Genomic DNA, 57,671 nt, shown 5'->3' on the forward strand with positions numbered 1-57,671 from the left:
ATCCCCGCGAAAGCGGGAGGCGCTTTTCAACAGCCGAATGGCTGGTCATCCAGTGACTTTGTTCTTTGCTCTTGTCCCTGGTTCAGCGATACCGCCAGCGTGCCGCCTACGCGGCGGGCGTTTCGATCCCCTGCCGGCGCTCGAGTCACTTTTCTTTTGCTGGCCCAAAAGAAAAGTAACCCAAAGAAAACGGCCTCAAGAGCGGGGTCGCCGTGGCGCCGTGATTAATACGAGCCTTGCCCGCTGTGAAGCCCGGATCGTCACGACCGCCCGACACGCGGTACCGCTACACCGCAACGCACCTTAGCGAAGAGGGCTTTAAGCAGAGGGTTGCTGCGAGGAGATCCTCGGCGCGCCTCACAGCTCCCTCTCCCCTCCCGAGGAGAGGGCTGGAGTGAAGGGCCACCCTAGCCCCAACACCTCAGAAGAACTGTTATCTCAGCACGCCCCGGAATGACAGTGAGCTGAAACATGCAGCCGCCTCAGCTCTTCTTCCCCGACTTCTCAGCCGCCATCTCCGGCACATCATCACGATGCCACCAGCCGCCACCCAGTGCCTGGAACAACGCCACAGTGTCGGAGTATCGCTCCGCCCTGGCCTGCACTAACGCTATCGCCGTCTGCTGCCACGCCAACTGCGCATTGAGCATGGCGCTTTCACTGATATCACCCAGAGCCAGCTGATGCTTGGCGATATCGAGGCTCTTCGCCGCCGCACGCTCGGCACGCTCCGTCGCCATCAGGGTCCGCGCATCGGCGTCGATCGCATGCAGCGTGTCCGCCACGTTCTGCACCGCCTGGATAACGGTGCTGCGGTACTGCGCTGCAGCCTGTTTGTACGCCGCTTCGGCACCGCGCTGCTTGTGCTTCAACGTGCCGCCGTCAAACAGCGGCTGTGACAGGGTGGCGCCGAGGTTCCAAAAACCGCTGCCGGCACTGAACAGCTGGTTCGCTTTCTCCGAGGCGCGACCAAACGCTGCGTCGATCTGCACGTTGGGCAAACGGTTTGCAATGGCCACGCCTACGTCCGCACTCGCCGAGTGCAGCTGCTCCTCTGCCGCCCGCACGTCGGGGCGCTGTTCGACCAGTTGGGCGGGAAGGCTCACGGGCAAATCGGTGGGCAGCTGCAAGGCGTCCAGCGTGAATTGCGCGCCGATCTCCTGATCCGGCGTACGGCCGGTCAGCGCCGCCAGCAGGTCGCGCTGTTGCGCCAGCTGCTTTTCCAGCGGCGGCAGCGTGGCTTTGCTCTGCTCCAGCGCGGTCACTTGCGCGGCCACGCCCGCATCGGAGACGTCGCCCAGCGCATGCTGCCGCTGCAAGGTGGCAAGGATCTTGGTCTGCGCGTCGATGATCTGCTGCGTGGTGTCGATCTGTGCGCGCGTGGATGCCTCGGTAATCGCGGCATTCACCAGATTGCTGGTGAGCGTGAGATAGGTCGCCTCCAGCTCAAAGCGTTGCGCATTGGCCTGTGCCGCCAGCGATTCCACTTGGCGACGGTTGCCACCCCAGATGTCGAGCACGTACGACACGCTGACCTGTGCTGTGGTGAGGTTGTACAAGGAAGCGCCCGATGCAGCCGGGCTCGCCAGATCCTTGGCGATGTCCTGACGTGTGGGGCTCACGCTGGCGTTGACCTGAGGGAAGTACGCGCCACGCTGCGCGTACACGGCTTCCCACGCGACCTTGAGACCGGCATGTGCGGCTTCCACGTCGGCGTTGTGCTTGAGCGCATCGTCGATCAGGGCATTCAAGGGCTCGGAGTGGAACAGCGTCCACCACTGACCGGGAATATCCATCGACTGCACCAACTGCTGCGCTTCACCACTTTTACCTGTAGCGGCTTCGGTACTGTTCGGCATCGCCGTCGGTGCATAGCTCTTGGCGTCTGGTGCCTCCGGACGCTTGTAATCAGGGCCGACGACACAGCCAGTCAGCGCCACACCAAGGGCCAGCGTCAGCGCCACCCGAATGGCGGCGCGCAGAGAAGAACAAGAACGGATCACGTTAGTCATGGTCAGAGCTCCCGCGACGGATGCGGTTGATGCTGATGCTGGCGGCGCTCGATATAGCGCTCGACAGCAAAGTAGAGACCCGGCAATACGAACAGGGTCAGCAGCGTGGCGATGGGCAGGCCGCCGACGACCACGGTCGCCAGACCACGCTGCACGTCGGTGCCGATGCCGGTGGCAAGTGCGGCGGGCAACATGCCCACGCTGGCCACGGTGGCGGTCATCAATACAGGGCGGAAGCGTTCCATGGCGCCCTGAATCACGGCATCCCTCAGCGCCAGCCCTTCCTTACGCACACGGTTGATGTTGGACACCATGATGATGCCGTTCTGCACGGCCACGCCGAATAGCGCAATGAAGCCCACTGCAGTGGCGATGTTCAACGTTTCGTTGCGCAAATGCAGCGAGATCAGGCCACCCACCGTGGCGAGCGGCACCACGCCCAGCACCAGCGCCGCCTGATGCAACTTGCCGAACTCCATGAACAGCAGCACGGCCATGATGGCCAGCACCATGCCCATCACCACGATCAAACGGGCCTGGGCGCGCTGCTGATTCTCGAACGTACCCGCCCACTCAAGCTGGTAGTTGTGTGAATCGAACTTCACTTTCGCATCGATCTGTTTCTGTGCATCGGCGAGATACTCCGACAGCGCGCGATCACGGTTGTCGACGCGAATGGTGATCTGACGCTTGCTGTGTTCGTGCGCAATGGTGCTCTCGCCACTCTTCAGCGTGATCGACGCCACCTGCTTCAGCGGCACCTGTGCGCCGGTCGCCGACGTCAGCGGCAATTCGCCGACGGCTTCCACGCTGTTGGCCACTTCATTGGAGACACGCGCCGTGACGTTGTAGATGCGATCGCCCACGAACACCTGGGTAATCGGCGCGCCACCGATAGCGGTCTGGATCAGGCCGCTGATGTCCGCCACGTTGATGCCATAGCGCGCAGCCGCCTCACGATCGGCCACGATGGACACCTGTGGAATCGGCGGCTCCTGGAAGATCGACGCATCCGCCGTGCCACGTACGCCACGCAGCACGCCCACGATCTGCCCACCGATGCGGCGCAGCTCATTGAGGTCATCGCCGTAGATGCGCAGCACCAGCGGGCTGTGCGCGCCGCCAATCATGTCGTTCTCGCCGTCGACGATGGGCTGACTGATGCCTACGGTGATGCCAGGAATCTGCTGCATGCGCGCATTGAAACGTCGGATGAACTCCGCCTTGCTTTCGCGGTTAGGCCACTGGTCGTACGGCTTCAGACCCACGCCGGCCTCCACGTGAGAGGGCGTCCACGGATCGGTGCCGGTGTCGTTGCGACCCATCTGGGTGACTACGTGGGACACTTCCGGAAACTCGCGTACAGCGCGACGCAGATCTGCCGTCATCTCGCTCGCCTTATCCAGCGAGAGCCCAGTAGGCATCTGGACCTGCAGCCACAAGGTACCTTCGTCCAGCTCGGGCAGAAACTCCCGCCCAATGGTTGCGCCCAGCGCCAGTACACCCACCAGCGCTACACCCGCCACGGTGTAGACCACCGGGAGCTTGCCCAACAACTTGCCCAGCGTCGCTGTATACGCGGCCTGCAGTCGCTCCAGCGGTTTGTTGTGAAAGATCTTGCGCGGCTTGCGCAACGCGATGTACGCGAGGCCCGGCGTAAGCGTGACGGTGCACAACAACGCCGCAAGCAACGCATAGCCCACCGTAAACGCCATCGGGCGAAACAGCTTGCCCTCAGCGTGCTCAAAGGCAAACAGCGGCAGGTAGGCAGTGATGATGATCAGCGTGGCAAAGAAAATCGAACGACCTACGTGCTTGGTCACCGTCATCACGTCGTCTTCGGTGAGCACGGCATCGGGCTTTTCTTCGCGACGACGAAGAATCGCCTCGGTCACCACGATGGTACCGTCCACGATCACGCCAAAGTCGATCGCACCCAGCGAGAACAGGTTCGCTGGCATGTGCGTTAACTGCATCAGGATAAACACCGTGACCAGCGACATCGGAATCGCCACGGCCGCCACCATCGCCGAGCGAGGGCTGCCCAGGAAGAGGATCAGTACGATACAGACCAGGCCCACACCTTCCATCACGGTGTGGAAGACTTTTTCCTTGGTTGCTTCGACAAGGTCATCACGGTCGATGTAGGGCACGATGCGCACATCCTGCGCGGCGAGCTGCTTGTTGAGCTCATCGACCGTGGCATGCACGCCTTCCAGCACACGCGAGGGATTTTCGTACTTCAGCAGATCGACAATGCCCTCGATGGTGTCGGGGTTGTTGTCCTTGCCGAGAATGCCCTCGCGCACCTGATGACCGTATTGCAGCTTGCCTAGATCGCGCACGAACACAGGCACGCCGTTGCTCTCGGTCACGACGACATCACCGAGATCCTTGAGCGTATGCACCATGCCGACGCCGCGCACAATATAAGACTGCTCGCCGCGCGTAATGCGGCCACCGCCAGCATTGGCGGTGTTTGACGAAATCGCAGTAGACACCTGATTGACGCTGACTCCGTACTTCAGCAGCTTGTTCGGATCGAGCTCCAGGCGGAACTCCTTAGTGAAGCCACCAAAGATATCCACGTTGGCCACACCAGGAACGCGCTGCAACGCAGGCACCACCACCCAACGCTGGATCTCCGACAGCTCCATCAGGTTCTTGCTGGTGGATTCGAGCGTGTAGCGATAGATCTCACCGGCCGGACCTGATACCGGATCGAGGCCAGGCGTGATGCCCGGCGGCAGGGTGACCTGACTGATGCGCTCCATCACGCGCTGACGGGACCAGTAGTCCTCCGCGCCATCTTTGAAAACGAGCGTGATCAGCGACAGGCCGAACGTGCTGCTCGAGCGCATGCTCACCAGGCCCGGCGTACCCGCCAAGCCGCGCTCCAGCGGAATAGTGATCTGTTGTTCGATTTCTTCCGCGGCAAGACCCGGCACCTGCGTGGTGACCTGCGCGGTGACATCACTCAGTTCGGGATACGCCTCAATCGCCAGCTGAGTCCACGAGTAGTAGCCGAAGCACAACACCAGAATCGATACCACGATGAAAAGCATTCGCTTCTGGAAGCAAAAATGAAAGATCGCGTTAATCATTGAGCAGGACTCCGCCCTTCACGACCACGCGATCACCCGCTTTCAGGCCTTTCATCACGCGCGCACCGGCGCGCTCGTCGTAGCTGAGGTCGACGGTGCGACGCTCAAACGTCCACGGCGACACTTCGACAAACACCGAGGTGTTGTCGTTGTTCATCAGCAGCGCGGACTCCGGCACAAACACCTGTGCCGGCTGCGGCACGCTGATGCTGGCCCTGGCAAACATGTTCGGCTTCAGATGCCCATCGGCATTGGCAAAGGTGGCGCGCACCATGGCGCGACGCGTATCCGGCTGCAGCACCTGACTTACAAAACTCACCTGACCGTGAAAGACCTGGTCCGGGAACGCATCGAGCGTGGCTTCCATGCCCTGCCCCTTCGCGATCTGGCCCGCATCGGCTTCGGCCACATTGGCGGTGATCCACACCGTGCTCAGGTCGGATATGGTCATCAGCACGGCGGTAGCGTCATTGGCGAAGGCGCCCTGTGAGGTTGCCAGCGTGGTGACGTAACCGCTCACCGGCGCAGTCACCTGGATGCTGCGGCCGACGCTCGACACACCTGCTGCGGTCAGCGAATGCAGGCGCGTCTGGGCGCGATCCATTTCCGCCTGCGCCTGGTTGTAGGCGCTCTGGGCCGACTCCAGGTCCTTCACTGCGTTACCGCCTGCCTGCTGCACGCCCTTGGCGCGTTCAAGCTGCTTCTTGGCAAGCGCCAGTGCATCGCCGGCCTTGGACACGTCGCTGTAGGCCTGGGCCATGTCACCCGAATCGATGATGGCCAGCAATTGATTGCGCGTCACGTGGTCGCCCAGCCCCACCTTCAATTCGGCGACGCGGCCAGTGAGCGGCGCCACCACATTGGCGGTGCGCGCAGGGTCGGCCTCGACCGTGCCAGGGAACAGCATCGCGTGTGGCGACTCGCGCATATCCACCGGCGCAATCACCAGCTCCTTGCGCAGCGGTGACTTCTCGGGCACGTGCAACACGCCATGCTCGTTCACGAAAGCCGGCCCGACAGACTGGTCATCGGCCTGCTTGGAAGAACAAGCAGGCAACGACACGGCGATGGCCATGGCAAGACACAATTGAGTCAAACGATACGACATGGGATTTCCCCTAAAAAGTGGCATGCGTGCGCTCGCTGTAGCCAGCTGGCCACAGGACGCTTGATGCGAAGGGGAAATCGCGCAACCCGCTCAGTGGTTGCAGCGCATGACCCGCCCGCGGCCTGACCGTCACCGGCCGCCGCGTTCGGGGATCGCTCAGGACCGAGCAATCGCTAAAACGGGGGTGGTGCGGTCAGCAAGAAGATTCGGTTTCAGTAGATGGGTCCGGATCCAATTTGCTCTTGCTCCTTTACAGATTTGCTACGGTAATTGACCTGGCTTACGTCAGGTCGTCGCAGGCTCGCGAACAAGGCGGTCCTGCAGCAGTCCGGCACGCTCCAGCGGCAGATAGGCCAGGGCCGCCAGATGCGAATGGATGCGCTTGAGATCACGAAGGATGCGCAGGTAGACATCGCCACCGCCGCCACCATCGCGACGCTCGCGCAGTGCCTTGATGTGTCGTTCGGAGGCCTCATTCTCAAGCTTCCGCAGCGTTTCCTTTCGCGCCATCAATTGCTGCGCCGCGCGCAGGTCGCCGCGCAGAAACACCGTGAGGGCCAGCCGCAGGCTCTCCATCACCTGGGTATGCATGGCCGCCAGATCCTCGATGTCGTCGGCGGAGAAGTCCTGCCCGCTCTGCGCCTTCTTGGCAGCGAATTCCATCAGGTTGTTGGCGGTGATATCACCGATGTGTTCGATATTGATCACGAAGGCAAGAATCTCCTGGCTGCGCTCACCGTCTTCCTCGTTGAGCGCTTCGCCACCGAGGTCGGCCAGATATTCGCGGATCGCCAGGCCAAGCTTATCGAGCGAAGAATCCATGCGTCCGATGGCCGTAGCGCGGGCGCGATCGTCCTTGCCGAACACCTCGACCAGACCCTTGAGCATGCCCTCCACCATATCGGCCATGCGCATGGATTCACGCGCCGCGTTGGCCAACGCCACGTTGGCGGAATCAAGCGCACCTTCGTCCAGATACTGCGGCACGCCAGGGTCATTGGGCTTGGGCGGCTCTGGTAGCAGGCGGACCAGCAAGCGCGCCAGACTCTCCAGCGGCAAGATGAAGATCGTCGCCAAGGCAAGATTGAAAGCGGTGTGGAAGTTCACGGCGATGCGTGCAGGCGTATCGCCCAGTGGCACCAGCCAATGCGCAATCATCGGCAGCAGCGGCAGACAGACGATACAGCCAAACGCGCGCACCATCAGATTACCCATGGGCAGGCGACGCGCCACCGGCGAATGCGCTTCCATCAGCGCAGGAATGGTGCTGCCAAGGTTGGCGCCAAGCACGAGAGCGAGCGCACCGGGTGCGTCCACCACGCCGGCCGTGGCCAGCGACGAGATCAGCAATACCACCGCGACGCTGGAATGGCAGGCCCAGGTCAGCAAGGCCGCCACCAGCATGGCCAGCACCGGTTCGCTGGCCAGGCTCTGCAGGATCGCGCGCAACACCTGCGCGTTTTCCACCGGCGCCATCGCACCCACCAGCAGATGCAGGGCCAGCAACATCAGACCCAGACCGATCGACACGCGACCAATGTTCTCGTAGCGCACATCATCGCTGCGGCGATGGATGGTGAAGCCGATCAGGATCAGCACGGGCGCGACAATGGAGATGTCGAACGACATCACCTGCACGATCAGCGTGGTACCCACGTTGGCGCCGAGCATCACCGCAAGCCCTGGGGCGAGCCCAAGGAATCCGCTGGCAGCGAACGACGTAGCCATCAGGCCGGTGGCTGTGCTGCTTTGGAGAATGGCAGTGATGCACACGCCGAAGCACAGCGCCGCCGGACGCCGGCCAAGATAGCGACCCATCCAGCGACGCAAAGCGCTGCCATAGCCACGCAGCACGCCACTGGTGACCATATGCGTGCCCCACAGCAGCAGGGCGACGTAGCCGGCAATGTCGAGTAGAGCGAAGGTGCCTTTCATGGCAAGACCTCCCTGGTTGAAACGTTACGCAAAAGGGTCAATGGCTTATAGCTTGCGACCACGCCGCATATTTGCCGTCATTCCGGCGCAGGCCGGAGGTGCTTCACAACAGCGAAGCTGGTCATCCAGTAACCGAACTATTTGATAGTCGCGGAATCGCACATCTGAGTTGTTGTGCGCGAAGCCTCGCGACGACCGATTCCTCATGCAACTGGATGACCAGCTTCGCTGTTGTGAAGCACCTCCGGCCTACGCCGGAATGACGAGCAAAAAAGCAGGGCACTCGTTGATTACAGCCAGCGCCCGTAACGACGGATATAGACCAGCTTCATCAGCTGCGTCAGCACGCAGTAGGTGAATACCGTCGCTGCCAACCAGGCGAAGTACACGCCCGGCATGGGCGTCATGCCGATCTTCGCGCCCAGATCCGTGTACGGCACCAACATGCCGATGATGATGATGGCCGTGGTCAGCGCCAGCACCGGTGCAGAAGCAATGCTCTGCAGGAACGGGATCTTGCGCGTACGGATCATGTGCACGATCAAGGTCTGCGTGAGCAGGCTCTCCACGAACCAGCCGGACTGGAAGAACGACTGATGATCCGGCGAGTTCGCGCCAAACACGTACCACAGCAGCAGGAACGTGGTGATGTCGAAAATCGAGCTGACGGGACCAATCCACACCATGAAACGACCGATATCGCTGGCGTCCCACTTGCGCGGCTTGCGCAGGTATTCGTCGTCCATGCGATCGAACGGAATCGACAGCTGCGAGATGTCGTACAGCAGGTTCAGCACCAGAATCTGCAACGGCAACATCGGCAGGAACGGCAGGAACGCACTGGCGATCAGCACCGAGAACATGTTGCCGAAGTTAGAGCTGGCGGTCATCTTGATGTACTTGATGATGTTGCCGAAGGTGATACGACCTTCGATCACGCCCTCTTCCAGCACCATCAGGTTCTTTTCGAGCAGGATGATGTCCGCCGATTCCTTGGCGATATCGGTGGCGGTATCCACCGAAATACCCACGTCCGCCTCGCGCAGCGCCGGCGCGTCGTTGATGCCGTCACCGAGGAAGCCCACGGTGTGACCCTGACGCTGCAGCGACTTCACCACACGCGCCTTCTGCAGCGGCGACATCTTGGCGAACACGGTGGTGCGCTTGACCAGCTCGTCCAGCTCATCGTCGTTCAACGGTTCGATGTGCTTGCCCTGCGCGGAATGCTCCACATCCAGGCCGACTTCGCGACAGATCTTGCGCGTCACCGCCTCGTTGTCGCCAGTGATCACCTTCACCTCGACACCGTGGTGATGCAGCGCCGCGATCGCGGTGGCCGCACTGTCCTTGGGAGGATCGAGGAAAGCCAGGCAGCCGATGGCGATGAGGTTGCTTTCGTCGGCCACGCCGTAGGCGCGATCGGCCGGGGGCTGACGCTTGATGGCCACCACCAGCACACGCAGACCGTCTTCGTTGAGGCCGCGCGTCATCGCCTTGATGTCCGCGCGCATCGCGTCGGTCATCGGCAGCACTTCTTCGCCTGCCTTGGCGTAGGTACAGATCGACAGCATTTCCTCGACCGCGCCCTTGCACACCAGCAGCTCGTGGCCGTCGCCGTTACCCACCACCACCGACATGCGGCGACGCTGGAAGTCGAACGGAATCTCGTCGACGATGCGGTAGTGCTGCGCGACCGTTTCCAGATCGCGATGCGTCAGCACCGCCTTGTCCATCAGGTTCTTCAGGCCAGTCTGGAAGCGGCTGTTGATATAGCCGTACTCCAGTGCCTCTTCCGACTCCTCGCCGTACAGATCGAGGTGACGCTCCAGCACGATCTTGTCGAGCGTCAGCGTGCCGGTCTTGTCGGTGCACAGCACGTCCATCGCGCCAAAGTTCTGGATCGCGTTGAGGCGCTTCACCACCACCTTGCGACTGGACATGGCAAGGGCGCCCTTGGCCAGGTTCGCCGTCACGATCAGCGGCAGCATTTCGGGCGTAAGGCCCACTGCCACCGACAGCGCGAACAGGAACGCCTGCACCCAATCGTGCTTATCCAGACCATTGATCAGGAAAACGATCGGCACCATCACCGCCATGAAACGGATCAGCAGCCAGCTGACGCTGTTCACGCCGCGATCGAAACTGGTCTGCACGCGCTGGCCCACGATGGTGCGCGCGAGCGAACCCAGATACGTGCGCGCACCCGTTGCCACCACCACCGCGGTGGCGGTGCCGCTCACCACATTGGTGCCCATGTAGCAGACGGTCGGCAGATCCAGCGGGTTATCCGACGAGTCGGCGTGAGGATCAGTGATCGCCTCGGCGTGTGCCGGTGCTGCCTTCTCTACCGGCAGCGATTCGCCGGTGAGGATGGCCTGGCTGATGAACAGATCCTTCGCCGATACGAGGCGCAGGTCCGCAGGCACCATGTCACCTGCTGCGAGATGCACGATATCGCCGGCCACCAGCTCGCCCACCGGCACTTCGATGCGCTCGCTATGACCATCCGACGCGCGGCGGGTCACCGTGGCGGTGTTGCGCACCATCGCCTTGAGCTTTTCCGCTGCCTTCGACGAGCGGTATTCCTGGGTGAAACTCAGGGTGACGCTGATGCCCACCATCACTGCGATGATGATCGGGCCGGTCAGGTCCGAACTATCGGTAAACAGCTGCACCGCCGCCAGCACCAGCAGCACGATGATGAACGGGTTCTTGAACGCGCGCAGCAGCTGCACCGACCAGTGCGGCGGCTTCTCGTGCGATACCTCGTTGAGGCCATCACGATCCAGGCGCTCGGAGATTTGTTCCTCATTGAGGCCCGCCGCACTGGTATCCAGCGCAGCATAAAGCGCCTCGTTGTGGCGAAACGCCTCTTGAGCGACGACCACACGCACAGGGGCGGCGGCGCTCTTGCCGGCCGCCTTGCCGGTGACGGTCTGGGTGGAGTGCTTCAACATGACTCGCTTCCGTAAATCGGTGACATCTGGGTCGGACCAGCGAGCCGGCGGGGATCAGCCCGCGCGTAACGCCAAGACCTGAACTAGCGGCTTCGTCGCCACAGACCCCACGGGACTGGCGGGGGCCAGCCCTTGCGGGGTAGCTCGAGGCGCAACGCAGCCTTCATCAGTGACTGGATACCAGCTGGAGATGACGCTGTGCTTGCGAAGCGGCATGTTCATGCCAACGGGCGACCGGGCGGCCGCGGGATGTATCGGCATTCCAGTGCATATCGAGCACGACCGGAGTCGCCGTCTCATGCAGCGGTGCGGGGACGGTAATCGTCCAGGAACGGCGGGAATCCTCGCGGCGACCCAGCAGCGGACGGGCTGCGGTACGCAGACGAAAGAAATCGCGAAGGAGCTTCATTGGCCCATCTCCTCGTAAACGGCGCTGAGGCGCCGTTAGAGGTGGGCCGGACTTCCCTAGTCGAGGAAAGCGCCAGCCGACCGCAGGCGGTCGCCGCAGCAGATCAGCTTGTTAAGCAATGCCGGCACCCGATGCTCGCGGATGTCGACGTTGCGACTAGGGTAAACGTCCATATGCCTTTGGTTGATAGGACAGGGGCCACTTAGGACGCAATCGCGCCGGGTGGCGCGCGCATTGTCTTGCTGCAGTGCGAAAGTGTCAACCCTGTGACAAGAGATGACAGCAGAAAGTTATCGCGGCGTGATGGCGAGGCTTGCCCGGACCGTCCAGGGGCGATCCCGAAGGTGCTGAGACCCGGGCGCCTTGCGCGTACATGGACCAGAAGCAGCTGCTACTGAGTGAATGCAGCGTCTGCGCTTCTTTGTAGGAGCGCACTTGTGCGCGACCGCGGCGCCGCGCCATGACCTCTGCAGATTTTTGCCTGACAACCGATCCACTGGAGCGAGATTCCAGCTCTGCGGTCGCGCACAAGTGCGCTCCTGCAGAAAACCGAAAGCGCCGGGCGGCTCAAGCTATTTCAAATGGAGCGCTCCAACACCGCACCCTGATGCTGCACCAAAGGATCCATCAACCAATGGTCCGCCAGCAAAAACGCAAACAACGCCATCAAATACACGATGGAGTAGTTGAACACCTTCATCGCGAAAAACTCATCCGGCGGGTTCAACAAGCGCACGGCGTAATACAGGAACCCCGCACCAAGAACCGCCGCACCACCGAGATACACCATGCCGCTATACCCCGTCAGCGCCGGCAACAATGTCACCAGCACCAACAGAATGGTGTAGAACAACACGTGCCAGCGCGTGTAAACCACACCGTGCGTCACCGGCAGCATGGGCACCTGCGCACGCGAATAGTCCTCGCGACGGAAGATCGCCAACGCCCAGAAATGCGGCGGCGTCCACACGAAAATGATCAGGCAAAGCTGCAGCGCAAATGGATGCAGCTCACCCGTCACCGCCGTCCAGCCCAACACCGGCGGAATCGCACCGGCCAGACCACCAATAACGATGTTCTGCGGCGTAGCGCGCTTGAGGTAAGCGGTATAGATCAACGCGTAACCGATCAACCCACCAAACGTCAGCAACGCGGTGAGCGGGTTCACCAGCAGCACCAGCACCACCATCGACAGCACGCCCAGCACCAACGCAAAAGTGAGCACCTGGCGCGGCGTGAGCTGGCCTGTCGCCAGTGGGCGATGTGCGGTTCGCATCATCACTTTGTCGATGCGCTGGTCAATCAGGTGATTGAATGCAGCGGCGGAACCCGAGGCCATCCAGATGCCCAGCGTGCCGAACACCAGCGCGCGCCACGGCGGTATGCCGGGCACGGCGAGGAACATGCCGATGACGGCGCAGAACACCAGCAACGCGACGACGCGCGGCTTGGTCAGCTCCAGGTATTCATGGAAACGGCTGCTCATCGTCATCGGTGTCCGTGGGAGAGAATCATCGCGTCGTCATGACGCTTCTGCGTGCGAGCCAACGCCGCCAGCAAGGTGAACAAGAGGAGCGCGGCGACGCCATTGTGCAGCGTCGCCACCGGCAACGGCAGGCCGAAATGCACATTGCTGATGCCCAGCAGCACCTGGGCGACCAGCACCACCGCGATGGCCAGCGCCTGTGCGCGCAGGCCGCGATGCGAGAGACGATAGGACAGCCACATCAGGTAGCAGAACACCACCAAAGCACCGATGCGATGGGCGATCTGGATGGCGCTGCGCGCTGCCATATCAAGCACGCCACCTTCGTAGTTCACGCCGATGCCACGCCACAACACGAAGCCCTCGCGGAAGTCGGTAGGTGGCATCCATTGTCCGAGGCACTTGGGAAAGTCGGTGCCGCAGGCCAAGGCAGCGTAGTTGGACGATGTCCAGCCACCAAGAGCAATCTGCGCCAGCAGCAACACGATGCCAAGTACTACAAGCTTGCGAACGTCGGCGTAGCTGTCATCGTTCGCGCCGACACCGGCAAAACGCAGTGCTGCGTACGCGAGCAAAGCGAACGTGGTGATGCCGCCCATCAGATGCCCCATCACCACGATGGGCTTGAGCAACAGCGTCACGGTCCACATGCCGAGCATGGCCTGAAACACCACCACCGCAAATGCCAGCACGCTGATGCGCCATGCACCAGGGCGATTAAGGTTAGCCGCCGCGAGCAGCGGCAGGCCAATGGCCAATAGCGAGAGCAGCAACGACCAGTGATGCTCGCCCTTGATATACAGACCCACCCCAAGCGCCGCGAAGATGGCAGCAGCGATCACGGCGTAACGCGCCCACGCATGGCGCCAACTCGCGATCAATGCAAGCGCGAGTACCAGGCTGCCCAACGTACCGGCGAGAAAGCGATGCACCTGCTCGCGCCATGCCTTGTGGGTTTCGTACGGGCGATCCGGAAACGCCTCGTTCGCCTGGGCGATCTCGTGCTGATGTTCCGGCCAGGCCGCCTTGCCGTAACACGTCGGCCAATCAGGGCAGGAAAGCCCCGCATTGGAGAGACGCACGAAGGCACCGAACATCACCACGCCAAAGGCGAATACCGCGGCGAGCAACGCCAGGCCACGCAGCATCTTGATGGAACGGGCGGTCATCAACGGATCACCTTCTGCAGATCCTTGCGCAAGCCGGAAGGATCGAAGCCGGCGGGATAAAGCGACAGTGCGGTGCCATCGGACTCGACCAGCAATGCGCTCACGCTGTCGGGTGTCGTGGGGCGAAAACTCGCCAATGCATCCTTGTCGTCTTTGCCCAGCGTCCAGTAGTTGGTCATGCCGCTACCTGCTGCATCGGCCGGCGGCGCGCCGACGTAGAGCAGACGCAAGCGCGGTGCATTGCGATTGAGCGTGATGCGCGCAGCCGCGATCTTGGTGAGCGTCTCCAGACACTGCCGTGTGCAATCGGGGCCAGCCAGGGCCACAAGGGTGAGTCGCGGCTCCTCATCGCGCCATGCCCATGGCTTGCCATCGGCAAGCGTGACCTGCAGCTGCTCTTCGATGAAGTTGCGCTGCGGCGAAATCGCTTCGCCATACGCCTTACCGCTCGGCTGCCAGCCACTGAGCGTGAGCAGGCCGGCCGCCACAATGGGTGCGGCAAATACGAGCATCACCAGCAGCAGTTTCAGTCGGCTCGCGCGGAGCGTGGCGGTATCGGGCTTGTTCATGGGCGGTCCGACGGTTTCATGGGACGACGACGATGCAGCACCAGCAGCAGCACCACAGCCACGACGGCGAAGGTGAACCACTGGAAGGCGTAGGCGCGATGTCGCGCCGGCGGCATCGAGGAAAAATCGATGGTGTGCTCGCGCACGTAGATGACGGCGGGATCGTCGTCCAGCGCGAGCACCTGTGGATACAGGGCGCTACCTAGATCGGCCGCCACTTGGGGCAGTTCGAGATAGATGGTGGTCTTGGGCCAGCCTGATTGCTTAGCCAGCGCATCGCCACCCATCTCAAAACCGACGCCAGGCGGCGGCAAGTACAAGCCATGCAACGACTGCTCGCCGGTGGGCAGTGGCGGCACTTGTGGTGATTGATGGGTGCCATTGCCTGGCAGGAAACCAAGATCCACCAGCAGTAACCGATCGCCGCCACGCAGACGGAAAGGCGCATAAACCTCCACGCCACCGAGTTGATCGTGCTTGGGGTTGTCCAGCAGATACAGACGATCGGGCACGTATTCGCCATGCACCGTCACGCGCGCATAGCCATCCACGGGGGGCTTTGCGGCCACTGCGGCAAAGTCGCGCGGCGCGGCAGTTTCTGCCGCGGCATACCGTCGCAGAATGGCTTCCTTCTCGTCCGCGCGATGCAGCTGCCACACGCCTAAACGTATGAACAGCAAGGCGCCAACCACTGTCAGCAGCAGCGCTAACCAGGAAGGACGGCGCAGCCACTTCACGCGGTGGCACCACGCACGGCCGCTATACTGCGGATGTCAATAACGTCGGGACCTATCACGTGGAAACCGTCTACAAATATGCGCTGGTGATCCTGCTGCTGGTGGTGCTGTTCAATCTTGGTCAGGCCCTGTACTTCATGATGACCGACAAGGAAAGCAGCAAGCGCACGGTGTGGGCGTTGACACGTCGCATCGGCTTGTCGGTGCTGCTCATCTTGATGGTCGTCCTTGGCATCTGGATGGGCTGGCTTCACCCGCACGGCGTGGGCCAGTAATTGTAGCGTCCTGTGGCCGTCGGCGCTTCGCCGCGGCATCTTTCTCCAAAGGCCCGCCACTGGCGGGCCTTTGTTTTGCGCTTGCCTTCCCCAGTAGGAGCGCACTTGTGCGCGACAAGCCTACGGAGCGGAAACGCCGGGACGCAGCGGTCGCGCACAAGTGCACTCCTACAACCCCAACAAAAAACCCGCCTTCCGGCGGGTTCTTTGCTGCGACGCGACAGCGCCTCAGAGGATGTAGACGAACATGAACAGGCCCAGCCACACCACGTCGACAAAGTGCCAGTACCAGGCCACTGCCTCAAATGCGAAGTGATGGTCCTTGGTGAAATGACCCTTGGCCACGCGCAGCCAGATGATGGCCAGCATGATCGTTCCCAGCGTCACGTGCATGCCGTGGAAGCCGGTAAGCATGAAGAAGGTCGAACCGTAGACGCCGCTCTGCAGGGTCAGGTTGAGCTCCTTGTATGCCTCCATGTACTCGTGCGCCTGGAAGTACAGGAAGGTGGCGCCCAGCAGCACGGTAAGGCCGAGGAACAGAAGGATCTTGCCGCGCTGGCCGGCTTTCAGCGCGTGGTGCGCGATGGTCACGGTAACGCTCGAAGAAAGCAGGATCAGCGTGTTGAGCAGCGGCAGGCCCCACGGCGCCACCGTCTGGAAGTCGCCGCCGATGCGCGCCGGGCCGTTGCCGCCACTGGCGCCCCACGAAGCGGCGTAATCGTTCCACAGGAACTGATGGGTCAACACGCCATGGCCTTCACCACCCAGCCACGGCACCGCGAACATGCGCGCGTAGAACAGCGCACCGAAGAAGGCGCCGAAGAACATCACTTCGGAGAAGATGAACCACATCATGCCCATGCGGAACGAGCGATCCACCTGGCTGTTGTAGCTGCCCGCCAGCGATTCGCGGATCACCGAGCGGAACCAGCCGAAGAACATCAGCAGAATGCCGACGAAGCCGATCGTCAGCACGGTCTTGCCGAAGCTCGATTCACCCGGAGGGGCGTTGAGCCAGTGCGCGGCACCGAACACGGTGACGAACATGACGACCGCGGCCACGATAGGCCAGGAACTCTTGGCCGGAACGAAATAAGCGCCTTGCTGCTGACCCATGGTGAGATCCCCGTGGAATGCTCTTGTTTACTTCCGCCCCCGCCTGTTCCGCGGGAGTTGCAATCCGCAACACCTCACCGGCGCCGCGGAGGAATACAGCGGGCTTGCGTCAGGAGTACTTCAGGCCCTGCAGCAGCGACAACAGAAAGATACCGATGGCGATGGCGCCGAACACCGTGACGGTGCGTCGCACACCTTTCCGTCGTGCTTCCTCGATCACTGCTTTGGACGTCTGATTCATCTCGCTCGCTTCCCGCCCACTCCGGCGCGAGCCGGAGCGGACATCATGACTGCATCAATCTTCGATATGACCGTGAGCCAACTCGTCGTCGTGGATCACCGGCGGCATTTCGAAGGTGTGGTGCGGCGCCGGTGACGGCACGGTCCACTCCAGACCCTTGGCACCTTCCCACACGCGATCCGGCGCCTTCTTCTTGGAGAACCACACCGCATGAACGATCACGCCAAGGAAGATCAGCTGCGAGGCGCCAAACAGGAAGCCACCGATGGAGCTGATCATGTTGAAGTTGGCGAAGGCGACGTTGTAATCCGGGATACGGCGCGGCATGCCGGCCAACCCCAGGAAGTGCTGCGGGAAGAACAACACGTTCACCCAGATCACGCTGTTCCAGAAGTGGATCTTGCCCCACATCTCCGAGTACATGTGGCCGGTCCACTTCGGCAGCCAGTAATAGGTACCGGCGATGATGGCGAAGATTGCGCCAGTCACCAGCACATAATGGAAGTGCGCCACCACGAAGTAGGTGTCGTGATACTGGAAGTCCGCCGGAGCCAGCGCCAGCATCAGGCCCGAGAAACCACCGATGGTGAACAGAATGACGAACGCGATGGCAAACAGCATCGGCGTTTCGAACGTCATCGAGCCGCCCCACATCGTGCTGACCCAGTTGAACACCTTCACGCCGGTCGGCACCGCGATCAGCATGGTGGCGTACATGAAGAAGATTTCACCGCCCAGCGGCAGACCCACCGCAAACATGTGGTGAGCCCACACGATGAACGACAGGAACGCGATGGACGCGATGGCGAACACCATCGCCTTGTAACCAAAGATCGGCTTGCGCGCGAAGGTCGGGATGATCTCAGACACCAGGCCAAAGGCCGGCAGGATCATGATGTAGACCTCGGGGTGACCGAAGAACCAGAAGATGTGCTGGAACAGCACCGGGTCACCGCCGCCCGCGGCATTGAAGAAGCTGGTGCCGAAGTACTTGTCGGTGAGCAGCATGGTCACCGCACCGGCGAGTACCGGCATCACCGCGATCAGCAGGAACGCCGTGATCAGCCAGCTCCACACGAACACCGGCATCTTCAGCAGATCCATGCCCGGCGCACGCATGTTGAGGATGGTGGCAATGATGTTGATCGCGCCCATGATGGAGCTGATACCCATCAAGTGCACCGCGAACACCAGGTAAGCCACCGAATCACCCTGCAGCGACAGCGGCGGGTACATGGTCCAGCCACCGGCCGGGCCACCGCCCGGAAGGAACAGGGTGGACAGCAGCAGCGCGAAGGCGAACGGCAGAATCCAGAACGACAGATTGTTCATGCGCGGCAGCGCCATATCCGGCGCACCGATCATCAGCGGGATCATCCAGTTGCCAAGGCCCACGAAGGCCGGCATCACCGCACCGAAGATCATGACCAGCGCATGCATCGTGGTCATTTCGTTGAAGAAGTACGGCTGCACCAGCTGCAAGCCGGGCTTGAACAGTTCCGCGCGAATCACCATCGCGAAGCTGCCGCCAATAAAGAACATCAGGAGCGAGAACACCAGATACAGCGTGCCGATGTCCTTGTGGTTGGTGGACATGCACCAACGCACAAAGAAATTCTTGGGCGCGCCGTGATGATCGTCGTGGTGATCGTGCGTGGCGTCGTGGGCCATAACCTTACACCTCTACCTAAAAGCGGAAACGTTTGGACGAGCTGAAGATCAGCCCTGATGGCCCTGGGAAACAGGTGCGTCGGAAGCCTGCGCAGTAGCGGGCGTAGCAGCGGTGGAAGCGGCGGCCGGAGCAGCCTGCTCAGGCTGCTTGGCCTGTGCTTCCTGCTCTGCCAGCCATTTCTCGAACTCGGCCTTCGGCAGCGCCCTCACCACGATCGGCATGAAGCCGTGATCCTGGCCGCACAACTCAGCGCATTGGCCGCGGTAGTCACCGGGCTCAATGATGTTGGTCCAGGTGGCGTTGACGATGCCCGGGATCGCATCCATCTTCCAACCCAGCGCAGGCACCCACCACGAGTGGATGACGTCGCCTGCGGTGATCACGAAGCGGATCTTGGTGCCCACCGGCACCACCAGCGGCTTGTCGACATTGATCAGGTAGGTGTTGTAACCGTCCACCTTCACTTGGTTCGGGTCGAGGCCCGAATTCAGCTGACGCGTCTCGTCGCTTTCGCGATCGAGCTTGGACATGAAGCCCACGCTCTCGATCGCCTTGCCCTTGTAGTCGACGTAGTCGTAGCGCCACTTCCACTGGTAACCGGTGACCTTCACAGTCATCTCGGAGCCGGTGGTGTCGGCGAACGTGCGCAGGCCGCCCGTAGCGAGGTAAGCCAGCACGATCAGGATGATCACTGGAATGGTGGTCCAGATGATCTCAAGCGTGGTGTTGTGCGACCACTTCTCCGCCACGGCGCCACGCGATTTGCGGAAGCGGAACATGGCGATGAACATCGCGCCAAACACCAAAATGCCGATGACAACGCAGACACCGAGCGCAACGTTGTTGAGGAAATACGGCACCGGAGACCAGGTGCTCGCGCCGCGCGTCATGTTCAACTGCCCTGGCTGCGGATTGGCCAATGTCGCGCCGCCGAACATGGTGAGAGCGAAGAGTGCGATTGCCGCGACTACTCGCTTGATATTGCCAGGCCTGATGCCGCCAGATGTCATGTCGTGATGCACCTTTGTTGAACCTACCTGCGCTGCTGTTGGTTGAGCTCCCTCAGCAACACCTCGAGTTTCCTTGACAGCTCGGCACGCTCCTCTCCCCCGAGAAAAGCTCCGATTTCCAGCTCCCGTCCGTGCGACGTCAGCAGCAGACGATGTCTTCCCCCTTCGGACCGCAGCTGCACGCGCACCCAATACGTCTGAAAGCGCGCACTGCGCCGACCTGGCAGGGATTGCACCTCCAGCGACGACTCGTCGAGGGTGATGCGCTCGCTGCGGTCGCCGGCCCGCCAGGCCACGCCAAGGGCGAAAGCCACCGCGGAAGACTCGACCAATGCGAACAGCGGAGCGAACACATTCCCCTGCCACGCCCCCAGCACGGCCGTCGTCAGCGCCAGCGCCGCCAGTACTCCGATCACTCGACGCAGGTCGCGACGGCTGAGGGAACGATTGGGCTTGAGCCACATCGTTACGCACGGCAAGCCGGCAGCAGCTGGTCGAAGCACGATCATGAGAACCCGGCGTGCCTGGAACGCAGGCATGATAGGCCGCGATGGCGTCGATGAGCAAGAATGACGCATGTGCTTGATTTGAAGCAGGGATGAATGAGAAATCCCACGCGTCGACGTACACATGGCACGTGTATCGACGCACGTTTGTGTTGCGGGTCATGGGCTTGGACGAACGGTGATGACGGCGCCAGCTCCGATCACAGCGAGTCACAACAGGGGTGCGACGGTTTGCCACAGTCCCGCGCCATATCCTTGTCGCAGTGAACAACAGGGGAGAGCGATCACTGCTCGAGCGGCCCGTTCGGGCCCGTCGCTACCCAATCCCTGCCCCACCCACTTATATATGTATGCCGGTGCCGCACCGCAGCACCCCATACGGATGCGTGCGCCAGCCCCCACGCGTACAATTCCGCGACTCCCCGCCCCACCAACGTTCCGGCTAAAAACCCAGTGACACAGCCCATTCTCAGCCCCGAATTGCCGACCGGCATCGAGCCGGCGCGTGCGCGCATTACCGCCAACTGGCTGCGCGACGAAACCGAAGCAGTCAACGACCTGCTGGCCCAGGCCACCCTGCCGCCCGTCGAGCGCGAAAAGGTGATCGACCTGGCCGCCGATCTGGTAACCCGTGTGCGCGCACGCGCCAAGGATCAGAGCGCCGTCGAATCCTTCATGCGCCAGTACGACCTGTCGTCGGAAGAAGGCGTGCTGCTGATGTGCGTTGCCGAAGCGCTGCTGCGCATTCCGGACAAGGGCACCGCCGACAAGCTGATCCGCGACAAGCTGGGCGATGCCAACTGGAAGAAGCATCTCGGCCAGAGCGAGTCACTGTTCGTCAACGCCTCCACCTGGGGCCTGATGCTCACCGGCAAGCTGGTGAACCTCGCCGAAGACACCCGTCATGACTTCACCGGTGCGCTGCGTCGCCTGGTGGGCCGTGCAGGCGAGCCGGCGATTCGCCTCGCCGTGCGCCAGGCCATGCGCATCATGGGCCACCAGTTCGTGATGGGGCAGACCATCAGCGAGGCGTTGGATCGTTGCGCGCAGAAGGAGTACGCGGTTTACCGCTACTCCTACGACATGCTGGGCGAATCCGCGCTCACCAGCGAAACCGCCGAGCGCTATCAGCAGGACTATCGCAACGCGATCGCCTCGATCGGTTCGCGCGGCCCGTTCGCCAACCACACCGATGCACCGTCCATCTCGGTGAAGCTGTCCGCGCTGCATCCGCGCTACGAAGTGGCCAAGCGAGAGATCGCCCGCCGCGATCTCACCGCCAAGCTGCTGGAGCTGTCGCAGCTGGCGATGAAGCAAGGCATCGCGCTCTCCGTCGACGCGGAAGAAGCCGATCGTCTCGAACTCTCGCTCGACATCATCGGTGACGTGTTCGCGCATCCCTCGCTGGAAGGCTGGAATGGCCTCGGTATCGTGGTGCAGGCGTATGCCAAGCGCACGCCGTTCGTGATCGACTGGCTGATCGAAACCGCACGCGCCACCGGCCGTCGCTGGTATGTGCGCCTGGTCAAGGGCGCGTACTGGGACGCGGAAGTGAAGCGCGCGCAGGAAAACGGTCTCAGCGGCTACCCGGTGTATACGCGCAAACCGAACACTGACGTGTCGTACCTGGCCTGCGCACGCAAGCTGTTCGATGCCGGCGTGGAGCTAATCTACCCGCAGTTCGCCACGCACAACGCGCACACCATCGCCGCCGTGCATCACCTTTCGCAGGGTCGTCCGTACGAAAACCAGCGCCTGCATGGCATGGGCACGGACCTCTACGCTGAAGTGATCGGCAAGCAGAACCTCAACGTGCCGTGCCGCGTGTACGCGCCGGTGGGCACGCATGAAGACCTGCTGCCTTACCTCGTGCGCCGTCTGCTGGAAAACGGCGCCAACACCAGCTTCGTCAACCGCGTGGTCGACGAGACGCTGCCGGTGCGCGAACTGGTCGCCGATCCGTGTGAAACGGTTCGCGCCTTCGCCTCCATCCCCCACCCGCGCATTGCGCTGCCGGTGAATCTCTACGGTGAACTTCGGAAGAATTCCATGGGCGTCAACTTCTCCAACGACAACGAACTGAAGGCCCTCGCCGAGGCGATCCAGAGCAAGAACGGTCCGTGGACCGCCGAGCCGCTGGTGCCGGGCGCCAAGAGCACGGGCGCCACCGTGCAGGTGACCAACCCGGCCGATCGTCGTCAGGTGGTGGGCAGCTACGTTTCTGCCGACAGCGCCACCGTCGACAAGGCACTGGCCAATGCCGTCGCTGCGCATCACAACTGGGATCGCCTGCCGGCCGCCAGCCGCGCCGCGATCCTCGAGCACGCCGCCGAGCAGCTGGAAGCGCGCCGCGGCGAGTTCATCGCGCTGTGCGTGCGCGAAGCGGGCAAGAGCCTGCCGGACGCCATCGCCGAAATCCGCGAGGCCGCTGACTTCCTGCGCTACTACGCCACCATGGCGCGTCGCCTGTTTGGCCATCCGGAACAGTTGCCGGGCCCGACCGGTGAGAGCAACCAGCTGTTCCTCAACGGCCGTGGCGTGTTCGTGTGCATCAGCCCGTGGAACTTCCCGCTGGCGATCTTCCTCGGTCAGGTCAGCGCCGCGCTTGCCGCCGGCAACAGCGTCATCGCCAAGCCCGCCGAGCAGACCAGCCTGATTGGCTACGCTGCCGTGAAGCTGCTGCACGACGCCGGTGTGCCGGCCGACGTGCTGCAGTACCTGCCGGGTGACGGCGCCACCGTCGGCGCTGCGCTCACCAAGGATCCGCGCGTTGCTGGCGTGGCCTTCACCGGCTCCACCGAAACGGCGTGGGCGATCAACCGCTCGCTCGCCGCGCGTAACGCGCCGATCGCTGCACTGGTTGCCGAAACCGGTGGCCAGAACGCCATGATCGCCGACTCCTCCGCGCTGCCGGAGCAGATCGTCAAGGACGTCATCTCCTCCGCCTTCCAGTCCGCTGGCCAACGTTGCTCCGCCGCACGCGTGCTGTTCGTGCAGGAAGACATCGCCGACAAGGTCTGCGCGATGCTCGCCGGCGCCATGGCTGAGCTGAAGATCGGCGATCCGGGTCAGCTGTCGACCGACGTCGGCCCGGTGATCGACGAAGACGCCAAGAAGATCCTCGTCGACCACGCCGCGCGCATGGACAAGGAAGCCAAGAAAATTGGCGAAGTGGCACTCGACCCGGCCACCACCGGCAACGGCACGTTCTTCGCGCCGCGCGCTTATGAAATCCCGGGCCTGTCGACGCTGACCCGCGAAATCTTCGGCCCGGTACTGCACGTGATCCGCTGGAAGGGTGACGAGCTGCCGAAGGTGGTGAACGAGATCAATGCCACCGGCTACGGCCTCACCCTGGGCATCCACAGCCGCATCAACGACACCGTGGACTACATCCAGAGCAACGCTCGCGTGGGCAACTGCTACGTCAACCGCAACCAGATCGGTGCCGTGGTCGGCGTGCAGCCGTTCGGCGGCGAAGGCCTGTCCGGCACCGGCCCCAAGGCCGGTGGCCCGCACTACCTGCTGCGTTTTGCTGGTGAGCGCACGCTCACCATCAACACCACGGCGGCTGGCGGCAACGCTTCGCTGCTGACGATTGGCGAGTAATCGCACCCGAAGGCCGGCGCGCAAGCGCCGGCCTCTTAGAGGCTTCAAGTAGCCTCACCCTTGTTCGTCATCCCCGCGAAGGCGGGGATCCAGTGCCTTTGAGGCGCTGACGAAAGCGAAAGGCGCTGGATTCCCGCCTTCGCGGGAATGACGGTAGGTTGAGGTACCCCCTCATACCCGGAGGCTACATGCGGCGCCGTGTATTGCTAGCATCTCTGCTGACGTTAGCGCTCTCGGCGCCACTGTATGCGTCAGCTACAGACACCAACGAACAGGGTTTCGTCGCCACCTTGCAGCTCGGCGCATCACCGCAGGTGCGCTACCTCGATGCCGCTGGCAAACCGCTGGACTTTGCCGCGTTTGCGCAACTACTGGGCGAAGGGCGCAACTACAGCCTCACCAAAGACACTCAAGTCGGTGCCGCCGTGTTGCGCTTGCGCGTCCCCGGGGCGATGGAAGGCCAGCCGGGGCGCTACTCCTTCAAGCGCGGCGACGCTTTTCCGCCGTTCGAACTGCCTTCACTACAGGACGGCACCAAACGCCTGACCGACTTCAGCGGCCGCTACACCCTTGTGAGTTTCTTTTTCGCGGACTGCGTGCCGTGTATCACCGAGGTGCCTACGCTCAACGCTTTTGCCCGAGCGCATGGCGACATGAACGTGGTGGCGATCACCTACGAAGATGCCGTGACCGCAAAGCGGTTCGTGAGCGAACGCGGCCTTGCGTGGCCGGTGCTGTACGACGGCACCTCACTGACGGACACCATAGGTGTCGGCATCTATCCGACCTTGATGCTGATCGATCCTTCAGGCCGTGTCGCCGGCGCCGCCGTAGGCATGTCGATGCGCGACGACGCCGCGAAGCGGCTGTCCGACCTCAATGGCTGGGTCGAGCAATGGAAGGCGGCAAGCACCTCTGTAGGAGCGCACCCTGTGCGCGACCGGCCTACACCATGAGGCTGCCCGACACCGGGCCCAAGAATTCAACGTAGCGCTCATGGATAACCCTTAACCCAGGTCATGAGCAGCTCCCCGGTCGCGCACAAGCGCGCTTCTACAACATCTCAGCCGGGATGAAGCGAAGCGGAGTTCTGGCTACTCGCCCATGACCCGCCGCGCCTTTCTGTAAGACCTGACGCGACATGCTGGATCCGGCGTCTCGCGCATGCCCCGGGGCGCCCAAGGGTGAACCGTGGTGCGTTGCACGAAGCGACGCGCCGTCCGCCATGATATAGATCAAGTCTGCGCCGGACCGATCCGGCGTGCCCTGGGGAGGGAGAGCAGTCACCATGACGTCCGTGGCGGCCGTGAATGGCCATCCAATCGACGATACAGCCGCGACGGCGCTTGGCGCCGACGCGCGCTTTACTGCCGCCGAAACGCCGCCCAACATCCTGGTGCACCTGACCCAGCTGGCCCTGTCGCGCGGCCTGCGCTGCGATGGCTGGTTCGCCGGCTCCGGCCTCACCCGCGAGCAGCTCAACGACCCCACCCTGCGGGTGTCCTACCGGCAGGCCCGTTCGGTGATCCGCCGCGCCCTGCAGGCCACCGGTGAAACCGGCCTGGGCTTGGCGGTGGGCCGCGTGGAGACTCTGGGCAGCTTCGGTTTGCTCGGGCTGGCCATGATGACCTCGGCCACATTTGGCCAGGCCATGAAGGTGGGCATCGACCACCATCGCGTGAGCGGCAGCCTGCTCGATGTGAGTTTCGAAGTGGTGGGGCCGCGTGAAGTGGCGCTGGCCGCCTGGCCGCGCTTCAACGACGCGCCGCTGCTCCCCTTCCTGTGCGAAGAACTGTTTTCCAGTTCGCTGGCCATTGCGCGCGAACTACTGGGCCAGGGTTTCAACCCGTCCCGGCTGGAGCTGACCTATGCGCAGCCCCTTCACGTGCAGGACTACGCCCATTACTTCCAGTGCGAGCTGGTGTTCGGCGCCCGCTACAACCGCGTCATTCTCGACGTGCAGTGGCTGGAGCATCCACTACCCGCGCACAACCCGCTTACCGCGCAACAGGCGCTGGCACTGTGCACGCAGCAACACGATGCCAATGGCGTGCAACAGGAAATCGTCGCCTCGGTCGAACGCCTGCTGCGCAGTCACTTGCGCCAGCAGCCGCGCCTGCCCGATGTGGCACGCATGCTCAACATGAGCGAACGCTCGTTACGTCGCCGCCTGGCTGAAGGTGGCCGCATCTTTCGCGAGATTCACGACCGCGTGAGAGCCGAGCGTGCATTGGAACTGCTGCACGGCGGCAACCTGAGCGTGGCGGAAATAGGCCTGGAAATCGGCTTCAGCGATCCACGCGAGTTTCGTCGCGCATTCAAGCGCTGGACCGGCATGCCTCCGCGCAGCGCGCGCCAGCACGCGGCCTGATTCGCGCGACGTCCACACATCTCGTGGAACCCTGCCGGAGGCACCCACAGGGACCCGAGAGCCATGCTGAGAGATTTCACCCAGACGGCCCTGCTGCTTATCACCGGCCTGTTTCCCATCATCAACCCTATTGGCTCGGCCTTCATCGTGCTGAGCATGGTGCCCTCGGCTACATCCGCGGAGCGAGCCGATCTCGCCTGGCGCGTTACGACGAACAGCTTCGTCATTCTGCTGGTGTCGCTGTTGATGGGCGCTTATGTGCTGACCTTCTTCGGTATCTCCATACCAGTGCTGCGTGTGTCGGGCGGGCTGGTCATCGCCGTGGCGGGCTGGAATCTGTTGCAGAAACCGGACGACGATGAAGCCAGCGACAAAGCGCGAGAAATTCAGGCCACCCGCCCAGCGGGATCGCTCGAATCCAAGGCGTTCTATCCGCTGACGCTACCGCTGATGGTCGGCCCAGGTTCCATTGCCGTTGCCATCGCCCTGGGCAGCAGCACACCGCGGGCGGGCTTATCCGCTGTGCACTTCGCGGGGGTCGGCGTTGCCCTGGTGGCACTGTGCGCCAGCATTTACATCTGCATGCGCTTTGCCAACACGCTGGAACGCTTGCTGGGTACGGTGCGTACCAAAATTGTGATGCGCCTGTTCGCCCTCGTCACCTTCTGTATCGGCATGCAACTTCTTTGGCTGGGCCTGGCTGAATTGCTTGGCTCCGTGCAGTGGAAGTAGGCCATGCGTAGCACTCGAAGCGCGGGCCAGGTGAGTGGCCCGCGTTCCGCTGCAATCGCCAGCCCCTTGCAGCCGCGAATGAATGACATCCAGCGGCAGCCCCAGGTCACGCTGTGCCCTCAGTGGCCGATTTACCCCCCTTCCCCGCAACTCCCGCCCTCCCCAAGCAACGCCGTATTCCATGACAGTGACCCGTCATGCATAACGCCGCTACTGGGGAGACAAGCGACCATGCGTAAGACCCTTCTGGCCCTCGCCATACCGTTGCTGCTGGCCGCCTGCAGCCAGGAAGCGCCGCCGGCGCAGAGCAGCAACGACGTCTCGTTCGAGGCCAAGCTTCAACAGCAACTGCTCGACGCCAAACCCGGCAGCGTCATTGAGATTCCGGCCGGTCATTACCACCTGCAGCGCGGCCTGAGCCTGCGCACCGACGGCGTCACCATCAGGGGCGCCGGCAAAGACCAGACCGTGCTGTCGTTCAAGGGCCAGGTGGTCGGCCCGGAAGGTCTGCTGGTGAATGCCAATGACTTCACCATCGAAAACCTCGCACTTGAAGACACCAAGGGCGACGCGCTCAAGATCAACCAGGGCAAGAACATCACCATTCGCGGTGTCCGCGTGGAATGGACCGGCGGCCCCAAGACCACCAATGGCGCCTACGGCCTGTATCCGGTGAAGACGCAGAACGTGCTGGTGGAAGACTCCGTGGTGATCGGTGCGTCTGACGCCGGCATCTACGTGGGCCAGTCCAACAACATAGTGGTGCGCCGCAATCGCGCCGAATTCAACGTCGCCGGCATTGAGATCGAGAACTCGGTGAATGCCGACGTTTACGAGAACACCGCCACCAACAACACTGGCGGCATTCTGGTGTTCAACATGCCCAACCTCTCGCAGGCGGGCCACAGTACGCGCGTGTTCAAGAACAAGGTGTTCGCCAACAACACCGACAACTTTGCCGCCAAGGGTGCGGCGGTGGCCAGCGTGCCGCGCGGCTCGGGCGTGGTGGTGAACTCCAACGACAAGGTGGAGATTTTCGACAACGACATCGCCGACAACCAGACGGCCAACGTCATCATCTCCAGCTACTTCTCCACCAACTACTACAACACCAAGGGTGTTGCCGCGGAGTACAACCCGTATCCAAAGGGTATCTTCATCTACGACAACCGCTTCAAGGGTGGCGGCGATTCGCCGGACGGCATCAAGCTGAAGACGCTGAAAACCGCTGTATATGGTTTGAGCGGCAAGTTCCCGGACATCCTGTGGGATGGCTACGTGAACGAGAAGACGCTGGTAAACGGCCTGCCGCCGGATGGTGACCGCTTCTGCATCCAGAACGGTGATGTCGGCGTGATAAATGCCGACGGTCCGCACGATTACAAGAACCCCAGCACGGATACCAAGGCGTATCAGTGCACGCTGCCGAAGTTGGCGCCGGTGGTGTTGGATCCGGAACCGAAGGCGTGAGCCTCTAGGGTTCGATACCACGTGGCTCGCCTAGAAAGACCCGTGACTCCCTCACCGTCATCCCCGCGAAAGCGGGGATCCAGTGCCTTTAGGCGGTGACGTAAATCGAAAGTCGCTGGATCCCCGCTTTCGCGGGGATGACGGTGAGGACGATTGCGCACCTCGGGTCTTCGAAGCGTTTCGCGTAGAACAGAGAGTTTGGACAAGTTTCAGGATGTCATCGTCAATGAAGTTTCTTCTTTTCCTGCTACCGCTGCTGTTGCTACTAAGCGCCTGCCATCGCGACCTCGACCCCGTGGCCTTCCATGCCGACGGTCGCCCACCCAAGCTCAGCGACTGGCACGTGGTGGAAGTGCGCGACGGCAAGTTGGTGCTCAACCAAGGCGTGGTGCCGTACGACCTCAACACGCCGCTGTTCACCGACTATGCGCACAAGCTGCGCACGGTCTGGATGCCCAAGGGTGTGGCGGCCAAGTACGACCCCACCGACACGTTCGACTTCCCGGTCGGCACGGTCATCAGCAAAACTTTCTATTACCCTCGTGCCGCGAGCGGCAAGTTCACGGATGTGGAGCGCACCTACGACAGCTCTCACGACTTCGCCGGCGAAGGGCTGGACCTGGCCAATGTGCATCTGGTTGAGACGCGCATCCTCGTTCGTCGTGAATCGGGCTGGGCAGCCATTCCTTACGTATGGAAGGACGACCAGAGCGACGCGCTGCTCGCACGCACCGGCGCGGTGATTCCGCTCACGCTGGTATCGGACAACGATGCCCGCGAAGACTTCAACTACGTCGTGCCCGATGAAAGCCAGTGCGCCAGCTGCCACGCGCAAGATTGGGTGTCGCGCAAGGTGCACCCCATCGGCCCGAAGGCGCGGCATCTCAATCGCAATTACCACTACGCAGCAGGCGAGGAAAACCAGCTCGCGCACCTGATGAAGATGGGCTACCTCACCGGCGCACCCGCACCTGCAGAAGCTCCGCGCAATGCCAACTGGGCGGACGAGCATGCCTCGCTTGACGCTCGTGCCCGCGCCTATCTCGATATCAATTGCGGCCACTGCCACAACCCGAACGGTGCGGCCAACACCACCGGCCTCACGCTGGATGTAAGCGTGCCGGAGGACCGCCATCTCGGTATCTGCAAACCGCCTGTAGCAGCAGGTCGCGGCACAGGTGATCATCTGTTCGACATCGTGCCGGGCCAGCCGGCTGACTCCATCCTGCCGTACCGGATGAACTCGGCCGACCCGGGCGAAATGATGCCGGAATTGGGACGAAGTACCGTGCACCGCGAAGGCGTGGCACTGATCAAGGCATGGATAGCCGCGCAGTCGGGGGGCTGCGTTGCCATTCACTAAGCAAGCAACAAGCCGCGATTGGAAGATCGCGGCCTTTTTCATTTTGAGGGGAGACACTGGTGATGAAGATCCGTCCGCTATCCGCTTGCCTGCGCCGCGCCCTGCTCGGCAGCACGGTATGTTTGCTTGTCGGCCTGCCAAACGTTGCCGCCGCGGCCGATCCCGCGCCGCAGGACACTGGCACGACCGCCAACACCACCACTCAGGCGGATGCTGACAAGGCCAAGCTGCTCGGCAACGTCACGGTGACCGCGCAGAGCCGCAGCCAGGAAGTGCAATCAGTGCCGATTCCGCTGCAGATCGTCACGGCCAGGCAGATCAACACGCTGGCGGCTACCGACCTGAGCAAGATGGATATCTTCGTGCCGGGCCTGGTCATCGACGCCAGCCAGCCCACGCAGCCCACCTACGAGCTGCGCGGCATCAGCACCAGCAACTTCGGCATCGGCACCGAGTCGGCCGTGGGTGTGTACGTCAACGGCGTCTATGCCGCGCGTTCGGGTGGCTCGCTGCTGGCGTTCAACGATATTGCCCGCGTCGAAGTGCTCAAAGGCCCGCAAGGCACCTTGTTCGGCCGCAACGCGGCGGCAGGTGCCATCTCCATTGTCACCAACGAACCTACCGACAAGTTCGAAGGCAATGCGCGCGTGCGCATCGGCAACGATGGTCGCAAGTACGCTGATGCGCTGGTCAATATTCCGCTCAATCAGGACATGGCGTTGCGCCTGAGCGTGCTGGACAACCAGAGCGACGGCTGGATCAGGGACGCGGCCACCGGCAAGCGCTACGGAGAAGACAACGACTGGGGAACGCGCGCCGTGTTCCGTTGGAACGTCACGGACAACACCCGCGTGCTGCTGTCCTGGGACCACGAGAAGCTCAATCAGCCACCGGCGCCCGCCATCGGGCTGATTCCGCTGTCCAACGACACCAACGAACGGCCACCCTTCCCGCCCAATCCGGCGACGTATCTCAACCCGCTGCACGCGCCGCTGTACAACGATGCGATTGGCGCGAAGGAAACCCGCCGCTTCGATGGCGTCACGCTGTCCGTCGACCATTCCTTCTCGTGGGGTAGCCTGGTCTCCACCACGGCCTGGCGCGGCTTCGACACCTTCAACCTGGGTGACTACGACGGCACCAACCACATCGTCACCTATCTCGATACCGCCAACATCGAGCACAACAACAGCTGGTATCAGGAGTTCAAGCTCTCGGGCAACAACGACCTGATGGACTGGGTGGCCGGCGTCAGCTACTACCAGGAGCAGGCACGCCAGACCAGCCAGACCAACATCAACACCAGCAGCCTCGATACGCTGGCGCAGAATGTTATGGGCGTGGGCACACCGCTCGCAGACATCAGCAGTGCACTGCAGTCGTTCGGGTTGCCGGTGAGCCTGCTGGGCGATCCGTGGCACGAAGCCATCAGCAACGACGGCAACTTCAAGTCGTATGCCGCCTTTGGCGACGTGATCTGGCATATCACCGACCGCTTCGATGTCACCACCGGCCTGCGCTACACACGCGACCAGAAAGATTTCAGCTGGTACAACATGCCGCGCAGCGCCCCGCAGTTCGATGCCACCATTGCCGGCCTCAATGGCCTTGGCGTGATTCAGATGCTGCCGCCGGACGCGCAGGCCGCGCTGGCGGCGTTCGGCAACAACGTGATCTTCACCAACGCGGTCGGCCAGCAGGTATTTGCCAGCAACACCTGGAACAACTGGAGCCCGCGCGTGGTCGGCAGCTTCAAGTTCACGCCGGACGTGATGGGCTACGTCTCCGTTACCAAGGGCTACAAGGCCGGCGGTTACAACAGCGTGCAGATCGGTTCGCGCTTCCAGCCGGAAAAGGTGACCAACTACGAGGGTGGCATCAAGGCGATGTTCCCCGAGCAGAACCTGTTGCTCAACGGTTCGGCGTACTACTACCGCTACAACAACATGCAGTCGTTGGCGCTCGACCCGAACAGCACCGGCTCGGGCGTGCCGATCTACATCGTCAACAGCAGCGATCAGGAAGCCAAGGGCCTGGAGCTGGAAGCGCAGTGGCAGCCGATCGAAAGTTTCCGCGCCAATTTCATGGGCGCCTACATCGACTCCACCTATCGCAAGGCCGTTGCGCCTGATGGCACCGACCTCACCGGCCAACCCACCGGTGCACCCTACTTCTCCGGCGCCCTTTCGCTGACCTACACTCTGCATGACGTGGCCAACGGCGACCTGGAGTTCGACCTGGCGCAGGCCTATCGCGGCAAGACGCGCTGCAATGACGATTCCCAGTTCCAAGGCAGCTGCAACGTTAGCCCGAACTTCCAGATCGGCAGCAGCCAGCAGCGCACGGATGCCCGTGTGGACTGGCACGCGCCGGGCGATCGCTGGGGTGTGGCACTGTATGGCAACAATATCTTCAACAAACGATACGTGACGGGCGTAAATAACATCAGTGCAACGGTGTTCGGCACGCCATTCGCCTCTATCACACCGCCCCGCATGTGGGGCCTCGAACTACGCGCGAAGTTCTGACCATGAAAGAGCCAAGCCCCTCGCTGCATGCCACGCTGCTTCGCCTGCGTGAAGCGCAGGCACGCGACCCCATGCCCACCTGGGAGGTCCGTGCCACGCGTCTTCGAGCCCTGGAGAAGATGCTCAACGAGCAGCGCGGGGCTTTTGCCGAAGCCATCGATACGGACTTCGGCTGTCGGCCGGTGGAGGAAACGGAACTGCTGGAGTTGTATCCCAGCCTTTCCAACCTGCGCCACTCGCTGAAGCGCGGCCGCCGCTGGATGCGTCCACGCGGCGGCCTGGCCAACATGGTGTTTTTGCCGGCACGCACCGCACTCATGCCGCAGCCGCGCGGCGTGGTGGGCATCATCGTGCCGTGGAACTACCCCATCTTCCTGTCGGTCGGCCCGTTGATCGACGCGCTGACCGCGGGCAACCGCGTGATGCTGAAGCTGAGCGAGTTCACGCCGCGTTTCTCGGCGCTGTTTGCCGAGCAGGTGTCTCGTTACTTCGGCGCTGACGAAGTGGTGGTGGTGACTGGCGACGCCGAAGTGGCGCAGGCCTTCTCCGCGTTGCCCTTCGACCACCTGCTATTCACCGGCTCCACCGCTGTCGGCTATCACGTGATGCGTGCAGCAGCCGCCAACCTCACGCCAGTCACGCTGGAACTGGGTGGCAAATCACCCGCCATCATTGGCCCCGGCGCGCGCTTCGACAACGCGGTCGAACGCATTATGTTCGGCAAGCTGGTCAATGCCGGGCAGACCTGCATTGCGCCGGACTATGTGCTGGTGCCGCGCGCGCGTATGGGTGAGTTCATCAGTGCCGCCAAGGCGACAGCCCAGAAGCTCTATCCGAATCTTGGCGCGCAACAGCAATACGCCTCCATCGTGTCCGAACGCCATTACCAGCGTCTGGCGAAGTTGCGCGATGACGCCGTGGTTGCTGGTGCGCGCATCCAGCCGCTGAGCGATGCACAGGATCTGCCCGCCAAGCGTCTGCTGGCACCCGTGATACTGACCGACGTTAACGACCACATGCCGGTGATGCAGGAAGAAATCTTTGGACCGCTGCTGCCGGTGATGCCATACGACTCGCTGGACGATGCCATCAGCTATGTCGCGAGCCGCCCGCAACCGCTCGCGTTGTATCTGTTTGAAGAGAGCCGCGCGATCACCGAGCAGGTGCTGTCACGCACGCATGCAGGTGGCGTCACCCTCAACGATACGCTGTACCACATAGCGCAGCACGGCCTGCCGTTTGGTGGCGTTGGCCCGTCGGGCATCGGTGGCTATCACGGTGAAGCCGGCTTCCGTACCTTCTCGCACATGAAGCCGGTGTTTCGTCAGTCGCGCTTCAATGGTGCCGGCATGCTCAATCCGCCGTATGGAGAGCGCTTCAGGAAGATGCTGAAGCTGTTGATGCGGCTGGGCTGAAACCTTGCGTTTTTTTGTTGTAGGAGCGCACTGGTGCGCGACAACCGCATGGCGCCGTAACGGCGCAACGCAGTGGTCGCGCACCAGTGCGCTCCTACAGTGTGCAGGCGCCTCTTGCGCCATCACCTGATCGATCAGCCATAAAAAAACCTCCCCGCTTGCGCGGGGAGGTTTTTGTGCAACGGTTCGCTTCGCAGTGTACTGCGATCAGAACTTGTACTGGGCCGAGAAGCTCAGCAGGTTACCGTAGTCGTCCGAGGTGCCGGTGAGCACGTCGCCGGTGGAGCTGGTCGAGTTGATGCGCGCGCTGTTGACGAAGATGTGCGCGTACGAGGCATTGAGCACGAAATGCTCGCTGGCCTTGTATGCCACGCCGAACGTGAGCAGCTGACGGGTGCTGTCCGGCACGCGCGGGTCGCGGGTGTCGGTGGTGGTCGGCGTGGTGTCGAGCGCAATACCGCCGCGCAGGGTCACCTTCTCGTTGAGGTAGTAGTCGCCACCGATGGCCACGTACCAGCTGTTACGCCAGTTGAACACTTCGGTGGTGGTGGGCTGTGCCGGGTTGGCGTAGTACACGTTCAAGTTCTTGAACGAGTCCCACTTGGTCCATGCCACGTCCATACCCAGGCCGAACTTCTCTTCCTGGTGCCAGTAGCTGGCCGTGGCCGTGGCCGGCGTGGTGAACGGGGCGGTGCCCTGGGTGTGCGTGAACGGCACGCCGCCGGCACCGGCCAGCAGGCCTGCGACGGTCGGGTTGGAAAGCAGGGCCTGCACGTTGGCCGGCACCGTGAAGTTGGCCGTACCGGTGAGCGTGTGCGAGATCTTGGAACGGTAGTTGAGCGCGAACTTGTCCTGCGGGGTCACCTTCCACAGCATGCCGACCTGGTAGCCGTAGGCCCAGTCGTCGCCCTTGATGCGGGCAATGCCATCGGTGCCCGGCGGCACCACGGTGTTCACCTGCTGGGCGAACGCCTGACCGGCGGCCGGCGGGAGGGCGCCAGCGAGCACGGCCTGGTTCACCAGACCCAGGCCCACGGCGTTGTAGTTGATGGCCGAAGTCAACTCGGCCGAGGTCTTCTGCGCGATGCCGCTGACGCCCAGCGCGAAGTTGTCGCTGACGTCGTACGAGGCCGACAGGGTGAGGTCCAGCGACTGGAACTTCGACTTGATGGCGTTGTAGCGGCCGATCCACTGCTGGTCGTATTCGGTCTGGAAGCCGAACGGCACGGTGAAGGCGCCGCCGACGTGCCACTTGTCACCCAGCTGGGTGGCGAAGAACAGGGCAGGCACCGGCATGGTGGTACCGGCGTCGCCGCCGCCATTGCCGTTGATCGGACGACCCAGGGCGTCGTGTGCCGAGCCCGTGAAGGTGGTACCGAAGTTGATGGCGGTGACGTCCGCCTGGAAATAGGTGCCCTTGAGGTCGGACATGGCGGCCGGGTTATTGGCCACTACGGAAACGTCGCCACCTGCGGTCGCGGAACCAGCGTACGCGCGGCCCATGGCAGCGGCGCTGTCTTCGTGCAACTGGAATGCGCTGGCGTGCGCGCTCTGCGGCGCGACCAGCGAACCCAGGATGGCCAGGCTCAACGCGGCAAGCGTGAGCGGACGGCCGGCACGCGAAAATTGACGGAATGACATCTGCATCAGCAAGGCTCCTGCTTCTTTGTTGATCTGTTCGGGTAGTAGCAAGGGGGCTTGACGACCGCCCAATTTTCATACGTGCGTTTGACACCCCTGGCCGGCACTGTGCCGATTCGCCGCAGGGCTTGCAAGTGCGGTTGCAACAATCTTTTAAGATTAAAGGCCACTGATCCCCGCTGATAGGCGGTGGATGGGCGAAGATCGGCGCAGCTGGGCCTCCCCGTGCGCGAACTGTTACCCTTGCCAGTTGCGCCATGCCTGTGCGCCCAACCCTCCGACTGCACGCCAATGGGGTGTCGCCATGCACTGTTTTGTCTACGCCAGCCTGCGCAAGCCCGACACTTATCTGTGGCTGGGACGTCGCGACGACTTCGCCTGCCTGCCCGAGTCGCTGGCGCTGATGCTGGGTGAGCTGCGCTTTGTGCTCGAGGTGGAACTGACCGAGCAACGCAAGTTGCCACGGGATGATGCCCAGCTGGTGATGCAGCAAGTGCACGAGAAGGGCTGGTATCTGCAATTGCCACCGCAGGAAACGCTGTCGGTCGCCAATCATCCCGAGTACAAGAGCGCGCCGAAGGATCCGGATCGCGAGCACTAAGGCACTCCCAGTCATCGCCGTTAACACGGGATTACCGACTGACGTCGCCACGATTCCTATACTCCGCGCCCATGGCCTATTCAAAAACGCGTCGCCCGCCTCCGTTTCTGCAAGCCCTCGCCTGGTTCGTCCCCGGCTTGATCGCCACCGCGATCGCCCTGCTCGGTGCGCACCCGCTTGCATTGATCCCTCTGCTGATTGCCAACGCGCTGACCATGGCGGCGGTGTGCCACGCGATCGGGTTTGACCCGGAACCGCGCTTCGGCCGCACCGTGTTGCGCCGCGGCGCGGCTTATCTGGTGATGTTCACGGGCTATGTGGTGCTGGTGTTCTTGCTGGTGGCGTGGCCCATGCTCAAGCTCAACCAGTCGCCGAGCCTTGGCGCCGCGCTGCTGCTCGCCGGCGCACTGGTGATCGCGCTGGCCGCGTTGTGGCGCGTGTGGCCGGCCTTTGGCCTGGTGTATGTGTGGGATGACGCCTATCCGGCACAGAGCGATGGCTCGTGGATGTTTACCGCCACCGCGCGCAGCCTGGCGTTCGGCCGGCACCTGTCGCGCGAGGAGCGCTTTTTTACGCACTTCCTGCCCGCGGCGTTTGCGTTGCTGACGCTGGCCTTTATCGCCATTGCCCTCACCGGCCTGTATGGCGTGCTGCCCTCCGAGCTGCGCACAGCGGCGCTGGTGCTCTACGGCGTGCTGCTGATGCCGCTGGGTTGCCTGGTGATTGCCAACCGCACGCTGCGCGCACTGCTGTGCGAAAGTCGTCGCCCGCTGCGCCAGCCGTCAGCTGGTGTGGTGGAGCAACCTGCAGCAGCGCCGAGGGCGCCCAAGCCCGCGCCGCAACTCAGCGAGGAGGAGCGCACCGCAGGCACACCGGGACAGGCGCAGGCCCTGCTCGCCGCGACACGCGATGGCGATATCGAGCGCGCGCTTGCCCTGGTCGAAGCCGGCGCCGACCCGAACACCGCGCCGCCCACCGACGATCGCGACCAGCGCCCCGTGCTGATGCTGGCCGCTCTATTGCCCGACACCCGCCTGCTGCGCGCACTGATCGCCAAAGGCGCCGATGTAAATCGTGCCAGCGGCGGCCTTACCCCACTGCTGGCGGCCACCCGCGACAGCTGGCATGGCCGCGCCGAAGCGGTGATGACCCTGCTCGCCAACGGCGCCAACGCGCTGGCGACCGACAGCCACGGCAACACGCCCCTGCATGGCGCCGTACTCAGCGGTGAACCCATCGTGGCGGCCATGCTGCTCGACGCAGGCGCCACCATCAACGCGCTCAACAAGACCGGCCTGAGCCCGCTCGCGGTGGCCTGCCGCGCAGCCAACTGGCCGGTGGTGAAGTTTCTGCTCGAACGCAGCGCCAAGGCCACGCCTGCCGATGGCGAGCCGGCACTCGTGGCCGCTGCCGGCATTGCCGATGACGACGCGAGTGGCGTGAAGCTGCTGCTGAAGCACCGCGCCGCCGTCAATGCCGTGGATGCGCGCCATCGCAGCGCCCTGATGGCCGCCGCAAGCGAGGGCCACGAGCAGATTGCCCGCGCACTGCGCGGCGCCGGCGCCGACGTGAACCTCGCCGACCGTCACGGCAACACGGCGCTGATGGAAGCCGCTCGCGCCGGCGCCGTGGGCATCGTGAAGCTGCTGGCCGAAGCGCAGCCAGACGCACGCGCACGCAACAGCCACGGCCGCGATGCACTGACGCTCGCCTGTCAGTCCCCGCAGGCGCACGCCGATGTGGTTCGTGCCCTGATGGCTCTCGGGGCCGAACCCAAGGCCGTCGGCACCGATGGCCGCAGCGCGCTCGATCATGCCGCCGCGGCAGGCCGTTGGGATCTGGTGACCTTGCTCGATCCGGAAACGCCGCTGCCCGCCAGCCTGAGCATGGAAACCCTGCCCGAAGGTGCAGACACCCCGGCCCATCTGCTGGACGCCCTGCGCTTTGGCCATTGGGCCATCGTCTCCACCTTCAGCGCCCGCGTGCGCGAGTGGCCGCAGGAGCAACTGGCGCAGCTGTATCTGGATCTCGCTGGGCCGGGCCAGGGCGCCGCTCGCCGCTGGCTGCTCGATCACGCACTCGACCCCGAAGCACGCCTCCAGCCGCAGCTGGTGGACGACGCGGAAACCATCGAAGGCGTGGAAGCGCCGCTGCCGCCGTTGGGTCGCCGCCTCTTCGACGCCTTGCTGCAACAGCTGCCCGCCGCCACCGAAGCTGTGGACGATCTGCTGCACGCCTGCGCCACGCCCGCCGGTGCGGGTCTGCTCGCGCAAGCGCTGGTGCGGCTGGAAGACAGCGCACAAGGCGCCGCCCTGCCCTTGCTGATGCTGGAACGCGGCGCCGACCCGTTTGGCCCGGATGCGCGTGAACGCACGCCGGTGCACCTGGCGGCCACCTTCGGTCATCAGGTGCTGCTGGAAACCCTGCTGGCCCGTGGCTGCGACCCCAACACGCGCGACAGCAGCGGCCGCACCCCGCTGTTCGCGGCGCTGGAACATGGCGAGCGCGCGCTGCCGCTGGTGCGCGCGCTGGTCGCGCACGGCGCCGACCCGGAGGCCATCGACGCCAATGGCGAAACACCGCTAGGCCTGTCGCTGGAGCACGACGCCATTGAGCGCTGGCTCAACTGGGGCGACTGGGCACGGCCCGCGCGCCCGCTGCGCGCGCAAGATCTGCCGCACGCGGCGGCGGCCGGCTCACTGACGGCGGTGGAACGACTGCTGGAACTCGGCTTCGCCGTGGATACGCGTGACCACCAGGGCGCTACCGCGCTGCTGCATGCCTGCGGCGCAGGACAGCGCGATGTTGCCGCGATGCTGCTGGACAAGGGTGCGGATGCCTCGCTGGCCGCCACCAACGGCATGACGCCGCTGGCTGCCGCGGTGAGCGCGCGGCGCGAAGCGCTGGTCGCGTTGCTGCTGCAACACGGCGCCGGAGTGGATCAACGACTGCCCGGCGATGCCACGTCACTGATGATCGCTGCGGCGATGGGCTACCCGGAAATTGTCGAACAATTGATGGACGGCGGCGCCGATGTGAACGCGGTGGACTCACGCGGACACAGCGCCCTGCATGCCGCCGCGCAATTTGGCTTTACGCACAACGACAGCCTGCGCGCACGCCGCCTGTTCGACGCCCTGCTCAAACACAGTGCCGACGTGAGCCTGGTAGACAAGGAAGGCAAGACACCGCTTCTGCTGCTGCTGGGTGCGCATCTGCGCCCAGGCAGTGAATGCGACCCCACGCATATCGGCGCGCTGGTGCCGGTGCTGCTGGACGCCGGTGCATCACTGGCCCATGCCGACCAGCGCGGCGTCACCGCCTTGCACGCCTGTGCCATGCACGCACTGCTGGCGCCCGCACGCGTGCTGCTTGCGCGTGGCGCTGACCGCCAAGCCGCGGACGCGTTCGGTCGCACAGCAGCGGATGTGGCGCGCACGATCGGTTACATCGATATCGCACACGAGCTCGCTGCGCGCAGCGCTTCGGTGATTCCCAGCGTGCGCCAGATATTGAGGCAACCGGCGCAGCCATCGGAGTAAACCTCCGCCGTCATCGAAGAGAAACGGGGCCCAGTGCCCCGTTTTTTTGTCCGCCGCCGCTCGCACCACGGGGCGATCTGGTCGCTGTGCCTGGTTCCCAATCTGCTGATTTCAAAATGGTGGGTTCCGGCACGCGTCAAACGGGAAAGCCTGCAGCGCCAACCCTCGCGCCCTTTTCTAATTGCCGCTCGCCAATGTCATGAGCGCGGCGCGAGTCTCTTGCTCTGCCTTCGATGGCGACCAGGAAGCGATTTCGCTCAGCGAGTGGCTTTGCGCCAGAACACGCACTGTGTGCAAACCTAGCCAGTATCCCGAACGATTGGGCAGATCCGACTGAAAGGGTGTTGCTGCGCCCTCGAACCAGCGCGCGAAGGTTTGCGATGTCTGATGCTTTACCGGATCGATGGTGAGCACATCCGCATCACCCAGAAAGCGCTTTGCCACCTCGGGCAATTTCGAACCCGGCAACGCGCCGAGATCTTCCTGAAGCAGGTATTCGCCATCGGTGCGACCTGGCGACACGACGCTGCTCACGTACGTCGCCAAGCCCTCCTCAAACAGCGGCAACAACAGATGCGTGTCGGGCATCACGCCATCGTTCTTGATGCCGGAGTGCTCGGCATCCCATAGATGAAAGAGCTCGTGCGGCAGCACGATTTCCAACGAGGCCTTTTCAAGCAAGAGGGAATCGACCGCGAGTGCCAGTACCGGCTCGCCGTTGGACAGCACGCCACTCTTGGCATCAAAGAAGGGTGCAAGCACCACCACGGCATGCGGCTGACCGGATGCACCGAAGTACTGGGCAAATCGTTTTGCCTGCACGTCCAGCGCGGCGTTGATAGCCTGAACGCCGCCGGGTATCTCCCCACCCATGTTTTGATACTGAACAAAGCGCGTTTTCAGGCCCTTTTCTTTCGCCAGTTTCCAGTTGGGGTTATGGCGAACCTCCCAGACCACCGATTGGTATAGCGCCTCGCGCGGCGCTTCAATGAACTTGTCCCAGAGCACTTGCTGCTCGGCAAACGGCTTGTCCTTGGCTGCTTGCCAGAACGCGGTGAACGACTGATCGATGGGTGGCGCGCTTTCGCCGTGCGATGACTCTGCGGCGACGGGCAGGCTAATCGCAAAAACCATCACAGCCCACTTCAGTGAAGTCGGAAACGATATCGCCTTCTTCATGTCCTGTTCTCCGATCGCAAGTCCGTTGTTCCACGACACACATAGACGCATCGTGACCTTCATACCATCTGCCTGCGCGCCGCCCCTTGTACAAGCTCCTGAGGTCGACCGAGGACATGTCAGGCCCGGGATGGATGGAAAGACAAAGGCAGCTTTAGCGGCGCTTTCTCAGCGGATCGAGCAGCGACTTCAGACCGTTATGATCAATCTCAAGCGCCAACGCCAACAGCTTTCCGAGATCTCCCGCCGGGAAACCTTTGCGCGCGTACCAGGCAAGGTAGGCACCAGGCAGGTCGGCAATGAGCCGGCCCTGGTACTTGCCGTAAGGCATGGTCATGGTGACCAATCGCTGCAGATCTTCGGGCTTCACTGGTTGGACTGCCGCGAGTAATCAGCGTGACGTGTGAACTGTTGTGTCATGACTCTTGCCGTGTGTGCCCGCGGGGACCGATGTCACGTATCCACTGGGGCCAGAGGTGAACGCGACATGTTAAGCCATCCAAAGCGCCGATGCCGCATCGCGGCCTACATGGTGCCTGGGACACCCCACTTCGAGAGCCTCGAAACTGGGCGGGCGCATGCTCATCTACCCGGATTTGAAGCACATCCCGTATCAGGCGGCCCGCGGCCACCTGATACGCCCACCAGTTTCGACAGATTCATCACCTTGGTTCCGTAAAGTAGCGGGATGCCCTCGTCGTTATCCGGACATGCGAACGTGCGTACGGAGGGGATGCCATGAAGGGGATCCTGGACCGGCTCGAGGTCATTGCCCTGTGCGTGGTTCTCGCATGGCCGGTGAGCGTGCGTGCGGACGACAGCGAATACGTCAACGATTACGACAGCAACCGGATTCTTGGCCTTGGCCTGCAACGCATGCCAGCCTGGCCAGGGGCCGACAATCAACGCAATGAGCCCGTGCCCTTCGTTCATATGGAGCTGCCCTGGCACATCACCCTGTCGACCTACGACGGCGCCACCTGGGACTTCATCCACGCGGAAGGGTGGCACGGCGGTCTATACGGCAACTTTCAATGGGGACGTGACCGCTCGCAGCTTGAACCACCGCCGCTGGACGCAATGAATTCGTTTGCCCCGCGCATCAACGTGGGTGGCTACGTCGAACGCGATATCAACCGCTGGCTGAGCGTGGGTACCGATCTCAGTCACGACATTCAGGGGGCCGGTGCTTACTGGCGCGTTTATGGCATCGTCCCGCTGCCGACCATCGGGTACTTCATGCACGAAGTGGAACTGCAATGGCAGGCCATGAACGGTGGCGCGATGCGCCGCTATTTCGGCGTAACGCCCACACAGGCCCAGGCGCTGGGTGTCCACTCGTGGCAACCCAATGGCGGCTCACAACAGTTTGAACTCGAATACGGCGCCTTCATGCCCACCAGCCTGCACACGGGGTTTGCGCTGTCGATCAACTACACCCGACTGGTCGGCCAGGCGGGTGGGAGCCCACTGGTGCAGAAGTACGGATCACCGAATCAGGTCACCTACTCGCTGGCCTTCGTGTATCGGTTTCTCTGACTTGTGCGGCAGACGGGTGGAGCCAGTGCGAGAGCCTGTTTGCGTGCATTGACCAGCCCCGTTGGCCATCTGTTCCATGGATTTGTGACTTTACCCACGTCGCGCTTATTACCTGTCAGGTAGTTGGCGCGCTGAGTGCACGCGCCTATGGTTCATCCACGCCATCGATTTCCATGCGCACACTTAGTGAGGATCAGCCATGTCATCTTTCCCTGTTCATACCATCGAATCCGCGCCGTCGCCGTCCCGCCCTTCCATGGAAGCGTTGCAGGCTGCGTTCGGCATCATCCCCAACCTTATTGGCACCATGGCGACATCTCCCGTCCTGATCGAAAGCCTAGTCGGACTTTTTGGCAAAGTGCACGGCGGCAGCTTTTCAGAAGAGCAGGTCCAGGTGGTGCTGCTTACCAATGCCGTAACCAATGCCAGCCCGTGGGCAGTGGCGTTCCACACCGTACTGGCCAAAAAGGAAGGCGTTGGCGCGTCGGATGTCGACGCAATCCGTCAGCACCGGATTCCCCGCGATGCGAAGCACGCGGCACTTTCGACCTTGGCCAGGACGCTTATCGAGAAGCGCGGGCATCTGGACGATCACGATGAGTCAATTTTTCTGAAGGCAGGCTTCGACAAGCGCCATCTTCTGGAAGTGGTCGCCATTGTTGCGGCATCCACCATCACCAACTACACGGGTAACATCACTCAGCCTCCGCTGGAGGAAGCGTTCCAGGCGTCCCGCTGGCATCCCACGGCAGCCTGACCATTCGTTCGCTCGCCGCCGGCATGATCGGCGGCGAGGGCGCACGATGCGCCCAGCCGATGGTCTCGAACATGGTAAGCCGAGCGTGTTTGGAGGTACACATGGGCACCGTCCGTACAGAAAGTACACGTCCACCCAATGATCTGCGCGTTCTGTTGCGGCACTGGAGAGAGGTGCGAGGTGCTAGCCAATTGGGGCTTGCGCTCGACGCCGGCATTTCGCAGCGGCATCTGAGCTTTATCGAAAGTGGCCGCAGCGTGCCGAGCCGCCACGCATTGGAGAGCATCGTTCAATCACTGGACGTTCCCTTGCGCGAACGCAACGCGGTATTTCTGGCCGCCGGTTATGCGCCTGTCTACCCAGAGGCTGCCTGGGATGCCCAGGAAATGCAGAGTATTACGCGTGCCTTGGATCGTATGCTTCGCCAGCATGATCCCTTTCCGGCCATGGTCATGGACCGCTATTGGAACGTGCTGACCACCAATGACTCTTCTCCACGTTTCTTTGGATCATTTATCGACATGACGGCGCGCACGGGACGGAGAAACATGCTGCATCTCATCTTTGATCCTGAGGGCGTGCGGCCGTTCATGGTGGACTGGGAAACGGTGGCCAGATCCCTTATCCAGCGCGTGCATCGGGAGCTGGTGGGCGGTGTACTGGACGAACAAAGCCACGCACTCTTAGATGAATTGTTTGCTTACCCAGGGGTCGACCCTTCATGGCGGCTTCGCGGTTCCGGCGTCTCCGCACCAAACCTTCCAATGATTCCCCTTGGCTTCAAGAAGAACGGCAAAACGCTCCGATACTTCTCGATGATAACCACAGTGGGAGCGCCTCAAAGCGTTGCCGCGCAGGAAATGCGCATTGAAGCCATGTTTCCAGCGGACGAGGAAACCGAGCTGCTGCATGGAGAACTTTTATCGACCGGACAGGCAGCGTCCTGAAGACGCGAACTTGATCAAAGCCATAGCAAGTATCTGCCTCGGATGCGCGCCTTCAGACGGGCGCCGAGACTGGCACTTGTACGCCAGATTGGCCAAGCCCAGTCTTCCCGTAAAAGGGCTGTCGGCACCCCAGCCACCCGTTTTCGCATCAAACGCGTACCACGCGCTGGACCCGCAACTACACGCACGAAACGTGGAGACCCATGATGGACGCGCAAGAGATCCGGTCGGCCATCGACCGACATTGGGCCGCATCCGCTGCGGGCGATCAGGTTGCCGAGCACGGGATCTATCACGATGACGCTGTGTGCGAGTACCCCCAGTCGGGCGAGATCATTCGCGGTCGGGCCCATCTGCAGGCACTGCGTAGCCACCACCCGGGCAAGCCATCGGGGTTTGTGATTCGGCGCGTCGTAGGGTGCGACAACCTTTGGGTTACCGAGTACGTGATCACCTACGAGGGCAAGTCGACTTACACCGTGAGCATCATGGAATTCACGGATGGAATGGTTTCGCACGAGACCCAGTACTTCGCCGATCCGTTCACGGCTCCCTCTTGGCGGAGGGAATGGGTCGATCAGCTGTAATACCGACGGAAGAAGGACTTCCGCGATGCTCGACCGTACCTTGGCAAAGCTCGCAAGGCATGCATCAGATCCCGTCGACGTGCGCGTTAGCGTACTTTGCCGAACCCTCGAAACTGACGAAGCGCCGCCCTGAAGTAGCCCATCTCTGCATCGCCATGGGATGGCCCAGCACCAGCGCAGGCCAGGGTCGGCAGCGCCGTCCACGGGAGTGTTGGATGCTGGTGATGCAGGCGGTGAAGATGATGGTTCATCAGCACGTGTTGCCAGATGCCTGGCGCTTGAAAGTTACGCGCCCGCTGCGGCTCGTCGAGTGCGACGTCATAGTGCGGCAGGTTATCGGCAATGGATAGCCACATCCCGCGCAAAAACATGGTCACCGCAAGCACCGGCCACCACGACCCGTAGAGAAAGAACGCACCGGCGTGGAGGGCGACGGACAGTAGCCAGTCAAGCCGAATGCGGTTGCGCCGAACTCGATTTTCGGCAAATCCAACAAACAGACGCTGGATAGCCCGGCCTGTCGGATCATCGCTGCGAAGCTTGTGTGCAACGAGCCGGCTAACCCAGCTGGCGGGCAGAAAGGTAAGCAATGGCAGGACAAGTTCCCCCAGATACAACCCGCCCAGCAAATGCGCGTAATAGCCCATGCGGGCAAGTACGCGATGCGTTACGCCATCGTGCACGTCCGGTCGATCATAGGGCTCGCGTGTAAAGCGGTGATGCATCAGGTGACCGAAGCGCACAGCGTCGAACGGCAACATGAAGGCGATGGCCAATGCCCGCCCAAACCCTTCATTGAACCGCCGCTGGGGGAAGAGCTTTCCATGGATAGATTCATGGATAAGCCCCCAATGCGTTGGCGTCAGCATGACAAGCGGCAGCGCCATCCACAGTACCGACGCGCCCCATTGGCGCAGCAGGAATGGCCATGCAAAGAGCTGTATCAGTACGGCGGTCGCAACGAGTCCAAGCAGCGCCGCATTGGTCCGCACGTCGATGGGAACCCGACGAGGCGAATGCCGTTCGCTCGCCACCTGGGTGTCATCCGTCCCTAACGCTGCCTGCAGGTCCATCGTGTCCCCGAGAATGCCGAAGTGATGGCGAATAACTTAGCAGCGCCTTTTGACAGCATGAAGAGCTTGCCAACGATTTGCGGCTGGCAAGCTGCTACCCCTCCCCTGATGGCACTCACCGCAAGGGCCTTCGCTCCCGATATTCACAAAACTTACACGTGTTTGCCGAGTGGCAAGAGTCGCTACCTGCATCCCTCTGCAGCCATCAATGGCGGAGGCGGAGTCCGGGCCCCACCGAAACCGTACGCCTCCTCATCGCTCACCAACGTTGCCTACGCGGCCAACTCACTTCCCAACCAGGGAATCAGAGCGACGAGACACACCCCCCTTCGCGGTGTTAGTCCGACTTCTTGCGCAGGTTTTCCCCGAAGCGCTCCAGCCAGCCAGAAGCCATGCGCAGGAGTTGGCTACCCTTGCCGAACAGGTTGGCGAGTTCATCTTCGAGCAGATCACGCCTGGACTTCTCCGATGTCGGTAGGGGCGGCAGCACATGCGCGTAGTACGACTTGCCGAACATGCGGTGCAACAGTCGCTCGCCAATGAACGGCTCGTTGTTGTTGAGCGCGCGCGCTGCCTTGATGAGGTTGCGGATGTCGTACTGGGTGGGGCTGAGGTCCGGAACCTGCTTGCGCAAGTTGAGCAAGGTGTAGACGGCCACCCTCGCGGTTCTGACCGAACTGTCCATGGTGAAGATGACATCGTTGTGCGTTTCGACAAACTGCCCAAGCAGGCCGAGGTTAGTGCAGCCGGCGGGCACGACCTGCGGGCGGTCGCCTGCCGCGCGCGGCATGAACTGCGAAGTGATGTAAGGCATCAAGGCGAGTCGCACCTTGGTGTTCGCGGCCACCACGTCGAGATGCTCAATGACACCAAGGTGATAGCAGAGCTCGGCCAGAATTTCGCGCCCCGTGCATGCGGGCATGGGCTTCTTTACGTAATTGCCCTCTTTGTCCATCAACAGGGCATACACCCACGCCACCAGCACGTCCTTCGGCTGGTCGGGAAAGTGCGGTTGACGATTGAGGGTGAAGCTGAGCACCCAGTTGGAATCGGTAAAGGTGATCACGCCGCCGGTAACGGTTTTGCCTGAGTAGGGGTCGTTGACCGAAAGCTCTTTGATCCTGTCAACCAGGGGCGAAGGCTTGAGCGTCAAGGTCGCCGATTCCCACATGGAACGCTCGACGTCACCACAGAACTTGATCGGCTTGCCGAACACTGGTGACTTCTTGGCAAGGTTCAACCATAAGGCCCAGTCGCTGTCGTCACCGGGTTCGTGGAGGCCACGCTTGAGCACGGGCACTGTATCCATGTCGCCATACGCCGTGCCCTCCGTCATCGAGCCGGTGAGGGCAAACACCAGGTCGCCGTCCGCGACTGCGATGGTGGTGTCCTTACCGTCGACCTTGCAGTGGATGCCGGTAACAGTGCGCTGTTCGCCGTCGACCTTCATCTCAAGATCGTGAACGCGCGTCTTGAACTGCACCTTGACGCCCTGCTTGCGCAGCATCGTGATGAGGGGACGCACAAAGCTGTCGAACTGGTTGTACTTGGGAAATACCAGCGCCGACATGTCATTCAATCCATCGATGGCATCGAGGAATCGATGCATGTATAGCTTCATCTCCAGCAGGCTCTGCCAGTTCTCGAAGGCGAACATGGAACGCCAGAGGAACCAGAAATTGCTCTGCAGGAACCCCTCACTGAAGTACTGCTCGATGGTGATGTCGTCGAGTTCTTCTTTGGGCTTGAGCAGCAGTCGAATCAGCTCCCACTGCTGGGTGCGGCTCAGACCGAAAGTGGAGAAGTCTTTGATCTGGCCCTGCTTGTGCATCAATCGGGCCTTGGAGTAGTTCGGGTCGTTGTCGTTTACCAGGCGGTATTCATCCAGCACGCTGAACTTCCCGGACAGCTCCAGCGCGGGAACATCCTGGAACATGTCCCACAGGTTGTCGTAGTTCCAGTTCATCTCACGGCCGCCGCGGACGATGTAACCGTCACGCGGATTGCCAGCGCCATCCAGCGAACCACCTTCGATGTCCATGCTCTCGATGATGGTGATGTTGTGGGCCGGCATGTGCCCGTCGCGGATCAGGTAGAACGCTGCGGCCAACCCGGCGATACCGCTGCCAATGATGTGGGCCTTGCGGCCTTCGATGCCTGCATCCGGCAGCGGTTTGTTGCGCATGTATGCGCCCATCATGTCCGGCGGTGGCAGGGTGTTCTCTGGCCGGTTGCACCAGTAATCGTGGGACGCATCGGGTTGATGCTCAAAGGCCGACGAGGCGCCGTGATTATTGACGTTATGGATGGTCACATTACAACTCCTCTTGATGGCGACATCAGCGCGTGCAAAAGAGAAGCTTCGAGGATGAGAACGAAAAAAGCCGTGAAAATGACGGTGGCGGATTGCCACAGGCATGCATCCACGCCAATCGGATATAGGACACGTAACGTCCTATATCCACGCTAGGTTGCGCCATCCCTTCCGCAGGATCTGCCATGACTTCAGCACCTAACAGCGCCTCATGCTCCGATAGCGCAGCCCAGCCCTCCACTGACCACGACGCCGAGTGCGCGGTAATCGAGCTTCGGCAATACACGCTGCACCCAGGCAAGCGAGACATCCTGATCGAACTTTTCGAACGTGAGTTTGTTGAATCGCAGGAGGTCCTGGGTATGCGCCTGCTCGGACAGTTCCGTGACCTGAATAATCCGGACACATTCGTCTGGATGCGTGGATTCAAGGACATGCCATCACGCCAGGCGGGCCTGACGGACTTCTACACCGGTCCCGTCTGGACGGCGAACCGAAACGCTGCCAATGACACGATGATTGATTCAGACAACGTGCTGCTCCTGAAGCCAGCCTGGGCAGGCTCGGGCTTGAGGCACGAACCGCATGGTCGCGCCCCTTCAGGCAGCCAGGACAATCCACCGGGCATGATCGATGTTTCGGTGTTTTCGCTGAAGGCTGCTGCCGACACGCACCTGTTGGATTTCTGCAGGCGGGACATGACACGCGTTCTTGAGAGTGCCGGCGCACACCATGTTGCGTGGTATGTCACCGAAGACGCGCCGAACAATTTCCCACGCTTGCCGGTTCGGGCGGGCGAACATGTACTGGTCGGCGTTGCGGTGTTTCGCGACGCGCAGCATTACGACGCGTTCATCTCGACGGGGGCGTGGGACCGATTGATCGCCCCGACTCTCGACACATGGTTGACAGGCCAGACCCAAGCCATGCGGCTGGCGCCCACGCCGCGCTCCACCCTGCACGACTGACATGCTCGGATTGGGCAAAGCCACCTCCACAAGCATTGTCCAGAAACGGAAGTGCACTACGAGGGGTCTCCGGTGCGCGGGCTGGTGCAAGGGCTGACTTGCGAGTCAGCATTGGAAGCCCGGCCACAAGGTGCGCCTAGCGTGTGCTTGTGCCAGGCGTGCCTTGCTGGCGATCGCCACGCATCCCTGGAGGCAGAACACGCCATTCGGGACCCGCCTGGCCGGCCTCGCGCCCCACTTCATACAGCCTGAGCATTTCCTCTGGATTGAACTCAAGCGACTCCGGAAGCGGAACGTCATCTCCAATGCTGACCCAATGAAACCCCGCGTGATCTCGCCTGGCAAAGGCAAATTCGCGGAACAGGTCACCGACAATGCCCGACCAGCCGGCAATCTCGATCGAACGGAGTGCAATGCCGCGCAAGGATCGCTCGGTCGCACTCGGACCTACGTTCAATTTGCCGTTGTGGACGATAAAGATGTCTTCGCGGTCACGACCATCCCCATGACGACTATAGATGTCAGTTGGGCTGAAGATGCTTCCAAGAACAAAGACGTTGGCAACGACAAATCCGTCCACGTGCATTTCGTCGTACATGTGACCATGGGCCACGACATCAAAGAGCACCGGCGGAAATGCTATCGGCACGGATGACGAAGCAAGCATGACACGGCGAAATAGCTCCAATGCCGCCTTGTTCTGGTAAGTGGCAATCAGCCCCATGTTCCAGATGACAAAGCGGCGGTTATCCAGGTTTACGGTGCCCATGTACAAACGTCGGCCATGACGGTGAGCGTCGGCGATCCGGGCAAGCATGGGCGCATCGATGGTGCTCTTTATGAGCTCTTCTAGAGGCGTGGTTTGCGCCAGGGACTCCCTGCGTAGCAACGCCATCAAAACCGAAATGGGCTTGAATACATCATTGGTGGTGGTCTGCGTATAGAAGCGCCGTAGCTGCTCGTCGTAATTGGAGCCGAGAAATGCAAACGGCGCCATCAGCGCACCTGTAGATACACCGGTAACAATCTTGAAGGAGGGTCGACGTCCCGTTTCGGTCCAACCTTCGAGAAATCCCGCACCAAAGGCGCCATTTGCCCCTCCTCCCGAGAGAGCGAGGTTTGGGTACCGAATGAATCCGTCCGCATCCCTGGGATAATCAGCGTCGGACTGCTGTGTCATGGACAGTTCGAAGTCCCTTTCCATGGCGGCATTGGGCGTCCCGGCCGGTGCGCGAACATCTGGCATGCCAGGAATGGTCGCCTCGGCCATGAGCTCTGTCGGCAAGGGATGCCGAGGCAATACGGCGCACGCACTGACCGCGCAAGTCATGCATACCACGACAACCCATCGAACGAGCGCCTTGGTCAGGAGCATGACTATGGCTCCAACCCGGCCGCTGGCGCCCTCACTTTCGCACCACGTACCCACCTACCCATGGCGCTGCAAACGTGGACGAACTGCGTGCGCCCGCAGGCCCGGATCACGACGGAGAGGCAACCACATCGGTCAGCACATTGGCCAACAGCGAAGCGCGTGGCAGGTGCCACGGAGCGAGACATGTTTGAGCAGGAAGCGACCATGGCGTTTCCCACCGCGGCGTGCGGCTAGGCGCGCAACTCTCGCGCCTCACGCGTCTTTCACGCGTGAACGCACATCAATTTGCACCCGATGCCCACCATGCCGTGCTCAGTGCTGCACGTTTTTACGGCCGGTCGAAGGCTGTCGACTGGATGATGGTCCTTCGGAAGATCGCCAGAAAGACAGGGTAGCCCGTGCCCTGCAAGCTGCAGCCTAAAAGAGATAGTTCACGAACAGCGCGTAACTCATCTGATTTCTCTTCTGCACAATGGGGCTATCACTTGAGTCGCTCTGCAGCCACGAAGCGGCGATGTTCGCACCGAGATTCCAATGTGGCGTGGGCCGGTAGCTGGCCCCGACGGAGAAGCGCAGCGAGTTCAGTCCCGACCCCAGCGTGTACTCGGGCAAGCCGGAGCGCGCGCTCTGCTGCGCAGTGACGCGAAAGTAGGTCTGGTTGTACTGATTGCTGCCCCAGGTCAGTCCCGGCCCCGCGGAAAAGGCCCACTGAGGCGTCGCCAGGAACCGCCCCATCGCATCAAGTGTCACCATCGTCCCTCGTTGGTTCCCACCGATATCGCTGACCACACTCCCTCGCGCCGAGAACCATTCGTAGTTGTACACACCGAATAGTTCTGCGTGCGTCGTCCGCTTGACGTCACCAAGGCCATGCAGATGGGAGTCGTCGGACTCCTGCCGTGGCTCAATGAAATCGTAGGTGATCGCCAGACCCGCGCGCCAGTTGGCGTCGGCGTACAAATACGCGCCTAGTGAAATCGCTGAGGCCGTGTCCGGATTCGCGCCGAAGAACCAGCGGCCGTAACCGACACTAAACAATGGGAGACCTTCGACTTTAGTACCGCGGGCACCGGGGAAATTCGGCATGTCGACCACGCCCACGCCCAATGAGTAGCGCCATGTATTGAACTGTGGCGCGTTCGTGACCTCGGGAGGGGAAAGTGCGTAGATGCTTTCCGAGACAGCAACGGTATCGTCCGCCATCGCAGCTGCGCAGAGACTCGACAGTGCGCAAGCTGCCAGAAACTGGGTCCAATGACCAATGGGCTGGTGGCTCATCTTGCAATACTCCATGGACAGCGTGGAACGAATCAAATGAACTCTCCGCACCGCGCCTAACCACATGCGACGATCCCGGCTACTCCTTTAGCTTGGTAAAACTCCGAAGCCAACCGTCATCTCGGTTGGTATGTCATGCATCACCGCATATGTACTCGGGACATGCATTGTGAGACATGGTGCCCCGATCAGCGGTATCACGCGGAATACGGAAGCGCTATCACTTTGGCACTGTGTTCTTAAAGACTTGCCCATCTTTCATGATGACAAGGAAGTTCTTTCCTGGGTCTTCGATCAGCTTGATATTTTTCAGCGGGTCACCGTCGACGAGCAACAAATCGGCGAGCGCACCCTCTGCGACCACGCCAAGCTTGCCGCGATAGGGACTGCGATCGCCTGACAGAGCGAGCAGTTGCCCGTTGGAGCCGGTGGCCATGCCAAGCGCCTCGGCTGGCGTGTACCAGCGGGTGAGGCCCACCAGCAGCGCACCCTGTCGTTTGGCCAGATCGGGCGAGAACAGAATGTCGGAGCCCCACGCGGTCTTGATGTGATATTTCTTCGCGAGCTCGTAGGCGCGATTGGTGCCATCCATCACCTCAAGCATCTTTTTGGCCTGGTCGGAACCGGCCGGGAAGATGTGCGCGAACTCGTCGGGAAATGGCTGGATGCTTAGCCATGTACCCTTTTCGGCCATGAGCTTTGCGGTGGCTTCGTCCATCAGTTGCCCATGCTCGATGCACTGGACGCCAGCGAGAATGGCCCGCTGCATCGCCTCCGGAGTGTAAGCATGCGCGGCGACGTAGGTGCCGCGGTCGTTGGCCACTTTCACAGCGGCCTGCAGCTCGGCGGTGGTGAACGTGATGACGTCGATCGGGCTGTGCGGCGACGCAACACCGCCGCTAGCCGTCAGCTTGATCTGCGACGCGCCCAGCATCATTTGCTCGCGCGCCCGGCGCGTCACCTCTTCGGGCGAGTCGGTGACCTTGGCAGCGCCGAGCTCTTCCATGCGGGTCAGCGGCATCCCGTCGATCCGCGGCACTTCAAACTGCTGGCGGAAGTCACCATGGCCGCCGGTGACAGTGAGGATGGCCCCTGACGGAAAGATGCGCGGGCCTCGCACAATACCCTCGTCAATGGCGCGCCTCAGGCCGAAAGAAGGGCCACCCATGTCGCGCACGGTGGTGAAGCCACGCATGAGAGTGTCGGTTGCCTCAGCGCCAGCATCGAGCATGGTGTAGCCGACGTCGGCGGTCAAAGCCTGCGCAGGTGTTGGCCGCACCAGTGTGGTGTGCCAGTGCGCATCGATCAGCCCGGGCATCAGGGTGCGACCGCCACCATCGATGACCGTAGCACCCTTGGTGGCATCAGCTGGAATAGCAGACGTTGAAATCCGCTCAATGCGATTGCCGCGGACCAGCACGTTGGTGGGCCCCGACAACTCGGTTCCCTTGCCATCGAAGACGTGGACGTTCTTGAACAGCACCGCCGACGGTGCTGACTGAGCAGGCTGCCCCCCTCCCTGCGCGGGTCCCTGGGCCCATGCACTTGCCGTGCACACCATGGCCAGCATGCCGGCGACCAAACGCAACATGACGTGGGAGTGACGCATGGGGAGATGCTCCCTGCGATTGAGGCAAAAGTTAATATCGGAGCCTGCGTGATTGGCACGTGATATTGCGCCGACGCCTCACGGCCGCCAATCCACGGAGCCAAGCAGGCGCGCGATGCGCCTGCGGATTAAACAGATCGTTTCTGATGAAATAAATTAGATGGCCCAACCGAACGAATGAAGCGGCCGCCAGGCTCTCGCCATCGCGCCACAGCGCCTTGCCGGCGACTGGCTCTATCGCTTCCGGCCTGAGGCCTGATGCAGAAGATGGAAAGACGTCCATTTCTTCGCTTTGTATCGAAGGCGACCAGTTCGTCCGGTACGCCGTGGCGGCCACCTAGCCATCGACCGAACGCATGAATCGCGCCGGGTTTCCCGCGACAAGGCTATTCGGAGGCACATCCCTGGTGACGACGGAGGCTGCGGCGATCACCGAGTTATCGCCCACCGTCACTCCGCCGATAATTGTTGCCCCCGCAGCGATCCAGACATTTCGCCCGATCACGATGCGCTTTCCGATGGTGACGGACCGGCGTTGCGAAGGGTCCAGCGGATGGCTGGCCGTCATGATGGTTACGTTCGGACCGATCATCACATCGTCACCGATGTGGAGACCGCCAAGATCGTAGAACGTACAGTTTTGATTGATGAAGACGTTCTTCCCCAGGCGAATCTCTTGTCCACCAGCCGTAAAGAACGGCGGAATCAGAGTGAAGCCCGGGTCCACCGGCTGACCGATGAGCTCGCCGAACAAGGTACGCACTTCGTCAGCATCATTGAAGGTCAGACGATTCAGCGCGGAAGTGATCATCCCGGCGCGCTTGACGCTGGCGACCATTCTGGCTGATTCGGGTGTTCTGGCTTGAACTATCTTAGTGTGATCGTCAGGCGTCATTCGAGATTTCCGTATGCATGGCTGCAGTGGTCTGGCACTTCTCGTGCTGGGCCGAATACGCACCTTAACAGCCTGGCCGAAAGCGATACCCAGCACCGGCGGCCAGTAGGCGCCCCGGTGAGTGACGGGCGCCACGATGGCCCTGGCCCGCATGGCCATTGGTCATGGTTGACCACCCACCCCGGCAAGTATACGGTGTATACATGCCACGCCTCACGACGCCGCAGAAGATCCTCAAAGCCGCGCTGGCTATCTTTGAAAAAGAAGGTCCCGACGCCGTGAGCATGCGTCGCGTGGCTGATGCGGTAGGCATTACGCCCATGGCGATCTATCGGCACTTTCCCAACCGGGAGGCCTTGCTGAAGCAAATCGCCGACGACAGCTTTCAGAGGGTGGCAAGCGCGTGGGCACCGCCACCCAAACGCGCAGATGTGTTTCAACGACTCTACAAACTGCTGGAACGCTATCTCGATTACGCGCTGACCCACCCGCACCTGTTCGACTATGCCTTCTCCGTTCGTCGCGACGATGCACGTCGCTTTCCGGAAGACTTCCGGGACCGTCAATCACCCACGCTCACCATCGTGGCGGACCTGTTGGCAGAAGGCATGCGCGAGGGCCTGCTGCGCAAGGATGATCCGTGGGAGTTGGCGATGACGCTATGGGGTCATGCACATGGTCTTGTCGCGCTCTATCGTGCAGGCCGCTTCAGCTACGACGAAAAGCAATTCCGCGCCTTTTACATTGGTTCGCTAGGGAAGCTTATTCATGGCATTAAAGCCTGAACGTACTGGACTACCGTTGGGCATGCTGGCGGTGGCCTTATCCGCCTTGGCGTGGTGGATTGGCAGCGGTGTGCACCCACTCTGGTGGGCCACATGGCTGGCACCACTCCCCATTCTGTGGCTGGCACCGCGCGTCCGCCCTGGCGTAGCCGCCCTTGCGGCGCTGGTTGCCTATGCTGCCGGCACCCTCAACGTCTGGAACTATCTGCACGACGCGATCGGCATTCCGACGCCAGTCATTGTTCAGATCATCGTTATGTCGGGGGCGATGCTAGCACTGTGTACCCTGCTCTACCGCCGCTTGCTGCTACGCGGCCGCACGTTGTCAGCGATATTTGCGCCGCCCGTGGTATGGGTTGCCTTTGAGTACTTCAACAGTTGCCTCTCGCCGCATGGCACGTTCTTCAATGTCGGCTACACGCAGATGAACGTGTTGCCGGTGATCCAGCTTGCGGCGGTGACGGGCCTGTGGGGTATCAGCTTTCTCGTGCTCCTTATACCCAGCGCGCTCGCCGCGCTGACCACGAAACATGTCACCAAGCGGCAACGCGCGCTCGTCATTGCCACAGCCATGACCACTCTGGCGGTGGTCGTTGCCTATGGCGGCTGGCGTTTGCAGGCCGCGCCGACTTCGTGGCTACGGGTAGGACTGGTGTCGTTTGAACATGACAGCCAGCCCGCGCTGGACAGCACCGACGGTCAGGCGCTCATCGCACGTTACGCCGATGCGGTGGATCAACTGGCGCAGCAGGGTGCACAGGTTGTGGTCATGCCGGAGGCCTCATGGGTCGTGCGTGACGCCACCATCCCCACCTTTGCACAACTGGCACAACAGCACCGGATGGTGGTGGATAGTGGCATCGACTATCAGGGTGACCCGCATGCAGAGCGCAACATGTCGATGGCGTTCCAGCCCGACGCTGCCGCCCCACTTACTTACAGCAAGCATCACCTGATTCCCGGCTTTGAGGACAAATACACACCAGGTCGCGAGCAGCGGATGCTGGAAGGGCAACCCCGCATAGGGCTCGCCATCTGCAAGGATATGGACTTCATTGATACCGGCCGCGCCTATGCGGGGCTGGGTGCCCAGCTTCTATTGGTGCCAGCCTGGGACTTCGCCGTCGACGGCTGGCTGCACAGCCGCATGGCGATGATGCGCGGTGTGGAACAAGGCTTCGCCCTGGCCCGCGTCGCGCGTAATGGGCGGCTCACCCTTAGCGATGATCGTGGTCGCGTGATTGCCGAAGCCATCAGTGAGGGAGAAGGCGCCAAACTGGTCGGCAACCTACCCCTGCGGGAATCGCGGACGCTCTACTCGCGCTGGGGTGACTGGTTCGCATGGTTGGTCTTGGGTGGCTTGCTTGCCTTGATTGCACTGGCATTTATCCCACGCCGTTAAGCGCACAGCAGCGCCCCGTATCGGTGAACGCCAGCCCGCATCTATCCACTGACTCACTTCACATGCAGTACACGCAGGTAAGGCCAGTTTCTCGGCTCCGGGCGTGTGTTGGGATGGACCCGTGGCGTACGAGTGGCGCCACCACCCGGAGGAGTTCTCCGACACGGACCATTCGCAGGCTAAAGCCGGGTTCCTGTGGCACGCGATCGCCTTCGTGATGGGTGTAACGGATAGCGCGCACTGGTGAGGAATCGGCGATGCCTCGCAAAGAGATCATTGACACCCTGAGTCGATATATCGACCCGTTTCGGGTGACGAAAGGTGAGGATTTCCGCCTGAAAAACTTTGACCCCGGCGACACGCTGGGGCTCAAGTTGAACAAGCAGGAAGCGACGGAGATGCTCCAACGCAGCTCGGAATGGCTGGCGGAGGAGCAGGACATGCTTTACGCGCAGAACTCGTGGTCGGTACTGCTGGTGCTTCAGGCCATGGATGCCGCAGGAAAGGACGGCACCATCAAGCACGTCATGACGCGCGTCAACCCGCAAGGCTGTGATGTCACGTCGTTCAAGCAGCCGTCGATCGAGGAACTCTCCCACGACTTTCTCTGGCGCTATAGCTCCAAGGTGCCGCAACGCGGACACATTGGCATTTTCAACCGTTCCTACTACGAGGAAGTGCTGGTGGTTCGCGTCCATCAGCGGCTGCTCGAAGCCCAGCGGATTCCGCCCACACTGGTGAGCAAAAACATCTGGACTGAGCGGCTTGCGGACATCGCCCGCTTTGAGGACTACCTGGCGCGGCAGGGCGTGATTGTTCTGAAGTTTTATCTGAACCTGTCGTACGCGGAGCAGAAGAAGCGATTCATGGATCGCCTCGACAAGCCGAAAAAAAACTGGAAGTTCTCGGCGTCCGACGTTCGCGAGCGTCGATACTGGAACGACTACATGAAGGTTTATGAAGACACCATCCGCGCGACGGCCACCAAGGCGGCGCCATGGTATGTGGTGCCCGCCGACAACAAGTGGTTTACGCGGCTGATTGTTGCGGCCGCGATCGTCGAAGCCGTGGAGAAGCTCGACCTCGCCTACCCCAAGGTCAGCTCGGAGCAAATGAAGGATCTCGCCGCAGCACGCGAAGAACTCGACGCCGAAGGTTAGACGGAAACAGACGCCCATGACGACCATCATTGTCATTCTTGGCGGCGTCGGACTGTTCTTGCTCGGCATGTCCGTCATGACAGACGGACTGAAAGCCTTGGCGGGCTCCGCCCTGCGTACCGTGCTGGGCAAGGCAGCAGCAACGCCATTGTCGGGCGCGTTCTGGGGCGCCGTCATCACCTTGCTTGTGCAGTCATCCAGCGCGGTGACCATGACCACCATCGG

At 62.0% G+C, this 57,671-nt stretch carries 44 protein-coding genes (1 of these 44 only partly in view); 20 read left to right on the forward strand and 24 right to left on the reverse strand.

Annotated elements, in window-relative coordinates; all coding sequences use genetic code 11:
- Positions 1 to 482: 482 nt before the first annotated feature.
- From AC0GUR_RS13790 to AC0GUR_RS13835, 10 genes are all read right to left on the reverse strand, one after another.
- Entirely contained in the window at positions 483 to 2,012 is a 1,530-nt protein-coding gene (locus AC0GUR_RS13790; protein ID WP_472878064.1) for an efflux transporter outer membrane subunit, read from the reverse strand.
- A gap of 2 nt (positions 2,013 to 2,014) precedes the next feature.
- Entirely contained in the window at positions 2,015 to 5,116 is a 3,102-nt protein-coding gene (locus tag AC0GUR_RS13795) for an efflux RND transporter permease subunit (protein ID WP_472878065.1), read from the reverse strand.
- Positions 5,109 to 6,224 (reverse strand): efflux RND transporter periplasmic adaptor subunit, encoded by a 1,116-nt coding sequence (locus AC0GUR_RS13800; protein ID WP_472878066.1) that lies wholly within the window; start codon positions 6,222 to 6,224, stop codon positions 5,109 to 5,111. The genes AC0GUR_RS13795 and AC0GUR_RS13800 overlap by 8 nt, the downstream gene beginning before the upstream one ends.
- 285 nt (positions 6,225 to 6,509) lie before the next feature.
- The gene (locus AC0GUR_RS13805) at positions 6,510 to 8,159 is read right to left on the reverse strand and encodes a Na/Pi cotransporter family protein (protein WP_472878067.1); all 1,650 of its coding nucleotides are present in this window, start codon (positions 8,157 to 8,159) and stop codon (positions 6,510 to 6,512) included.
- A gap of 290 nt (positions 8,160 to 8,449) precedes the next feature.
- Complete coding sequence (gene mgtA, locus AC0GUR_RS13810; RefSeq protein ID WP_472878068.1) at positions 8,450 to 11,116, reverse strand: magnesium-translocating P-type ATPase; 2,667 nt, start codon at positions 11,114 to 11,116, stop codon at positions 8,450 to 8,452.
- Positions 11,117 to 11,282: 166 nt separating this feature from the next.
- Complete coding sequence (locus tag AC0GUR_RS13815) at positions 11,283 to 11,525, reverse strand: hypothetical protein (RefSeq protein WP_472878069.1); 243 nt, start codon at positions 11,523 to 11,525, stop codon at positions 11,283 to 11,285.
- Between the two features lie 577 nt (positions 11,526 to 12,102).
- Complete coding sequence (gene cyoE / locus AC0GUR_RS13820; protein WP_472878070.1) at positions 12,103 to 13,017, reverse strand: heme o synthase; 915 nt, start codon at positions 13,015 to 13,017, stop codon at positions 12,103 to 12,105.
- The gene (locus AC0GUR_RS13825; RefSeq protein ID WP_472878071.1) at positions 13,014 to 14,180 is read right to left on the reverse strand and encodes a COX15/CtaA family protein; all 1,167 of its coding nucleotides are present in this window, start codon (positions 14,178 to 14,180) and stop codon (positions 13,014 to 13,016) included. Before AC0GUR_RS13825 ends, cyoE begins: the two co-directional genes overlap by 4 nt.
- Positions 14,180 to 14,749: a hypothetical protein gene (locus tag AC0GUR_RS13830; RefSeq protein WP_472878072.1), complete on the reverse strand. Its 570-nt coding sequence runs from the start codon at positions 14,747 to 14,749 to the stop codon at positions 14,180 to 14,182. Before AC0GUR_RS13830 ends, AC0GUR_RS13825 begins: the two co-directional genes overlap by 1 nt.
- Positions 14,746 to 15,486 (reverse strand): SURF1 family protein, encoded by a 741-nt coding sequence (locus tag AC0GUR_RS13835; protein WP_472878073.1) that lies wholly within the window; start codon positions 15,484 to 15,486, stop codon positions 14,746 to 14,748. The genes AC0GUR_RS13830 and AC0GUR_RS13835 overlap by 4 nt, the downstream gene beginning before the upstream one ends.
- A 59-nt stretch (positions 15,487 to 15,545) precedes the next feature.
- Here AC0GUR_RS13835 and AC0GUR_RS13840 point away from each other — a divergent pair, with 59 nt between their 5' ends.
- Entirely contained in the window at positions 15,546 to 15,761 is a 216-nt protein-coding gene (locus AC0GUR_RS13840) for a twin transmembrane helix small protein (protein WP_472878074.1), read from the forward strand.
- 228 nt (positions 15,762 to 15,989) lie between these two features.
- Here AC0GUR_RS13840 and AC0GUR_RS13845 read toward each other — a convergent pair whose 3' ends face one another.
- The 5 genes from AC0GUR_RS13845 to AC0GUR_RS13865 form a co-directional block, all read right to left on the reverse strand.
- A complete protein-coding gene (locus AC0GUR_RS13845; RefSeq protein WP_472878075.1) occupies positions 15,990 to 16,877 on the reverse strand; it encodes a cytochrome c oxidase subunit 3 in 888 nt (295 codons plus the stop codon).
- Positions 16,878 to 16,986: 109 nt separating this feature from the next.
- The gene (locus AC0GUR_RS13850) at positions 16,987 to 17,118 is read right to left on the reverse strand and encodes a hypothetical protein (protein ID WP_472878076.1); all 132 of its coding nucleotides are present in this window, start codon (positions 17,116 to 17,118) and stop codon (positions 16,987 to 16,989) included.
- Between the two features lie 54 nt (positions 17,119 to 17,172).
- The gene (ctaD, locus tag AC0GUR_RS13855; RefSeq protein ID WP_472878077.1) at positions 17,173 to 18,789 is read right to left on the reverse strand and encodes a cytochrome c oxidase subunit I; all 1,617 of its coding nucleotides are present in this window, start codon (positions 18,787 to 18,789) and stop codon (positions 17,173 to 17,175) included.
- A 48-nt stretch (positions 18,790 to 18,837) separates the two neighbouring features.
- Positions 18,838 to 19,800: a cytochrome c oxidase subunit II gene (coxB, locus tag AC0GUR_RS13860; protein WP_472878078.1), complete on the reverse strand. Its 963-nt coding sequence runs from the start codon at positions 19,798 to 19,800 to the stop codon at positions 18,838 to 18,840.
- 23 nt (positions 19,801 to 19,823) lie between these two features.
- On the reverse strand, positions 19,824 to 20,264 hold the full coding sequence (locus AC0GUR_RS13865) for a DUF2244 domain-containing protein (RefSeq protein ID WP_472878120.1): 441 nt from the start codon (positions 20,262 to 20,264) through the stop codon (positions 19,824 to 19,826).
- Between the two features lie 495 nt (positions 20,265 to 20,759).
- Between AC0GUR_RS13865 and putA the strand changes: the two genes are divergently transcribed.
- The 8 genes from putA (at position 20,760) to AC0GUR_RS13905 (ending at position 33,794) form a co-directional block, all read left to right on the forward strand.
- A complete protein-coding gene (gene putA, locus AC0GUR_RS13870) occupies positions 20,760 to 23,915 on the forward strand; it encodes a bifunctional proline dehydrogenase/L-glutamate gamma-semialdehyde dehydrogenase PutA (RefSeq protein ID WP_472878079.1) in 3,156 nt (1,051 codons plus the stop codon).
- A gap of 188 nt (positions 23,916 to 24,103) precedes the next feature.
- Entirely contained in the window at positions 24,104 to 24,871 is a 768-nt protein-coding gene (locus tag AC0GUR_RS13875) for a TlpA family protein disulfide reductase (protein ID WP_472878080.1), read from the forward strand.
- 332 nt (positions 24,872 to 25,203) lie between these two features.
- Positions 25,204 to 26,286, forward strand: coding sequence for an AraC family transcriptional regulator (locus AC0GUR_RS13880; protein WP_472878081.1), 1,083 nt, complete (start codon positions 25,204 to 25,206; stop codon positions 26,284 to 26,286).
- Between the two features lie 63 nt (positions 26,287 to 26,349).
- A complete protein-coding gene (locus AC0GUR_RS13885) occupies positions 26,350 to 27,018 on the forward strand; it encodes a MarC family protein (protein WP_472878082.1) in 669 nt (222 codons plus the stop codon).
- Between the two features lie 231 nt (positions 27,019 to 27,249).
- The gene (locus AC0GUR_RS13890; protein WP_472878083.1) at positions 27,250 to 28,488 is read left to right on the forward strand and encodes a parallel beta-helix domain-containing protein; all 1,239 of its coding nucleotides are present in this window, start codon (positions 27,250 to 27,252) and stop codon (positions 28,486 to 28,488) included.
- 226 nt (positions 28,489 to 28,714) lie between these two features.
- Entirely contained in the window at positions 28,715 to 29,851 is a 1,137-nt protein-coding gene (locus AC0GUR_RS13895; protein ID WP_472878084.1) for an SO2930 family diheme c-type cytochrome, read from the forward strand.
- A gap of 62 nt (positions 29,852 to 29,913) precedes the next feature.
- On the forward strand, positions 29,914 to 32,379 hold the full coding sequence (locus AC0GUR_RS13900; RefSeq protein WP_472878085.1) for a TonB-dependent receptor: 2,466 nt from the start codon (positions 29,914 to 29,916) through the stop codon (positions 32,377 to 32,379).
- Positions 32,380 to 32,381: 2 nt separating this feature from the next.
- On the forward strand, positions 32,382 to 33,794 hold the full coding sequence (locus tag AC0GUR_RS13905; protein ID WP_472878086.1) for a coniferyl aldehyde dehydrogenase: 1,413 nt from the start codon (positions 32,382 to 32,384) through the stop codon (positions 33,792 to 33,794).
- Positions 33,795 to 34,001: 207 nt separating this feature from the next.
- Here AC0GUR_RS13905 and AC0GUR_RS13910 read toward each other — a convergent pair whose 3' ends face one another.
- The gene (locus AC0GUR_RS13910; protein WP_472878087.1) at positions 34,002 to 35,441 is read right to left on the reverse strand and encodes an OmpP1/FadL family transporter; all 1,440 of its coding nucleotides are present in this window, start codon (positions 35,439 to 35,441) and stop codon (positions 34,002 to 34,004) included.
- A 298-nt stretch (positions 35,442 to 35,739) separates the two neighbouring features.
- Between AC0GUR_RS13910 and AC0GUR_RS13915 the strand changes: the two genes are divergently transcribed.
- Positions 35,740 to 36,036, forward strand: coding sequence for a YcgL domain-containing protein (locus tag AC0GUR_RS13915; protein WP_472878088.1), 297 nt, complete (start codon positions 35,740 to 35,742; stop codon positions 36,034 to 36,036).
- Between the two features lie 71 nt (positions 36,037 to 36,107).
- A complete protein-coding gene (locus AC0GUR_RS13920) occupies positions 36,108 to 39,578 on the forward strand; it encodes an ankyrin repeat domain-containing protein (protein WP_472878089.1) in 3,471 nt (1,156 codons plus the stop codon).
- A gap of 177 nt (positions 39,579 to 39,755) precedes the next feature.
- On the opposite strand, the gene AC0GUR_RS13925 is transcribed toward AC0GUR_RS13920, so the two are convergent.
- Both AC0GUR_RS13925 and AC0GUR_RS13930 read right to left on the reverse strand, forming a co-directional pair.
- A complete protein-coding gene (locus AC0GUR_RS13925) occupies positions 39,756 to 40,757 on the reverse strand; it encodes a DUF2268 domain-containing putative Zn-dependent protease (protein WP_472878090.1) in 1,002 nt (333 codons plus the stop codon).
- Positions 40,758 to 40,911: 154 nt separating this feature from the next.
- Positions 40,912 to 41,127: a DUF3820 family protein gene (locus AC0GUR_RS13930; protein ID WP_472878091.1), complete on the reverse strand. Its 216-nt coding sequence runs from the start codon at positions 41,125 to 41,127 to the stop codon at positions 40,912 to 40,914.
- 368 nt (positions 41,128 to 41,495) lie between these two features.
- On the opposite strand from AC0GUR_RS13930, the gene AC0GUR_RS13935 reads away from it, so the two are divergent.
- The 4 genes from AC0GUR_RS13935 to AC0GUR_RS13950 all read left to right on the forward strand — a co-directional run bounded on the left by AC0GUR_RS13935 (position 41,496) and on the right by AC0GUR_RS13950 (position 44,587).
- Positions 41,496 to 42,296: a MipA/OmpV family protein gene (locus tag AC0GUR_RS13935; protein ID WP_472878092.1), complete on the forward strand. Its 801-nt coding sequence runs from the start codon at positions 41,496 to 41,498 to the stop codon at positions 42,294 to 42,296.
- Positions 42,297 to 42,552: 256 nt separating this feature from the next.
- Positions 42,553 to 43,053 (forward strand): carboxymuconolactone decarboxylase family protein, encoded by a 501-nt coding sequence (locus tag AC0GUR_RS13940; RefSeq protein ID WP_472878093.1) that lies wholly within the window; start codon positions 42,553 to 42,555, stop codon positions 43,051 to 43,053.
- A gap of 101 nt (positions 43,054 to 43,154) precedes the next feature.
- Complete coding sequence (locus AC0GUR_RS13945; protein WP_472878094.1) at positions 43,155 to 44,000, forward strand: helix-turn-helix domain-containing protein; 846 nt, start codon at positions 43,155 to 43,157, stop codon at positions 43,998 to 44,000.
- Between the two features lie 203 nt (positions 44,001 to 44,203).
- Positions 44,204 to 44,587, forward strand: coding sequence for a nuclear transport factor 2 family protein (locus AC0GUR_RS13950; RefSeq protein WP_472878095.1), 384 nt, complete (start codon positions 44,204 to 44,206; stop codon positions 44,585 to 44,587).
- An 86-nt stretch (positions 44,588 to 44,673) separates the two neighbouring features.
- On the opposite strand, the gene AC0GUR_RS13955 is transcribed toward AC0GUR_RS13950, so the two are convergent.
- Both AC0GUR_RS13955 and AC0GUR_RS13960 read right to left on the reverse strand, forming a co-directional pair.
- The gene (locus AC0GUR_RS13955; RefSeq protein WP_472878096.1) at positions 44,674 to 45,660 is read right to left on the reverse strand and encodes a fatty acid desaturase; all 987 of its coding nucleotides are present in this window, start codon (positions 45,658 to 45,660) and stop codon (positions 44,674 to 44,676) included.
- A 337-nt stretch (positions 45,661 to 45,997) separates the two neighbouring features.
- A complete protein-coding gene (locus tag AC0GUR_RS13960) occupies positions 45,998 to 47,974 on the reverse strand; it encodes an oleate hydratase (RefSeq protein WP_472878097.1) in 1,977 nt (658 codons plus the stop codon).
- A gap of 185 nt (positions 47,975 to 48,159) precedes the next feature.
- On the opposite strand from AC0GUR_RS13960, the gene AC0GUR_RS13965 reads away from it, so the two are divergent.
- The gene (locus AC0GUR_RS13965) at positions 48,160 to 48,942 is read left to right on the forward strand and encodes an NIPSNAP family protein (protein WP_472878098.1); all 783 of its coding nucleotides are present in this window, start codon (positions 48,160 to 48,162) and stop codon (positions 48,940 to 48,942) included.
- A 136-nt stretch (positions 48,943 to 49,078) separates the two neighbouring features.
- Here AC0GUR_RS13965 and AC0GUR_RS13970 read toward each other — a convergent pair whose 3' ends face one another.
- The 4 genes from AC0GUR_RS13970 to AC0GUR_RS13985 form a co-directional block, all read right to left on the reverse strand.
- Positions 49,079 to 50,317 (reverse strand): patatin-like phospholipase family protein, encoded by a 1,239-nt coding sequence (locus AC0GUR_RS13970; RefSeq protein WP_472878099.1) that lies wholly within the window; start codon positions 50,315 to 50,317, stop codon positions 49,079 to 49,081.
- Positions 50,318 to 50,734: 417 nt separating this feature from the next.
- A complete protein-coding gene (locus tag AC0GUR_RS13975) occupies positions 50,735 to 51,595 on the reverse strand; it encodes a MipA/OmpV family protein (protein ID WP_472878100.1) in 861 nt (286 codons plus the stop codon).
- 220 nt (positions 51,596 to 51,815) lie between these two features.
- Positions 51,816 to 53,204, reverse strand: a complete 1,389-nt coding sequence (locus tag AC0GUR_RS13980; protein WP_472878101.1) for a metal-dependent hydrolase family protein — start codon at positions 53,202 to 53,204, stop codon at positions 51,816 to 51,818.
- A gap of 337 nt (positions 53,205 to 53,541) precedes the next feature.
- Positions 53,542 to 54,099: a sugar O-acetyltransferase gene (locus AC0GUR_RS13985; protein ID WP_472878102.1), complete on the reverse strand. Its 558-nt coding sequence runs from the start codon at positions 54,097 to 54,099 to the stop codon at positions 53,542 to 53,544.
- A 203-nt stretch (positions 54,100 to 54,302) separates the two neighbouring features.
- Between AC0GUR_RS13985 and AC0GUR_RS13990 the strand changes: the two genes are divergently transcribed.
- The 4 genes from AC0GUR_RS13990 to AC0GUR_RS14005 all read left to right on the forward strand — a co-directional run.
- Positions 54,303 to 54,884, forward strand: a complete 582-nt coding sequence (locus tag AC0GUR_RS13990; protein ID WP_472878103.1) for a TetR/AcrR family transcriptional regulator — start codon at positions 54,303 to 54,305, stop codon at positions 54,882 to 54,884.
- Positions 54,868 to 56,286 carry a nitrilase-related carbon-nitrogen hydrolase gene (locus AC0GUR_RS13995; protein WP_472878104.1) on the forward strand — a complete coding sequence of 473 codons (1,419 nt, stop codon included), beginning with the start codon at positions 54,868 to 54,870 and terminating at the stop codon, positions 56,284 to 56,286. The genes AC0GUR_RS13990 and AC0GUR_RS13995 overlap by 17 nt, the downstream gene beginning before the upstream one ends.
- A 257-nt stretch (positions 56,287 to 56,543) precedes the next feature.
- Positions 56,544 to 57,446, forward strand: a complete 903-nt coding sequence (locus AC0GUR_RS14000; RefSeq protein ID WP_472878105.1) for a polyphosphate kinase 2 family protein — start codon at positions 56,544 to 56,546, stop codon at positions 57,444 to 57,446.
- Between the two features lie 16 nt (positions 57,447 to 57,462).
- On the forward strand, positions 57,463 to 57,671 hold the beginning of the coding sequence (locus AC0GUR_RS14005; protein ID WP_472878106.1) for a Na/Pi cotransporter family protein. Its footprint extends 1,525 nt past the window's final position; only the first 209 of its 1,734 coding nucleotides appear in the window; its start codon is at positions 57,463 to 57,465; the stop codon falls past the right edge of the window.

This window comes from Dyella sp. PARNA 12/25 (genome assembly GCF_055702865.1).

Excerpts from the sequence above, each read along its gene's own strand:
- AC0GUR_RS13795 (WP_472878065.1), bottom strand. The coding sequence starts at position 5,116 with ATGATTAACGCGATCTTTCATTTTTGCTTCCAGAAGCGAATGCTTTTC.
- AC0GUR_RS13875 (WP_472878080.1), top strand. The coding sequence starts at position 24,104 with ATGCGGCGCCGTGTATTGCTAGCATCTCTGCTGACGTTAGCGCTCTCG.
- AC0GUR_RS13805 (WP_472878067.1), bottom strand. The coding sequence starts at position 8,159 with ATGAAAGGCACCTTCGCTCTACTCGACATTGCCGGCTACGTCGCCCTG.
- AC0GUR_RS13965 (WP_472878098.1), top strand. The coding sequence starts at position 48,160 with ATGACTTCAGCACCTAACAGCGCCTCATGCTCCGATAGCGCAGCCCAG.
- ctaD (WP_472878077.1), bottom strand. The coding sequence starts at position 18,789 with ATGGCCCACGACGCCACGCACGATCACCACGACGATCATCACGGCGCG.
- AC0GUR_RS13895 (WP_472878084.1), top strand. The coding sequence starts at position 28,715 with ATGAAGTTTCTTCTTTTCCTGCTACCGCTGCTGTTGCTACTAAGCGCC.
- AC0GUR_RS13890 (WP_472878083.1), top strand. The coding sequence starts at position 27,250 with ATGCGTAAGACCCTTCTGGCCCTCGCCATACCGTTGCTGCTGGCCGCC.
- AC0GUR_RS13995 (WP_472878104.1), top strand. The coding sequence starts at position 54,868 with ATGGCATTAAAGCCTGAACGTACTGGACTACCGTTGGGCATGCTGGCG.
- coxB (WP_472878078.1), bottom strand. The coding sequence starts at position 19,800 with ATGACATCTGGCGGCATCAGGCCTGGCAATATCAAGCGAGTAGTCGCG.
- AC0GUR_RS13955 (WP_472878096.1), bottom strand. The coding sequence starts at position 45,660 with ATGGACCTGCAGGCAGCGTTAGGGACGGATGACACCCAGGTGGCGAGC.
- AC0GUR_RS13800 (WP_472878066.1), bottom strand. The coding sequence starts at position 6,224 with ATGTCGTATCGTTTGACTCAATTGTGTCTTGCCATGGCCATCGCCGTG.
- mgtA (WP_472878068.1), bottom strand. The coding sequence starts at position 11,116 with ATGTTGAAGCACTCCACCCAGACCGTCACCGGCAAGGCGGCCGGCAAG.
- AC0GUR_RS13790 (WP_472878064.1), bottom strand. The coding sequence starts at position 2,012 with ATGACTAACGTGATCCGTTCTTGTTCTTCTCTGCGCGCCGCCATTCGG.
- AC0GUR_RS13850 (WP_472878076.1), bottom strand. The coding sequence starts at position 17,118 with ATGAATCAGACGTCCAAAGCAGTGATCGAGGAAGCACGACGGAAAGGT.
- AC0GUR_RS13905 (WP_472878086.1), top strand. The coding sequence starts at position 32,382 with ATGAAAGAGCCAAGCCCCTCGCTGCATGCCACGCTGCTTCGCCTGCGT.
- AC0GUR_RS13865 (WP_472878120.1), bottom strand. The coding sequence starts at position 20,264 with ATGTGGCTCAAGCCCAATCGTTCCCTCAGCCGTCGCGACCTGCGTCGA.
- AC0GUR_RS13990 (WP_472878103.1), top strand. The coding sequence starts at position 54,303 with ATGCCACGCCTCACGACGCCGCAGAAGATCCTCAAAGCCGCGCTGGCT.
- AC0GUR_RS13935 (WP_472878092.1), top strand. The coding sequence starts at position 41,496 with ATGAAGGGGATCCTGGACCGGCTCGAGGTCATTGCCCTGTGCGTGGTT.
- AC0GUR_RS13900 (WP_472878085.1), top strand. The coding sequence starts at position 29,914 with ATGAAGATCCGTCCGCTATCCGCTTGCCTGCGCCGCGCCCTGCTCGGC.
- AC0GUR_RS13815 (WP_472878069.1), bottom strand. The coding sequence starts at position 11,525 with ATGAAGCTCCTTCGCGATTTCTTTCGTCTGCGTACCGCAGCCCGTCCG.
- AC0GUR_RS13845 (WP_472878075.1), bottom strand. The coding sequence starts at position 16,877 with ATGGGTCAGCAGCAAGGCGCTTATTTCGTTCCGGCCAAGAGTTCCTGG.
- AC0GUR_RS13915 (WP_472878088.1), top strand. The coding sequence starts at position 35,740 with ATGCACTGTTTTGTCTACGCCAGCCTGCGCAAGCCCGACACTTATCTG.
- AC0GUR_RS13970 (WP_472878099.1), bottom strand. The coding sequence starts at position 50,317 with ATGCTCCTGACCAAGGCGCTCGTTCGATGGGTTGTCGTGGTATGCATG.
- AC0GUR_RS13985 (WP_472878102.1), bottom strand. The coding sequence starts at position 54,099 with ATGACGCCTGACGATCACACTAAGATAGTTCAAGCCAGAACACCCGAA.
- AC0GUR_RS13940 (WP_472878093.1), top strand. The coding sequence starts at position 42,553 with ATGGAAGCGTTGCAGGCTGCGTTCGGCATCATCCCCAACCTTATTGGC.
- AC0GUR_RS13910 (WP_472878087.1), bottom strand. The coding sequence starts at position 35,441 with ATGCAGATGTCATTCCGTCAATTTTCGCGTGCCGGCCGTCCGCTCACG.
- AC0GUR_RS13945 (WP_472878094.1), top strand. The coding sequence starts at position 43,155 with ATGGGCACCGTCCGTACAGAAAGTACACGTCCACCCAATGATCTGCGC.
- AC0GUR_RS13885 (WP_472878082.1), top strand. The coding sequence starts at position 26,350 with ATGCTGAGAGATTTCACCCAGACGGCCCTGCTGCTTATCACCGGCCTG.
- AC0GUR_RS14000 (WP_472878105.1), top strand. The coding sequence starts at position 56,544 with ATGCCTCGCAAAGAGATCATTGACACCCTGAGTCGATATATCGACCCG.
- AC0GUR_RS13825 (WP_472878071.1), bottom strand. The coding sequence starts at position 14,180 with ATGACCGCCCGTTCCATCAAGATGCTGCGTGGCCTGGCGTTGCTCGCC.
- cyoE (WP_472878070.1), bottom strand. The coding sequence starts at position 13,017 with ATGACGATGAGCAGCCGTTTCCATGAATACCTGGAGCTGACCAAGCCG.
- AC0GUR_RS13830 (WP_472878072.1), bottom strand. The coding sequence starts at position 14,749 with ATGAACAAGCCCGATACCGCCACGCTCCGCGCGAGCCGACTGAAACTG.
- AC0GUR_RS13880 (WP_472878081.1), top strand. The coding sequence starts at position 25,204 with ATGACGTCCGTGGCGGCCGTGAATGGCCATCCAATCGACGATACAGCC.
- AC0GUR_RS13925 (WP_472878090.1), bottom strand. The coding sequence starts at position 40,757 with ATGAAGAAGGCGATATCGTTTCCGACTTCACTGAAGTGGGCTGTGATG.
- AC0GUR_RS13920 (WP_472878089.1), top strand. The coding sequence starts at position 36,108 with ATGGCCTATTCAAAAACGCGTCGCCCGCCTCCGTTTCTGCAAGCCCTC.
- AC0GUR_RS13975 (WP_472878100.1), bottom strand. The coding sequence starts at position 51,595 with ATGAGCCACCAGCCCATTGGTCATTGGACCCAGTTTCTGGCAGCTTGC.
- AC0GUR_RS13980 (WP_472878101.1), bottom strand. The coding sequence starts at position 53,204 with ATGCGTCACTCCCACGTCATGTTGCGTTTGGTCGCCGGCATGCTGGCC.
- AC0GUR_RS13950 (WP_472878095.1), top strand. The coding sequence starts at position 44,204 with ATGATGGACGCGCAAGAGATCCGGTCGGCCATCGACCGACATTGGGCC.